Below are 57,671 nucleotides of genomic sequence, written 5' to 3' on the forward strand. Positions count from 1 at the left end.
ACAAAATGAAAAATCTAAAAATAGCCACAGCTCAGTTTGAAAACAAAAGCGGCGACAAAAACTATAATTTATCTGTAATCGAAAATCTTTCTCAAAAAGCAGCTGCCGAAGGTTGCGATGTGATTTCGTTTCACGAATGTTCTATAACCGGATATACCTTTGCAAGGAATTTATCAAAAGAACAAATGTTAGACTTGGCAGAACTGATTCCGAGTGGAGAAAGCATTTTAAAATTGATCGAAATTGCCAAAAACAACAACATTGTAATATTAGCAGGACTCTTTGAAAAAGACGATAACAACAATCTCTTCAAAGCTTATGTTTGTGTAGACAAAAATGGTTTAGTAGCCAAATACCGAAAATTACATCCGTTTATAAATCCGTACTTAACGCCCGGAGATCGTTATTGTATTTTTGAAATTGAGGGCTGGAAATGTGGCATTCTTATTTGTTACGACAATAATATTATAGAAAATGTTCGTGCGACAAAACTTCTAGGAGCCGATATTATCTTTATGCCTCACGTAACCATGTGCACGCCTTCTACCCGACCTGGCGCTGGTTTTGTAGCACCGCAGCTTTGGGAAAACCGCGAAGCCGACCCAACTTCGTTACGATTAGAATTTGACGGAATGAAAGGCCGCGACTGGTTAATGAAATGGCTTCCGGCAAGGGCTTATGATAATGCCATTTATGCTGTTTTCTCAAACCCGATTGGCATGGACGATGATCAGTTAAAAAACGGCTGTTCTATGATTATTGATCCTTTTGGAGATATTCTGGCAGAATGTAGAACTTTTGATGATTCTTTTGCAACGGCAGTACTTACCCCGGAAAAATGTATTCAGGCAGGAGGAAATCGTTATATAAAAGCTAGAAGACCAGAATTGTACAGCGATATTATTGGTCAAAATCACAAATCTGAGCAAAATGTTGTTTGGTTAAACTCTGATAAAAAAAGCATAAATTAAACATTTTTGACTCTCTAAAGCTATTGAAAGATTTACCTTTGAAGATTCATTAATCTACAGAATAAAGCCCAATCATGGATTTTTTTAAAACTACAACTCAGGACATTGATGCTGTTTTCGATATTTATAACGAGGCCACATCTTATCAAAAAACAGTAAACAATAAAAGCTGGAGAGGTTTTGAAAGAGCATTAATAGAAAAAGAAATTGCCGAAAATCGTCATTTTATAATCAAAGAAGAAGATGAAGTTGCCTGTACTTTTGTACTTACTTTTAATGATGAAATTATCTGGAAAGAAGCTGCAGCAGATCCCGCTGTATATTTACATCGTATCGCTACAAATCCAAAGTTTAGAGGACAATCGTATGTCAGGAAAATTATCGAATGGGTAAAAATATATGCACATGAAAACGGTAAATCTTATATAAGACTTGATACACACAGCGGTAACGAAAGAATAAACAACTACTACACGAGTTGTGGTTTCGATTATAAAGGAATCAGCGTGATTGAATGGACACCAGAATTACCGGAACATTATAAGGAAGGTTCTTTTAGTTTGTTTGAAATTAAGCTTTAATTTTGTTATTGGAATTTCGGTATCAATAATGAAAGCCGTATCTTACAAAACAAGCCTGTTTTTTACTAAAATCTATTTTTCTCTAAAAATTTTAAATATCTTTGATTTATGAGCGCAACAACAAAACCATATCACATAGGGCGAAAAATAAGCCGTATTCGTGAACTTAAAGACATGAAACAAGAAGCTTTGGCACAAGCTTTAGGAATGAGTCAACAGACTGTTTCTGCTATGGAAAACAGCGAAACCATAGACGAAGAAAAACTAAAAGAAGTAGCAAAGGCTCTTGGAATGACTGTTGAAGCCATTAAAAACTTTTCGGAAGAAGCTGTAATTAATTACTTTAATAATATTTATGATAATGCAGCTTTTAACAAGCATTATAATGATTGTACTTTTAATCCTCTAGATAAAGTTGTTGAGCTTTATGAGCGTTTAGTACAGGCTGAAAAGGATAAAAATGAATATTTGGAGAAATTGTTGAAGGAGAAGTAAAAGTCTTTTATAAAATATAATTCTAGTAAAGAGATCTTTAAAAGGTCTCTTTTTTGTTTATATAAATATATTGAAGTGCCAATCTATGATTAATAAAAAAAGTGTGTTTTTAATCCGTAATAAGATTTTGAGAGCCGAATACGTTTTTTTCAAAATAAACACTCAACTGACTTATTATTTGCGACTTAACCTTTGATGTGTCAATAAAAAAAACATTTTTATCATTCTTTAAAGTATCAGATGCTGGTTTGTTGAAACAACAAATAGCAAAAGGAATTTTTCTTTCATAAATCTTTAAAAAATCAAGAAATTCTTCTTCTGTATATGCAACAATTACTATTGCCTGATAAACATTCGACTGAACATTTGCTTCTTTAAAATCTCTACAAAGGTCAATATTTAAAACATCCTGAAATTTATATTTTAAAAATCTTGAAAAGCTTTTTTGGTTCCCACATAAAAGTATTTTTTTCTTTGTCATTGTTGTCTCGTTTTAATTAAACCCCTATAAAAAAAACCAATGGAATTAAAAACTTGTATATCTGCCTATTTTTATTTCAACACCTAACTTCTTTCTATATCTCACTTTACAAAGATACCTCAGACAATACTAGTATTTTGTAGCATATTAACCACTTTCCTGTAGAATTGTTTCTACAAAAAACAACCCCTGAAGCCAGAAAATCAGACACAAAAAAAAGAGATCAAAGTCTCTTTTTTGTTACGAAAATCCTGCAACTTCAAAAAATGAAATTATATTTTTTTACGGTCATGATTTAAGCTTTTCAAGGTTTATATTACCTAATAATGATTTTATTTGTGTTATAGCAATAGCGTTCAATTGTTCTAAACGTTGGCTTTGGGCAATCCCTTTGTTTATTAACACGGCATTAATACTTTCGATATTGCTAAGTACAACCAGTTGCTCTATTGTTGCTTCATCTCTTATATTTCCTGTTGCATTTTGATTCTCGATACGCCATTGCTTTGCTGTTTTTCCAAATAGGGCGACATTTAGTAAATCTGCCTCATCTGCATATATAAAATTTATTTTTTCCTTAGTAAGCAATTGAGGGATCAAATTCTCTTTTATAGCATCAGTATGTATTTTATAATTTACTTTTGCCAAAGTTCGCTGTAAATTCCATGTTAGGTTCAGTCTTTCATTTTCTTCTTCTTTAAGTCTTTGAAATTCTTTCACTAACAACAATTGAAACTTAGGACTAATCCACATTCCAAAATGAAAGGCTATGTCTTTGTGTCCATAAGTCCCGCCATATCGCCCCGCAGTTGCAGTAAGCCCAATTGCGCCAGTATTCTCAATCCACTGCTTTACCGAAAGCACAAAATTATTACTGCCTGCTTCATTTTTAATTATACCGAATTCGGTATAATTAAAATCTGGATTGTACAATGCTTCCCATTCTCCAAGATATTCTATTGTACTTTTAAGACTTAGCCATTTTATAATTACAACTTCTTGCAATTGGCTACGCGCCATATCAGTTAAGGAAATATATTCATTCTTACCATCTTTTGATAAAATAGTAATTTGGTTTCCCGCAACATTTATACTTTTTCCTTTTGCCATTCTTTTTTTACAAAATCAAATCTAATAACTATAGAAAGTTAATAAAAAAACCTCGAAATACAGATTTCGAGGTTTGGTATTATTTAAACTAAAATTTTGCAGAGAGGAAGGGATTCGAACCCTCGATACAGTTACCCATATACTAGCTTTCCAGGCTAGCTCCTTAAACCACTCGGACACCTCTCTATTTAGGTTTGCAAATAACACAAAAAAAAGTGACTTACAAAAGTAAAATCCAATAATCCTTTAGATACTTTTTCTGAATTCTTCCATAAACAGTTTTACAGCCTTCTTTTGATACCCTCCCATGGTTAACATAAAAGATTCTCTTCTCGTTGCAACTCCTGTAATCTGAATAGATTTAAGAGTATCCCAGCCTTTTAATGCTTTTTCGGCTACTATGGTTGCCCAATCGCTGTTTTCTACCATTTGTAATAAGGCATGTATCGAATGCAGCTCTATTGAAATTTTAGGTTTCATGTTAAACTTCTGAAATAATTCTTCTACAAACTCTCTTGAATTTGACCCTTTTCCCGGCAAAATCAAAGGGATTTCTTCTATTTTCTTAAAAGCTATTTTATCTAAATCTGCCAAAGCATGTGTTCTGGAAACTGCCAAAACCATGTGCGAAGTAAACAAAGGAACTTTCTGAATTGGCATTTCAATTTCATGCGATGAGATAACCAAAACAACATCTAACTGATTATTTATAAGCTTTTGTTCTAAAACTTCTGTGGTTCCGTATTCAACAACAATTTTTAAGTGCTGGTATTCTTTAGCAAATGTATTGACAATTGGCAAAATCAATAAACCAAAAATATAAGTAACACCTATTCGCAGCTCTCCACCAATCATTTCGTTTAAATCTTCGATTGCCTGTTTTCCGTTTTCTACATTTTCTACCACTTTTTTAGCATGAATCAAAAAAACCGAACCCGCTTCTGTAAGCTGTACTTTTTTACCAATTCTTTTAAACAAAGGCAATCCGAGTTCTTCCTCCAATTTTTTAATTTGTTGCGAAAGCCCGGATTGTGTGACAAAACACAATTCTGCCGCTTTAGTAAAATGCAAAACCTCAGCCGTTTTAATAAAATATTCTAATTGATAGATTTCCATATTGATAAGTTTTTATACTTATTATCAGTAAAATTATTAATTTTTCTAATGAAATCATAATCCCGACCTTTGTATTAAATAATTAGGATCATGTTTAAGGCATTAAAATCAAAAAACTTCAAGTTATTCTTCTATGGGCAATCTGTTTCTGTTATCGGAACCTGGTTGCAGAAAACTGCTGTAAGCTGGATGGTTTACAGTATTACCGGTTCTGTATTTTTATTGGGTTTAGCCACTTTTTTAAGTATGATTCCATCTTTGTTTCTGGCTCCTTTAGCCGGAAGTATTATTGGACGATATGACCGACACAAAGCCATGATTTTATTGCAATCTCTGGCAATGCTTCAGGCCGGAGCTTTGGCTTTGCTGCTTTATCTAAAAATTTACAACATCAATTTTATTCTTGCATTAAGTCTTTTTCAGGGAATTATAAATTCTTTTGATATGACTTGCAGACAAACCATGATGATTGATATTGTTAATGATAAAGAAGATTTGCCCAATGCAGTAGCACTAAATTCTACTCTGAATAATTTTGCCAGAATTGCCGGTCCGGCCCTAGCCGGAATTATTTTGCACAATTATGGAGAAGACATCTGTTTTATAGGAAACTTTTTGAGTTATATTCCTGTTTTGATTTCGCTTTTCATGATGAAAATCACGCCACATATCAAATCTGAAGATAAATTTAAAATGCTTGATGATTTTCTTGAAGGTTTAGATTATGTTAAAAAAGAAACCGAAATGGCAAGAATGCTTTTAATGTTAATGTGCAGCAGTTTATTTGTGATCTCATTTAACACTTTGATGCCTGTTTTTGCAAAAGATATTTTTAGCGGAAATGCACAGACTTTCAGCTGGTTTGAAAGTGCTGCCGGAATTGGTTCAATTCTATCGGCTATCTATCTGGCAAATCTTAAAAAAGCCGACAATATGAACAAAATTATGATTGCTGCGAGCTTATTATTAGGTTTTAGCATTATCATACTTGCTTATTCAAACAGTTTAACTATAGCCCTTATTTGTATGGCTTTGAGCGGTGTAGGAATGATGGCTCAAACCTCATCAATAAATATTTTTGTTCAGACTCAAAGTTCTGTAAATATGCGTTCAAGAAGTATTAGTTACTATTTAATGGCTTATCAGGGAATGATTCCTGTGGGAAGCTTAATTATTGGATATGTTTCTCATATTATCGGAACCAGAAATACGGTTGCCATACAGGGAATAATTTGTATTCTTTCTGTGATTGTGTATGTTTATTATAAAAAACATAAATCTTCAGAAGAATTAGAGACTTGTCCGGTGACTTATAAAAATTCCAAATATTAAAGAGGAAATTCCAATTTTTTAAATTCCAAATTCCAATTCAATTATCGACAATCTTGTGATTTCGAGTCTCGTTCGAAATGACAAACTTTGCAGATGTAGTAAACCCGACAGGTTTTTAAAACCTGTCGGGTTTGTTATGTAAACTTTTTGGAATTTAAAAAATTGGAATTTTTTATTTAAAGTGAGATTTCCCCGCGCAAAGCTGTTTCAAAAACATCTTTGAATTCGTTTTGCGGAATATTATGTCCCAGCAAATACATTAGTTTTGTAATTGCAGCTTCTGTAGTAATATCTTTTCCGGAAATAACTCCCAAAGATTTCAGAGCCGTACTGGTTTCATATTGTCCCATGTTCACACTTCCGCCTGAACATTGGGTTACGTTTACGATATGCATTCCGGATTGAATTGCTTTTTCGATTAAATTTAAAAACCAATCTTCGGTTGGTGCATTTCCAGATCCGTAGGTTTCTAAAATAATTCCTTTTAAATCTTTAATAGACAGAATTGAAGCCAAAACAATTTCGCTCATTCCGGGAAACATTTTGATAATCGCAACGTGATTGTCTAAGTTCTTGTGAACTATTAATTCTACACCTTCTTTTACAGGAAGAAATAAATGCGAATTTAGTTTTAAATGCACTCCGGATTCTACCAATTCAGGATAATTTGGTGCTGTAAAAGCTCTAAAATGTTCTGCATTTACTTTTGACGTTCGGTTGCCACGGTATAATTTATATTCAAAATACAAACACACTTCATTGATAACCGGTTTCCCGTTTTCCTGAAGTGAAGCAATTTGTATCGCTGTAATTAAATTTTCTTTAGCATCGGTACGTAAATCTCCAATTGGTAACTGAGAACCTGTAAATACTACCGGTTTGGCTAAATTTTCCAGCATAAAACTCAATGCCGAAGCCGAATACGACATGGTATCTGAACCATGAAGTACCACAAATCCATCATAAGAAACGTAATTTTCTTCGATAATTTCTGCAATTTTTGTCCACTCTGCAGGATTCATGTTTGATGAATCTATAGGTTCATCAAATGAAACAGTTTCAATCTCGCAATCTAATTGTTTGATTTCAGGAATTTTTTGGAGTAATTTTCCAAAATTGAACGCTTTAAGTGCTCCTGTTTCAAAATCTTTGCTCATACCAATGGTTCCACCGGTATATATTAAAAGTATTTTAGCTTTAGATGACATCCTGATATTTCAATTTATTCACAACCGGATTGGCATACATTGCTAAAAATCCTTGTCTTGTTACTGGATTATCACTTCCGATGCGCATTTCTAAACGGCGCTCAAAAAGTGATTTTTCGCTCTCTTTGTATTTGTGAGCAAATTTATCTGTGTTGTTTAAGATATCGTAAGCAATAAAATTAGTTGGCCACAATTGGTAATTCTTTAAAACCGAATCATCAATAGCTTGTGCTAAAGCCTGAACTTGTTTGTTTACGTTATCATTTTCGGCTACGATCTGATCGATTTCTGTATCCAGAACGTCTCCAACTGAAATATGTATTCTTTTCTTAGTTCCCATGACACCACTTAAAATGGTCATGAAATCTTCGTTTTTTTCTTTGATATAAACTTCGTTATTTGCTTCTGCCATTAATTGCGGCATTTTCAGAACATCTGTAGGATCATATTCGTAAGAAATAGAAACCGGAACGATTTTTAATTTCTTAAAATAATCCATCAAATTAGGTTCATCAGAACCCATTCCGATCATTTTTAAAACGCCTGGATTGGTTTCGTCATTTCCGTCTTTTGTTCTTCCTTCTCTCTGGGCAATCCAAACCGAACGATTTTCGCGAAGCAATAATTGACCTATATATTCAGAAAGTAATTTAGAACTTTGCAACATTTCACGAGGTGTTAATCCTCTTAAAACCAAAAAGTTTCTATTTAGTTTTGCTAATGTCGACAAGAAGGCTTTTTTAACCAGATTATCTCCAATTGCTGATGCTGTCATAACTAAACCATGCTCAAACAAACAAACATTTAGCAAAGTAGTGTCTAAAAGAATATCTCTGTGATTGGATACAAATAAATAAGAAGTGTTTGGCTCCAGTTTTTCAAAACCAGAAGTTGTTAAACCCTCAGAACTTCTTTCAAGGACTTTCTGAATAGTATTGTAAATAAAGTTACACTGAAAATCACGAATCGAATGTGTTTTCTTAAGCTGATCCTTCCAAACCTCGTCTTCTACTTCCGGAAAAGTAAAATTCATCATGGCTTTCATCATCGGATGATTAACAACACCATGAAGTGCTTCATTTATTTCGGAATCATAAAACGGTCGAATGGCATCAAATCTCTGCATTATTTATTTGGGTTTAAGTGGGCAAAAGAACAAAAAAAAAATTAAAGTTTTGTAAGGTCTTGGTTAAATCCCAAAAACGTCTTTTGAGTTTTGAGTTGTAATTGTTGCAACTTCTTCTATAGAAACATCATAAATATCGCTTAACTTGGCAATAACATTGACCAAATAACTGCTTTCATTTCGTTTTCCTCTGTAAGGAATTGGCGCTAAATAGGGCGAGTCTGTCTCGAGAACGATGTGTTTTAAATCGATTTGATTTAAAAACTGATCAATTTTTCCATTCTTAAATGTAACAACACCACCAATTCCTAATTTCATATTATAAGAAATGGCTTGTAATGCCTGATCTAAAGTTCCGGAAAAACAATGAAAAATCCCAAATAAATCTTCAGATTTTTCTTCTTCAAGCACTTCGAAGATCTCATCAAATGCTTCACGGCAGTGAATTACAATGGGCAATTTGTATTGTTTTGCCAACTGAATTTGTCTCTTAAAGGCAATTTGCTGCTCTTTTAGATGTGTTTTATCCCAATACAAATCGATTCCGATTTCACCAACAGCATAGAATTTTCGCTTTGACAATTCGGTTTCCACATGTGCAAGTTCTTCCAGATAATTGTCTTTCACGTAAGTGGGATGTAAACCCATCATCAGAAATATATTATCCGGATAGTTTTTCTCTAAATCGTACATAGACTGGGTTGCTGCCGCATCGATTGCAGGAATAAAAAAACGTGTGATTCCGGCATCTATAGCGCGTTGAATCATTTCGTCACGATCCTGATCAAACTCTTCAGAATATAAATGGGTGTGTGTATCGGTAATAATTGGTATTAAATTCAATTGTTTCTGTTTTATAGTTGTCAAAATTACGACAATATTAAAAGAATAGCAATTGCGGGTTTATTGGCACACGGATTTTACAGATTCACTTCGCGAAAACGCGGATGAAAAACGGATTTTTCTGTTTTTGTCGTACTGAGCGAAGCCGAAGTCCAGCTAAAAAAAGTCCCCCGATTCTTTTTTTCTTGCTGATAATGTCTTCGACTTCGCTCAGATGACATACTTTATTTATTTCCCTGTTTCTGCAAACAGCAAAGCTCTTTCTAAAATCTCATCTTTTCCTTCCTGAACTCCTTTTACAGTTAATTTTACTTCAATATTTGGAACGATTCCTATTCTCTGAGTTTCTTTTTTATTTGGATAAAAAACACCTGAAGAAGTAAAACTGGAATCAAACCCCTTGATAATTGTAAAAAAATAATTTGATCCGTCTGCTCCTGAAGTTTGCATACCAATAACAGTTGCATTTGGGGCTGTTTGAAGACTCATTACTGTTTGCTCCCCAAAACTATGTGTCCCGGGACCTACTAAAACAATTACTTTCCCTTTATAATAATCTGCATTGATTTTTCCGCATTCCTGCATTTCATCATTAAAATAATAGCGGCCGGGATAACTTAAATCCTGATAAAGTAATCTCAGGATTGGTTTAGGTTCTGAATTTAAGTAGTCACTTACTAAAAAGTCTGTAGAAATCGGTCTTGCTCTAACATCAAAAATGATAGATTTTGTGTTTTTTAATTCTTCCATCATGCCCGCAATATCTTCTTTTGGCACTTTACTCATTCTTACCATACCAATATTATTTCCCAAAATCTCCCATTTTGCAGTACTTTTTGGCGGCGTCCTTTTAATTTTTTCATTCAGATAACGATGTATCTTTTTTGTTGAGATAACATTATCTCGCATAAACTCAATCTCAAATTCATCATCATTTCCTGTAAACATTACAAAACTAGCATTAGCTGCCGCTGCAGCCTTGTTAGATCCCTGCATGTATCTGGAGAAATCTTGTACTTTCTCTTTTATGCTAACTCCGTCAAGTTTAGTAATAATGTCACCAATTTTTAAATCGTCAATCTTGGCCAATGAATCATTGGCTAAACTTACAATTACAGATTTGTCATCTACTAATCTGGCAGTGAAAGCTGGATATTTCTCACCTCCTAAATACTTAAACATAGCTGTATTAATCGTCGCGGCATGCGAATCATTAAGTTTTATAGAGATTACTCGCATTGCCATTAAAAATTCTTTTTCAGACTTTGAATTCGAAATTTGAGGCAGAATTTCAACTAGTGCATCATCCCAATTTTGATCCATTACATATTTATACGGAAAAAAATATTCAACATAATTCCAGAAACGGAACAATCCTAAAAGTCGTAAATTCTTATCTGTCCATTTAAATTCAGCATATTCCGGTTCATTCACAAACTGAAGCTTAACACCTTCGCCATCTCGGTTTACATAATAATTTGAACCTTGAAATCTATTTTCAGTAATAAATTTCAATTTATTTGAAAGGTTTTTAGAAAATATCTTTTCTTTTTGTGTCCACTCTAAATTTAGATTTTTATTAAAATAATCCTTTTTTGAATCATTACTGACAAGCTTATTTACCGGAACTTCTCCCAGTTCCTCTATCCATTTTTCTATTACTAATGAATATTCTTCTTTTGTTGAAGCATTTTCCACTTTTGGTAATACTTTAAAAAGCTGTTCATCCCAATTTACTTTCCCACCAGCAACAACAGGATGATAATATTTTAAGAAGCCCCAAACTTTGCAGGTCGCAGCAAGTTTTTCGGTTTCGGTAATTTTTGTAGTACCAAAAAGGGCTTGATAGAATAGAATAAGAAAAAGTAAAATAGCTTTTTGCATTTAACAAATTGGTTAAGAATAATAAATCGTTTTTGGCTTGTTATTGGTATAAAATAAAAATCGAATTTAGAACTAAAAATCTAAATTCGATTACGGGTTCACGTAAAGCGACTTATAAAAAGTCAATTTTTACTATTTTGATTGCAAATTCACTAGAAACAACTTACCCTAAGGCATCCAAAAGATCCTGAACTTCATCATAATCCTGGTAATCCTGAGAAATGGTTTGCAATAACTTTTTGCAGGATTCGTAGTCTCTTTGTTTTAATTTGGATAATGCCAAATACCAGATTGCTTTTTCTTTATAGGCTGAATTTCCTGATTTTAATTCATTAAAAACTGCCTCTGCTTTTAGAAACTGACTTTGTTCCAAAAGAGAAATGGCATAGAAATATTGTATTTCGGGTGTTTTTGTTTTTTGCAGAATTGCTTCGAAATGCGGAATTGCCAGCGAATATCTTTTACTATTAAATTCTGTTTCGGCTTGTTTTAAAGGGCCGCCTTCGCTTCCTCTTTCAGCAAAAGCAGCTTGTTCGGGATTATTGTAATCCTCAAAAACCGGGTTCTGATTGTAATTAAAAAAGAACAATCCGAACAAAATTATAATTGATCCTGCAACAGCAAAATACCAGGGTTTTAAACCAGTGGCTTTTGGTTTCTTGTTAAAGTGATTTTCTGAAATCTGTTCCAGGTTTTCTTTAAACTCTTCTCTTTCTTGCTCAAAACCAGATGTATTTTGTCCCTGAAGTTCAAAATCTTCGGTCTGCGCAATTAATTCCAACGCCGATTCATTTATAGAGGTCACATCTTCGTGAATGGTCACACCGTCATTAGATATTTTTTTAAACTCCTTGAGCCATTTTCTTTTGCATAATAAAAGAAAGTAAGTATCAAATGGACATTTCAGATTTAATCCCTTTGATTTTGCCTGATTAAAAAGTAAGAGTAGAACTTCCTCTACTATTCCTTTAGCTTGTTCTTTATCACCGGAATTATTGAGAACAAAAAAAACGACTTTGGGCACAGACTTCTGATAAATTGATTCTATAATTTCTGAATCATTTGAAGCGATTCCATCAATATACTTTTGGTCTCGATGTGTCTTAATTTTATCCATAAAAAAACTTTTAATCTTATAAAGTTAAAAAAGAATATTAAATAATTTCAAATATACCTTAACATTTACTAAATCAGACCTATATAAGATTTACAATGCTCTTTTTTTTATCTGTTTTTTATGGAGAAAAAATCAGAAAATTATATCTATTATATCGTTAGCTTTTTGTTTGTAATTGGCTTATTTTTGATATTCAATCAGTATTTAAAATGGAAAATCTTCATGCCGTTCTCAAAAAAGAGAAATACAAAAAAATAAAATTTAAGGTTACCAAAACGCAACACCTTCAAATTAAAGCCAAAATCAACGGCATATCCGGAAATTTTATTTTAGATACAGGTGCTTCAAATACCTGCATTGGTTTTGAAAGTATTGAGCGTTTTGAACTGGCAGCAAAAAAATCAAAAACTAAAGCCTCGGGAGCCGGCGGTACCGGAATGGCAACGCAAATTTCATCTGAAAATAAATTACAACTAGGCAGTTGGAAAAATAAAGATTTCAGCATTGTTATTTTTGATCTTTCTCACGTAAATGAAGCTTTGAAATCATTTAAAGCAAAACCGGTACATGGCATTATTGGTGCTGATGTTCTATTGCAGGGAAAAGCGATAATTGATTATTTCAACCATTATTTGTATTTAAAATAGAAAAATTCCAAATTCCAAATTCCAAATTCCAAATTCCAAATTCCAAACAAAAAACTTCAAAATGAAGGTTTTTTGTATATTATTCCTGCTGAATAATTTCTGTTTTTGGAACTGAATGTTTTTTCAATGAAAAATAAGCAACTACCGTACTCAGTAACATTAAAAAACCACCTAAAATAAATGGTGCTCCGGCAAATTTAAAAGGTGCATCACTGTGGGTAAAAAAATAAAAGGTATTAGCCATCATTGGCGGTCCAATTATAGAAGATGCACTCATTAAACTTGTTAGAGTTCCCTGAATTTCTCCTTGTTCACTTGGTGATACTTTACTGGCTACTACAGATTGTAATGCAGGACCGGCGATTCCGCCAAGGCAATATGGAATTAAAAACACAAACATCATCCAGCTTTCGCTTGCAAAGGCAAATAATAACATTCCGATGGTATATAAAGCTAAACCAATATAAATACTTTTCTCATTTCCAATTTTTGGATTGATATATCGAACTAATCCTCCTTGAACAACTCCAACTAATAATCCAATAATTCCTAATGAGATTCCGATCATTCGTTCATCCCAGTTAAATTGATAAATGGTGAAGAAACTCCAGTTACTTTGTACGGCATGCGAACCAACATATAAAAGGAATATAGCTGAGATTAATCCAATTAATTCCTGATGTTTTTTTAAACCTAAAATTGCTCCGACCGGATTGGCACGCCTCCAGTCAAAAGGTCTGCGGTTTTCTTTTTTAAGCGATTCCGGCAAAATGAAAAATCCGTACAGGAAATTTACCATGCACAATACTGCTGCTGCATAAAAAGGAACTCTTGAACCGTATTGCCCCAATAAACCGCCAATAACAGGTCCTATAATAAATCCTAATCCGAAAGCGGCTCCAACCAAACCAAAATTCTTTGCTCTGTTTTCTGCAGTACTAACATCTGCAATATAAGCAGAAGCAGTTGTAATACTGGCTCCGGTAACTCCTGCTATAATTCTACCAATAAACAACCAAAGAATTGTTGGTGAAAAAGCCAATAAGAGATAATCTAATGAGAATCCAAAAAGAGAAATTAAGATAATTGGTCTTCTTCCAAATTTATCACTCAGATTTCCAATAACAGGTGCAAATACAAATTGAGTTATCGCATATGCAAAAGTTAGCCAGCCACCAATTTTTGCGGCTTCACTAATATCACCGTGAATCAATTCTTCGATTAATTTTGGAATTACAGGGATAATAATTCCCCATCCGGTAATGTCTATTAACATGGTTATAAAAATGAAACCAATTGCAGCAGATTTATCTTTTTGTAGCATAGTACTTTTTAGTAAGGTGATACAAATAAACAGATTTTTCGTTTAACAATAATGAAAACTGTCTATAGTTTTTCACGCAGATTTAATAAAAATTTAAGCAGGTAAACGCAGATTTCTTCTAATTTGATCTGCTAAAATCTGCTAAATCTGCGTGCGATAATTTTTATTCCCTATTATGAAAAATCAATAAAAAAATCCCAAATTCCAATATAAGGAATCTGGGATTTTCAAATCAAAAATTAAATCAATTAATGCGTATGTTTTGGATTAAAACCGTCTTCGCTTAATTCTGTATGCACATAATCTGCATGCATTTCAGCTTCGTAGTCGATTTTTTCTCCTTTAGAGAATTTCTGAATTAATTTCTCCATGATATTGTAAATTACAGGAACCACAATCAAGGTTAGGAATAAAGAAGAAATCAAACCTCCAATAATTACCCATGCCAATCCGTTTTTCCATTCAGCTCCAGCTCCTTTTGCTAATGCAATTGGGAACATACCAAATACCATCGCGATTGTTGTCATCAAGATCGGACGTAAACGAGCGTGGTTTGCCTGAATTAATGCCGTTCTGATAGATTCTCCGGCTGCTCTTCTTTGATTGGTATAATCGACAAGCATGATCGCATTCTTACACACCAGACCAATCAACATGATGATACCTAAAATGGTAAAGATATTCAATGAGTTGTTTGTTAATGCCAATGCTAACATCGCACCGATAAACGAAAGCGGAATTGCGAACAATACTACGAATGGATGCGCGAAACTGTCATACAAACTCACCATTACAAGATAAACCAGGATAATAGCAGCTAATAATGCGATTCCTAAAGTACCAAAACCTTCAGATTGGTTCTCTTGGTCACCACCCCAGATGTAATTTACTCCGGTTGGTTTTTTCAGTTTATCCAATTTCGCCTGCCATTGCTGAACAATTGTTCCTGACGGCACCCCAACGTTTTGTCCTTTTACAGTTACGGACGCAGATTTATCTCTACGCTCTAACTGGCTAGGTCCTGAACCTTCTGTAATATCAGCAAATTGAGACAGCTTAATTTGTTGTCCTGCCGAGTTTATGAAAATCAAATTACTAACGTCAGTAATACTTTTTCTGTCAAAAGCATTGTATCTAATGTTGATATCATATTCATATTCTCCAGCTCTGTATTTACCGTCTGTATTTCCACTAAAAGCAGTTTGCATAGTTAAACCAACTGTTTGAAGTGTTAATCCTAAAGCAGCCATTTTATCACGATCTACTTTTACGTTGATTTCAGGGTTTCCGTCTTCAACTGTTAATTTAATCTCTGTTGTTCCGGGAATTGTACGTAATTCAGCTTCAGCCAATTTAGCAAATGCCATTGCAGCTTCTGTTGAAGGACCTGTTACAATTAATCCTAAAGTTGCATCTTCGGCAGTACCCAAGATACCAACCGGAACTGTTTTAACTTTTGCTCCAACTAATACTTTTTCTAACTTACGTTTGATTTTTGCTGCATAAACATTTGCATCATCTGTACGATCTTTTTGTTCGATCATTTTTACGTCGATCTCTGCTTTGTATGCTGTAGCTTGCGATGCTCCAAAACCTTCAGAAGTTTGCCCTACAGTTGTAATTTGACTGTGAACATATTCTTGAGCTTTTAAGAAAGCCTCAGCTTTTTGAGTCATGAAGTTCGTTTGTTCTAACGAAGCATCTTTTGGCATTTCGATCTGAACTAAAAACTCTCCACTATCAGATGAAGCAAAGAACTCTCCTCCAATGAAACCTCCACCCATTAATCCAACAGTTGAAGCAAAGAACAATACAATTACAACAATAAAAGTTTTAACATAATGATCTAAACACCAAGTCAATAAATGAGAAACCCAATCCGTGAAACGTGTTAAGTAGTTTTCAAAACCAAGAATGATTCTTCCAAATAAATTCTTTCCTTCAATATGCTCTAATTTCCCGAAACGAGAAGATAACCATGGAATAATAGTAAACGAAGCCAAAAGTGATAACATCGTTGAGATAATTACCGTAACACAAAACTGCGTAATAATATTAGATACCAATCCTGAACTCATCGCGATTGGCAAGAATACCACCACAATTACCAATGTAATAGAGGTTACTGTTCCTCCAATTTCAGCTGTTCCGTCATAAGATGCACGAATTCGGCTCTTACCCATTTCCATGTGCCTGTAAATATTCTCCAATACCACAATTGCATCATCCACAAGGATACCAACAACAAGAGATAATCCTAATAAACTCATTAAGTTTAATGTATACCCCATTAAATAAATTCCGATGAAAGTTGCAATCAACGATGCAGGAATAGATACCATTACGATCAACGAGTTTCTAATACTGTGCAAGAAGAACAACATTACAAATGCAACCAGAATTACCGCAATCAATAAATCGTGAACAACAGAATCTGCCGCTTCAAGAGTAAAGATTGTACTATCTTTTGCAACTTCAAGTTTTAACTGATTTGCTTTATAATCATTTTCAAGAACTGCAATTGTTTTTAATAAGTGCTCACTTACTGCAACCGCATTCGCATCAGATTGTTTAACAATTTGTAAAACAATGGCACTTTTTTGATCTACACGTGATATTTTTTCCGCGATTTTTTGAGTATCCTGAACATCGGCAATATCACTTAAACGAACCTGAATTCCGTTTTGAGAAGAAACTACTAAGTTTCTTAATTCTTCAACACTTTTATATTTACCCGCTAAACGAATTAATATTTTCTGGTTACGAGTCTGAATGTTTCCTGTTGGGAAATCCAGATTTGAAGTCAATATGTTTTGTTGTACCTGAGGAATCGAAAGTCCGTAACCTTGCATCTTTACAGCATCAAGATTTACCTGAATTTCACGCTCAGAACCACCAATAATATTTACCTGCGCCACACCCTGTACACGAGACAAAATTGGTGCAATTTTTTTATCAATTAAGTCATAAAACTCAGCTTCATCCATTTTTCCGTTGGCACCAAGTGTCATAATTGGTAAATCACTCAACGAGAATTTAGTTAATGACGGCGGATCAGCATCATCTGGCAAATCACTGATAATAGCATTAATTTTACGCTGTGCATCATTTAAAGAAAAATCGACTTTTGCATTTGATGTTAATGTTATCGAAACAATAGACAAACTCTCATAAGACTTAGAGTCAATCTTTTTTACATTCTCTAAGGACGCAATCGCATCTTCAATTTTTTTGGTCACTGTATTTTCTACCTCACTTGGAGAAGCTCCTGGATAAACTGTAGAAATCGTAATAACGTTTTGTTCAAATTTTGGGATCAGCTCGTAGCCCAATTGGCTGTAGCTGAACAATCCACCAAGAGTCAGAATTGTAAACAATACAATTACTAACGACGGACGTTTTATGGATATTTCGGCTAATTTCATATGTTTTGTTTTAGGCTGTAGGCTATACGCTGTAGGCTTTAGGCTTTTATTAAAGGCTTAAAGCTTATTGCTTACGGCTTAAAGCGGTAAAATTATTTAATAATTTCTACTGTATTTCCGTCTTGTAAGTTAATCTGACCTGTCGTAATTACTTTTTCACCATCAGATAATCCGTTGATGATTTCTACCTGATCTCCTAAAATTCTTCCGGCAGTTACTTTTTTCAATTTAGCAACACCATTTTCAGCAACAAAGATTTCGTTACTGCTTACACTTCCAACAAATGCATTTCTAGGAACAATCATAAGGTTTTGTTTTTGTTGTTTAGACGCAAAATTTGCTGTTCCGTACATCCCTGCTTTTAAATCGTTGTTTGAATTATTGATGATTTCAATTTCAACCGGGAAGTTTAAACTTGCATCAGCTTTTGCAGCGATAAAAGTAATTTTTCCTGAAAATGATTTATCTGGGTAAACACTTGCAGTTACATTGATATGATCACCAACTTTTAAACTTGCAACCTGATTTTCATTTACAGTAACAGTTAATTTTAATTTAGAAACATTTACAATATCAAATAAAGCTGTTGCTGGCATTCCAGTAAGGATTGATCCCGGCTCAATATATTTTTTATTGATAAATCCGTTGATTGGTGCTTTTACTTTTGTATCACCAACATTAATATTAGCTTGTTTTAAGTTAGATTCTGCATTAGTTAAAGCTAATTTTGCCTGATCTAATTGTTGTCTTGTAACACCACCCGTTTTAAAAGCATTTTCATATCGTGCATAATCAGACTTTGCATTTTGATAAACTGCCTGAGCTTGTTGTGCACTTACATTAATGATATCACCTCTCATGGTTAATAAAGTCTGACCAACATGAACATAGTCCCCCTCTTTTGCTAAAACACTAATTACTTTACCTGATTTCTCAGCAGAAAAAGTCAATTCCTGAATTGGAGCAAAGTTTCCGTTGGCAACGAAATCTAAAGCAACTTCCTCTGTTTTTACAGGAGTAACTTTTACAGAAACTGCAGCATTTTTCTCTGCAACAATATCAGTTTTCGCTTTGTTTTCTTTCTTATTGTTATTTAAGACAAATCCAATCAGAGCTAGTGCTGCGATTATGATTACGATTGTTATAATAGTTTTCTTCATTGTAATTAGTTATTTAATAAGAGTTTTTAGTTCGCCTTTTGATTTGATTAATGCCACTTCGGCAATTTTATAGTTTAATACAGCTCTTGTATAATTATTCTGAGCTTCCTGATGTGCATTTTCTGCGTCTAATAAATCGGTTAATGATGCTAAACCTTGCAGATAATTATTTTTTGTATCGCTCAAAATTTCACGAGCTAAACGCATATTTTCTTGTTGATTTCCAATTGTTACAAGATTATTATCGATTTGCGCCATTGCATTTCTATAATCCAGATCAAGAGAAAGCTTCGTATCTTTCATATCTTCCTGAAGTGTTCTGATATCTACATCTGCTTGTCTTACTCTTGCACGAGTTCCAAAACCAGTAAAGATTGGTACACTTAAATTCAGTCCGATTCCTGAATAATCTGACCAGTAAACTCCTGAAGATGGTTTCGCAAAAAGAGGAAACTCAGGTCCCTGACCAATAAAATTGTAACCTGCAGTCAAAGAAAGTTTTGGATAATACTCCGCCTGAACTGCTTTCTTTTGGAATACTAACAATTCTTCTTGTTTTTTCAAAAGCAAATATTCTGTTCTGTTTTCAACATTTGGAACTTCAGTTAATGCAGCTGGTACAGCTTCAAATTCTTCTTTAGGAATCACAATTTGAGTTTCTATAGGCATACCCATATAGAATTTTAATGAATTTTCCTGTAGTTCAATTTGATTTTTAACTTGTTGACGGTCTGTATCAATATTTGATAATTTTACCACGATACGATCTAAATCAATCTTTTTTGCCAGACCATTATCAAATTGCCCTTTTACAACATCGTGAACTTTTGTAGTATTAAAATAAGTACTGTCCAGTAATATTAATCTTTCACGCTGTACATAAACAGAATAATAGTTATTTGCTACTCTTTCAATAACTTGTTCTTCTGTTAACTGATCGTTTATTTGATAAAATTCACGCGTAGATTTTGCAGCTCTCAATCCGGTAAAAACAGATTGATCAAATAAAGCTTGTGTTAAATTTACTCCGGCTCCCGATGTCCATTTTTGACCAAAAGTTGCCTGAATACTAGTTCCCGGCTGACCAAAAGATCCTCCATCAATTACACTGGTCTGCAAAATTGGATTGTAAGTCAGATTTCCGTTTGCATGAATTTGTGGTAAAGCTCTGGAGCGAATTTCCTGAATTTGATATTCACTGTTTTCAACCTGCAGTTTTGCTTTTTTAGCATCGGCTTTATTTTGAAGCGCATAATTAAGCGCGTCTTTTAAGGTTAAAGTGACTTGTGCATTGGCTGACAGGCCAAGAGTGCACAAAAGTATTACAATTATTTTTTTCATAAATTATAGATTGACGATTAAGCGGTAATTCTTTTAAGTTGTTTTTCTAATTCTTGTATTCCTTTTTCAGTTGCCATAGCTCTGGTGTGATATTCAAGAGCTTCCAATTCAATTTCCTGTGCTTCTTTTTCTGAAATTGTAGTTTCGTTAATATGAAAAATTAGCGTGTAATAAAATTTAACATAGATATCAATATTCAAATCTGCACGATATAATCCTTCACGAATTCCCTTCTCTATATTAACTCTAAAATACTGTGTACATTGCTCAATTTCGTACGACAGTACATTTTGATAGATTTCCGGATAATGTTTTTTAAGCTGATAAATTGGAGAAGTATCTATATTGTTCTTAAACATGTCACGAAACATCTCTCTAATTTCAAAATTCTCCTGAATTGCATTATAATCTTTTGCGACAATAGTATCGATTATTTGATGTACTTGTCTATGAACCATCGAAGTACTCTCTTCGATTAAAACTTCCTTATTGCAGAAATATTTGTAAATCGTTTTTTTCGAAATACACATTTCTCCTGCAATATCATCCATTGTAACACTTTTAAAACCGAGCTTTAAAAACAACTCACTCGCTTTTGATATGATTTTATCTTTCATTTTGACTTTCCAATTGTATTGCAAATATACTTCGGAAACTAAAAGCTAAAAAATAGTTTCCGCTATATTTGTAATAATTTTACATTAACTTATTCATTCTTTAAGATTTATATGCTAAATTCTAAATTTGCAATAAGCTTAATATCTCTTCCAAGCGCCAAACCTCCGTTGTGATTGAATGAATTATAGTCTAAACCAAAATCCTGACGTTTAATATCTCCTTTAATTTCAAAAGCAACTTTTCTTTCTCCGTTATAAGTATTTACACCAATAAATTCTGCATCAAGTTCTACTACTTTGGTAACGTCTTTGATTGTTAAGTCTCCTTTAAAAAAATTAATATTATTATTGATTTTTTGAAAAGAAGTAGATTTAAAACTAATAATAGGATGCTCATTGACATCAAAAAAATCCTGAAGCTGCACATTAGTATCTACTTGCTGAAAACTGTCAATCTTATTATTGATATCTAAAGAAAATTCGACAGATGCATCTTCGATTTCATTGTCTTCTATATTTACATAACCACCAAATTTATTTGTAGTTCCTCCCATATAGGCAATTATAGAATGTCTCATTTTAATCAAAACATCTGATTGGCTAGAATTTAAAGTCCATGTTGTTTTCATAATTACTTGATTTTGTAGAGTTTATAAATTCTCGAAATCTTTCACGGAAACTTCTACAGTGTTTCAAGTTTCCATTTAACGGTGCAAATATAAACAGGAAACTCAGAATACCAAAAAAGTTTCCAAGTTTTTTTTAAAATATTTCAAACGATTAAAAATGAGGTCCCTTCAAACAATTTTTAAATCATTATCAGCATTTAACTTTTAAGAAGGAATAATTCATAATTGAATTGTATCTTTGAGCCTCATAAATCAGAATTTCATTTTATGCACGATATCAGTCAGTACCAGGATTTTTTTATTACTTATTTAAAGAAACAAAGCATACGAAAAGAACCTAAAAACCTTTACGAACCAATTGAATACATTTTAGGCCTTGGAGGAAAGAGAATGCGTCCGGTACTAACTTTAATGGCAGCAGAGGTTTTTGATACCGATTATAAAACAGCACTTCCGGCAGCAATGGCTGTTGAAGTTTTTCATAATTTTTCGCTTGTTCACGACGATATTATGGATGATGCACCTTTAAGAAGAGGAGAAGTAACAGTGCATGAAAAATGGAATATCAATACGGGAATTTTGTCTGGAGATGCCATGCTCATTCTTGCCTATCAATATTTTGAACAATATGAACCAGCCGTTTTTAGAGATTTAGCCAAATTATTCAGCAAAACTGCACTTGAAGTTTGCGAAGGTCAGCAATGGGATGTTGATTTTGAAGACAGAAACAACGTTACCATTCCGGAATATCTAAAAATGATCGAGTATAAAACAGCTGTTTTAGTTGCGGCTGCTATGAAAATGGGTGCTATTGTAGCTAAAACAACCGAAAAAGAAGCTGATTTAATTTATGATTTTGGACTAAATTTAGGATTAGCCTTCCAATTACAGGATGATTATCTGGACGCTTTTGGTGATCCGGAAACTTTTGGAAAACAAGTTGGCGGAGACATTATAGAAAATAAAAAAACATACTTATATCTAAAAGCATTAAAATTCTCAACTCCTGAAAAAGCTACAGAATTAGAGAAATTATTCCGTTTACAATTAGATGATAACACAGAAAAAATAGAAACTGCCAAAGCCATTTTTAACGAATCAGGCGCTTCAAAAGCAACACAAGATGCAATCGAAATGTATACTTTTAAGGCTTTTGAAACTTTAGAAAAAATGGAAATTAATGCTGAGAAAAAAGATATTCTTAGAACATTTGGCGAGAATTTGATGGGAAGAAAAGTTTAGAAAACAGCAATTGTAATAACAATATCAAAAATAAATAACAGTAACAATATCAAATTTTAATATTTAACTTTTGATTTTTAAAACTGTCATTGAGGTTGAAGTTGAAGTTGCCATTGAAATTGATTTTTGACATTGTAATTTAAAATAACATGTTTGTAGCACCCGTAAATACAGAATCTTTATTAGCTCAGGCTCAAGCAGAGACTTTATATTTAAGTCTGATTGAGCAGATCAATAAAGACTTTAATCTTGCCAATGAAGGAATTGATTTCCCGTTAAGTATTTCACCGGACGAATTAAAAATTCAGCTTCACGAGAAAATCTATCGAATGATTCAGTACAAATTTGCTGAATATTTAAACCTTCTCTACATTATTGACGTTCCAGAAAATGACATCAAACAACTCGATGGATCTGATTTAGTCATCCTTGCCGAACAAGTTGCTTTTTTAATTTTAAGAAGAGAATGGCAAAAGGTTTGGTTTAGGAATTATTACAAGTAAATATAAAAACAAAACTTTAATGATATTTTATGAATATCGTTTTTGGTATCGTTTTCCCCAATTTTCCTGCCCGACCAGTATCAAACAAATTGGCCGTTTTTATCAATAAAACGTTCTTATTTATTAATCTTTTTCAAGTCCAGATAATAATTAAACATTGTGTTTCCTATAAATTCAAATGCAGCAGCATCATAATGTAAATTATCTCCTATAGAAGTTTGATTTCCTGAAGTATTTACAGTTTTAAAAAAAGGATCATTTAAATTCAATTCTTTAAAAATCGAATTTACTTTTTTATACTTATTATCTCTATAAAATATTTCAGAATTAATAAATGGTAATTTATTATTACCTGCTAAATTTCTCAAATAGGACTTAAGTATTAAAAAATTATTTTTATAATCCGCTAGTCTTCTACTATGATTTGCATCAGCTTCACCTTGAAGATATAAAATAGCGATAGGAATTAATTTTATATTATTCTTTTTAGCATAATCTTGTGCTTCCTTAATTTTTTGTGCTAATTCTAAAACCATAACTCGCTCTCCTTTTGGAATCAAATTCACACTTGCTTGCCATCTGGCAATTTGCCCACTACCTTTTTCTGAAATTGGTATTCCGCCTAAGGTTTGTTTAATACATAAAAGAGGTTTATTAAATTCTTCTATATATCTTTTTGCAAAAAATATATCAAATCCAAATCTTGTATCCGAGTTGAGTTCCGAACCAACATTCACACCTAACTGAAATTCTTGAAAAATCTTTCTGTCTTTATTCCAAATAGAATAACCATTTAACTCATAATTATTACCTGCCAGCCATAAAGGCGCACTACTATATGGTGCATATCCCTCGGCATTGCTTTGACCTACGACAATGATAAAAGGAACCGAAATTTGAGGTTTATCAATATTCGGCTCTTCTAAGTTGGTTTGTTGGGAATTATCATTTGAGCAAGAATAAGAAATAACTAATATTAAAGTGAAAATGAATTTTATTATTTGTGATTTCATTCTATTTGATCTTTTTTATCCAATTTACACACATTAATTGGCCAAATCTAAGTATAAAAACAAATAAAATCACCGATTACTATAAAACTTCTAAAATCATTGTCTTTACAATTTGCTTTTAATTCCAATTTAAAATTAATCATCGTTTTGAAGATTTTCTTTTCACATTAAAACAGACAAATTCCAGGTTGAAAGATTTAGAAAATTCTATAAAGCTTGATTCATCTCAATAACTTTTGAAATTAAAACCTTAGCATCTTTAGAAATAAACTCTCACAAAAGGCATAAATCCTGAACCATAAAGACTTTTATCAGGATTATACAAAACATCGTAACGAGCACCAATGGTCACGTTTCCTGTTCTGTAACCAGCTCCAAGATAGAGAGCTGTATTCCAATAAGCATCTGAATAACCGGGATGATAATAATTTTCTTCATAATCTGTATCTACCCGTACCTGTTCCAACTCGGCAGATAACTGAACTTGTGGAATCGGATTTACAAGCGTAATAAAGCTTCCTCCGTAAACAAAAGATTCGTAGTAATTTTTTTGATATAAATAACCAAACTGTAATCCAACTCCCATCGAAACTATCTCATTAACATTATAAATAGCACTCGGCATAACCGAGATATTGGTATACCCGGAACCGAAACCTAATCCGAGTCCTCCTCCAAATTGTACTTTGTCCCAAAAATGATTGCTATTGTCAATTACATATTTTTGCTGTGCATTTCCAGAGTTGGAAAATAAGAGTAGCGAAATCACAAAAAAAGAATTGAAAACGATTGAAATTTGATTTTTACTCATAGTTAACGTTTATTTTAACAAATTTTTACGTAAAAGTACGTAAAAAAAGGATTTAAATAAAGGCGATTGTTGTACTTTTGCGATTCTATTTAACAAAAAGTATATTCACTAATATTATGGATAGGTTTTCATTTTTAAATGCAGCGCATACAGAGTTTTTTGCACAATTATACGATCAATATTTAGTAAACCCAGACAGCGTTGAGCCTAGCTGGAGAAGTTTCTTTCAAGGTTTTGACTTTGGACAAACGGTTTATAATGACGAAAATCCGGTGCAGCAAATCGTTGAGTATGTGACTAGCCCAAGCGCAGACTACAGTCAGGTTTCAGAAAAACTAAAAAAAGAATTCAACGTTCTAAAATTAATTGACGGATACCGTACTCGCGGGCATTTGTTTACTAAAACAAACCCTGTTCGTGACCGTAGGCAATCTTCGCCAACTTTAGATATTGAAAATTTTGGATTATCAACAGCTGACCTTTCAACTGTTTTTGATGCTGCGCAGACAATCGGAATTCCGCCTTCTTCTTTACAGGATATCGTAAATCGTCTTAAAGCTATTTACTGTCAGCATATCGGTATTGAGTATATGTACATCAGGAATCCTGGCGTTGTAAAATGGATTCAGGATAAATTAGCTGTAAATGTTAATCAGCCTAATTTCTCTACAGACGAAAAGAAAACGATCTTAAATAAATTAAACGAAGCTGTTTCTTTTGAGAACTTTTTGCACACCAAATATGTGGGACAAAAACGTTTCTCTCTAGAAGGTGGTGAATCTATTATCCCGGCTCTTGATGCTTTAATTGAACAAGCTGCTGAAAAAGGTGTTGAACAATTCGTAATGGGAATGGCACACCGTGGTCGTTTGAACGTTTTGGCAAACATCTTCGGAAAATCTACTCAGGATATCTTTGGTGAATTTGATGGTAAAGACTACGATCAGGAATATTTTGATGGTGACGTAAAATACCATTTAGGTCTTACGGCTGACAAAAAAACAAGATCTGGAAAAAGCATCAACATCAATTTAGCACCAAACCCTTCTCACTTAGAAACTGTTGGAGCTGTAATTGAAGGAATCACCAGAGCAAAACAAGATAAATATTACAATGACGATTTCTCTAAAGTATTGCCAATCGCAGTACACGGAGATGCTGCAATCGCAGGTCAGGGTATTTTATATGAAATCATTCAAATGGCTCAGCTTGATGGTTACAAAACTGGAGGAACTATCCATATTGTAATCAACAATCAGGTTGGATTCACAACAAACTACTTAGACGCTCGTTCATCAACTTACTGTACAGACGTTGCTAAAGTAACTTTATCACCAGTATTACACGTAAATGCTGATGATGCTGAAGCTGTTGTACACGCTGTATCTTTTGCATTAGATTACAGAATGCAATTTGGACGTGATGTATTTATCGATTTATTAGGATACAGAAAATACGGTCATAACGAAGGTGACGAACCTCGTTTTACTCAACCGGTTTTATATAAAATCATTGCTAAACATAAAAACCCAAGAGACATCTATGCTGAGAAATTATTATCTGACGGCGTAATCGATGCATCTTATGTTAATGCTTTAGAAAAAGAATACAAATCTGCTTTAGAACAAAATCTAGAGGCTTCTCGTAAAAAAGATTTAACAATCATTACTCCATTCATGAAAAACGAATGGGAAGGATTTGTTCAGGTTACTGATAAACAAATGTTGGAGAAAGTTGATACTACTTTTGACAAAAAAGGATTGGACTCTATCATCAGTACAATCTCAACATTACCAGCAGACAAAAAATTCATCAGTAAAATAAGCAAAATTGTTACGGATAGAAAAACTGGATACGACAACAATACGCTGGATTGGGGAACTGCAGAAGCACTTGCTTACGGATCGCTTTTAACAGAAGGATTTGATGTTCGTATTTCAGGTCAGGACGTTGAGCGTGGAACTTTCTCTCACCGTCACGCGGTAGTTAAAGTGGAAGATTCTGAAGAAGAAGTAATTCTTTTGAATGGTATTGAAAACAAAAAAGGTAAATTCGGCGTATTCAATTCGCTTTTATCTGAATATGGAGTTTTAGGTTTTGATTATGGATATGCATTAGCAAACCCTAAAGCCTTAACGATTTGGGAAGCACAATTTGGAGATTTCTCTAACGGAGCTCAAATTATGATTGACCAATACATTTCATGTGGTGAAGATAAATGGAACAACCAAAACGGTATCGTTTTATTATTGCCTCATGGATATGAAGGACAAGGTGCAGAACACTCTTCTGCAAGAATGGAGCGTTACTTACAACTTTGCGCAAGACAAAATATGTATGTTGCAGATTGTACAACGCCAGCCAACTTCTTCCACTTGCTAAGAAGACAAATGAAAACAAATTTCCGTAAACCTTTGGTGGTTTTCTCTCCAAAAAGTTTACTACGTGATCCTAGATGTGTATCAACAGTTGAGGAATTGGCAACTGGAAGTTTCCAGGAAACAATTGATGATAATACAGTAGATAAAAAAGGTGTAAAAACGTTAGTTTTTGTTACTGGTAAATTCTACTATGACATCGTTGCAGAAAGAGAAAACAACGGAAGAAATGACGTTGCAGTTGTTCGTATCGAACAATTATTTCCTTTACCTGTAGAGCAATTAAAAGCAATTATCGCACAATATCCAAATGCTGATGATTATGTTTGGGCTCAGGAAGAACCTAAAAACATGGGGGCTTACAGCTTTATGTTGATGAACTTTGATCTTGTAAAATGGAGATTAGCGTCATTAAAAGCTTATGCTGCACCTGCATCTGGAAGTTATACACGTGCAAAACGTCGTCATGCAGATGCAATTAGAATGGTATTCGATAAAAATTTATTCAGATAATAAAAAAATTGTTTCACGTTTCAAGTTTCACGTTTTATAATAAACCTGAAACTTGAAACTAACTAAACTTTAAACAAAGAAATAAGATGATTTTAGAAATGAAAGTCCCATCACCAGGGGAATCAATAAAAGAAGTTGAAATTGCAACTTGGTTAGTAAAAGACGGAGATTATGTAGAGAAAGATCAAGCTATTGCTGAAGTTGATTCAGACAAAGCTACTCTTGAATTACCTGCTGAAATGAGCGGTGTAATTACACTAAAAGCTGAAGAAGGTGATACAGTAGCAGTAGGTGCTGTAGTTTGTTTAATTGATACTGATGCAGCAAAACCTGCAGGTGGTGCAGCAGCTCCAGCGGCTGAGGCTCCGAAAGCGGAAGCTCCAAAGGCAGAAGCTCCAAAAGCTGAGGCTCCAAAAGCAGCTCCGGCAGCAGCAACAAGTTATGCAGCTGGGACTCCATCTCCTGCAGCAAGAAAAATATTAGACGAAAAAAATATTGCTCCGGCATCAGTTTCAGGAACTGGTAAAGGTGGAAGAATCACTAAAGATGATGCTGTAAATGCAGTACCTTCAATGGGAACTCCAACTGGAGGAAGCCGTGGAACTGAGCGTACAAAATTATCAATGTTACGTCGTAAAGTAGCAGAAAGATTAGTTTCAGCTAAAAATGAAACAGCTATGCTTACTACTTTCAACGAAGTAAACATGACGCCAATCAACCAAATTCGTAACGAGTACAAAGATGCTTTCAAAGCTAAACATGGTGGTTTAGGTTTAGGATTTATGTCATTCTTTACAAAAGCAGTTACAAGAGCTTTACAATTATATCCAGATGTTAACTCAATGATGGATGGTGATTACAAAATCGCTTACGATTTTGCTGATATCTCTATCGCAGTTTCTGGACCAAAAGGATTAATGGTTCCTGTTGTTCGTAATGCTGAACTTTTAACTTTCCGTGGAATTGAAGCTGAAATCAAAAGATTAGCTTTAAGAGCTCGTGATGGTCAAATTACAGTTGACGATATGACTGGAGGAACTTTCACAATCACAAATGGTGGAGTTTTTGGAAGTATGTTATCTACTCCAATTATCAACCCTCCTCAATCAGGAATTTTAGGAATGCACAACATTATTGAGCGTCCAATTGCTGTAAACGGAAAAGTTGAAATTCACCCAATGATGTACGTTGCTCTTTCTTACGATCATAGAATTATCGACGGACGTGAGTCAGTTGGTTTCTTGGTTGCTGTAAAAGAAGCTTTAGAAAACCCATTAGAATTATTGATGAATGGCGATGCTAAACGTGCTTTAGAATTGTAGTTTTAAGTAATTTTTTACAATACAAAAACCTGTTCATCAATTTGAACAGGTTTTTTTTTACTTAAGATTGACTTAATTTTAGCTTAAGATGTTAATTTTTTAAAGAAATGCAAATTTTGACCTTTAAAAAATATTTTATTTAGAATAAATAAGAATAGTTTGTGTGATTGGCATTCAAAGCCTAAATTTGCGCTATTAAAATTAATTCTAAATAGTAATGAAATATAAATTCACAATTTCTCTTTTGAGCTTTTGTTTTTTTCTACTAACAAGCACAATTATCTCTGCACAAGAAAAAGCAACTATAAAAGGTAAAATCACCGTGAGCCACGACGATTCGCCTGAAGCAATTTCAATCGCCCTAAAAGGAACCAGATTTGGAACAATAACAGACGAAAACGGTAATTATAAAATTAAAAACGTAAAACCAGGAACGTACACTTTAAAAGTTTCAGCTATTGGATATTCTTCAACAGAGAAAAAAATAACAGTTAATGCAGGTGATGAACTAGTTCAAAACTTTAATATCACTACCAACTCTGAAGAATTAACTGAAGTTGTAGTAAATGGTGGCAAAAACCGTTTTGCTCGTAAAGAAAACCAACAAGTATCAAGATTGCCTCTTAAGAATCTTGAAAATCCACAGGTTTATACCACAATTAGCGCAGGAGTTTTAAAAGAACAAGTAGTAACAACATTTGATGATGCATTAAAAAATGCACCTGGTATTACACAACTTTGGGCTTCAACAGGTCGTGGAGGAGATGGAGCAAGTTACTACTCTTTAAGAGGATTTCCAGTTCAAGCAACTATTGTAAACGGAGTTCCAGGCTTAACAAACGGTAGTTTAGACCCTGCAAACATTGACAGAGTAGAAATTATCAAAGGCCCTTCTGGAACTTTATTTGGAAGCAGCTTAATTTCATACGGAGGATTAATCAATACTACAACAAAAAGACCTTATAAAGGATTTGGCGGAGAAGTAAACTATACAGCAGGAAGCTACGGATTAAACCGCGCAACTGTAGATCTTAACACTTCGCTAAACGACAAAAAAACACTTAATTTCAGAGTTAACTCAGCATACAATAAACAAGAGAGTTTTCAAGATGCTGGTTTTATAGAATCATTTTTCATAGCGCCATCGTTATCTTATGAAGTGAATGATAGATTATCATTCTTAGTAAATACAGAATTCATGAGTAACGAAACAACAAACCCAACAATGTTGTTTCTAGACAGAGCAAATCCGTTAAGAGTTCACAATATTGCTGAATTAAAATACGACAACAATCGTTCGTACACAAGCAACGAATTAACAATCAAAACGCCTTCTTATAATATTCAGGCACAAATGAATTATAAGCTTTCTAGTCAATGGACTTCTCATACTATTTTCTCGACGAGTAATGCTAAGTCTACTGGAAATTATGCTTATCTATATGAAGCAACTAGTAATAAGGCATTTTCTTCTATTACCGACGGTATTGTTTTAGCAAGATTTTTCAATTACCAAGACAATAAAAACACCACTTTTGATATACAGCAAAATTTTATTGGTGATTTTAAAATAGGAAATTTAAGAAACAGACTTGTTGTTGGTTTAGATTACTACAACAGAGTTGGGCTTGATCGTGGTACAGGATACTTTGGAAACGGATATATTTATATTGGAGACGATTTAGCATCATTCAACACAATCGTTGGTCCTTCAAATGGTGACACAGGAAATTTAACAAAAGTAGGATCTGATGCAATTGTAGGAAACGCTCCAAGATACAACAATAAAACAAAACAGGAAGTTTACAGCGCTTATTTCTCTGATGTAATTAACTTTACTCCTGCTCTTTCTGCAATGGTAAGTTTACGTGCCGATCGTTTTATAAACAGCGGAGATGTTTCAACTGATGAAGATAACTACAACCAAACTTCTTTATCACCAAAATTCGGATTAGTTTATCAGCCAATCATCGATAAAGTATCTATTTTCGCTAACTACATGAATGGTTTTTCAAACGTAGCTCCGGGCGAAAATGTAAATGGAACAATAAGAACTCCTGTAACGTTTGACCCTGAACATGCTAACCAAATAGAATTTGGTACAAAACTGAATATCTTTAAAGATAAAATTTACGCTACTTTAAGCTACTACGACATTAAAGTTTCGAATATGGTTTATAGTGTTAGACCAAATGCAACAGACGTAACAAACTTCCAAGACGGCGCGCAGCACAATAAAGGTTTTGAAGCTGAATTTATTGCTAATCCAGTTACTGGTTTAAACATTATTCTTGGTTACAGCTATAATGACGCAACTCTAACTAAAGGAGATGCTGACTTTGTAGGGTTCAGACCAGAAAGTGCAGGAGCTTACAACTTAGCAAACTTATGGGCAAGCTATAAATTCACTAATGGATTATTAAGAGGATTTGGTGTAGGATTTGGAGGAAACTATGTGGGAGACAACAAAATCATGAACCGAGCAGTTTCGGGAACATTTACAATTCCAGAGTACACCGTAATTAACTCTTCTTTATTTTACAATACGGAAAAATTTGGAATAACACTAAAACTAAATAATATCACAAACGAAGAAATCTATGACGGATGGTCAACAGTACATCCAAAAGATCCTAGAACTTTTGCCGCAAGTTTTACTTATAAATTCTAATGATAACAACAAAAACACCTTTCTCTATTATATAGAAAGGTGTTTTTTAAATTCTATAAAATTATGATAACATTAGCCAGTCTTATTGTTTTTTTAGCATTTTATACTTTGTACTATACATCAAAAAGAGCTGTTTTATCTTATGATTTAGGTTTTGAAAAATGGATGAAAAAAAATCCAAAGCAAACTAAAATTACTGGATTACTTCTTCTAACAGTGGCTTATATAATGTGGCTTTTTACACAGTCACTATGCTGTGGTACTTTGATGTTTTTTATTCAGTTAATGACAATTGGAAGTCTGATTATCATTCTCGCTCCATTAAAAAAAGTAAACAGCAAAGCACTTCTAGCTGTACTAATTATTATTGCTCTTTTAGAATTTTATTACTATTAAACTATAACCAACCAATGCCAGCAAACTCAAAATATCTAACCCCTGCATTTTGGCCTCGCTTTGCCAAAATAACCGCAGCAATACTTGGCGGTTATCTTGTTTCTACAACATTTCACTTAGCATTAGCCTCATGGTTCAATCGTCCTGAAATTTTAATGACAATGGCTTTTAGCGGATTCATACTTTGGGTTGTTTTAATGGTTGTCGCATTTTTAGCAAAAAGCGGATGGAAAATATGGGGTATCTATATTTTACTTTCTTTAGTTTTTTCTCTTCTTATTTATCTTGGTCAAACCTATAATCCAGCAGTGTAATAACCTATGAACAATCGTCACTATAATATCTATTTTCACACACATACTGTCAGCGGTATTGTGATCAGCGTTGTACTTTTTGTGATCTTTTTCGCGGGATCCTTTTCTTTTTTCAGAGATGAAATCATCAATTGGGAAAGAAGTGAATCTACCGCTATTACAAGAGAAATTAAATTAGATTACAATAGCGCATTAGAAAATCTTGACAAAAAACACGTTCTGCACGGAAGAAACATTACCATATCTAAACCCTCTATTCAAAATAGAGTTGCGGTTTATATGGAAGGCACCAAAGATACTTTGGCTCCGGCCAAACAAAAAGAAGGATCATTCTTTTATCTGGACAAAAAAAACTTTAAACCTTACACTTACGAAGAGTCTTATTCTTTGGGAGAATTTTTATATCGTCTTCATTTCCTGGCCCAGATTCCTTATCCGGTTGGATACTATCTTTCAGGGTTTACCGCTTTGTTTTTCTTATTTGCAATCATAACAGGGCTTTTGCTTCATTGGAACAAAATCGTTTCTAACTTTTACATTTTCCGTCCAAAAGAAAAATTAAAAACACTCTGGACAGATGCCCATACCGCATTAGGAATGATCGGGCTTCCGTTTCAATTTGTTTATGCAGTAACCGGTGCTTTCTTTATGATTAAGCTTTTAATTGTGGCGCCCGCTGTAATGGCATTATACAAAGGAGATCAGGATAAATTATATAAAGAATTAGAATATAACGATCCTGATTACAAATTCGACAATAAGAAATTAGCAGTACCTTTTGACATCAATAAATTGGTTGCTAAAGCAAAGAGCAACTGGTCTGATTTTGAGATTACACGAGTATTTATTCAAAACTACGGCGATGCAAACATGCACGTTTTAGTAGAAGGTGAACTACCAAGTCATAAAAAGTTTACCGGAATTGGAAAAGTTATTTACCGTGTTTCAGACGGAAAGGAAATCGCAAGAAAAAATCCAGTGACACAAACAAGTTACATTGGAGTTGTAAAAAATGTTTTGTACCGAATTCATTTTGGCGACTACGGAGGTTATGCCTTAAAAATAGTAAGTTTTATTTTAGGCATCATAACTTGTTTTGTAATTATTTCGGGAGTCATGATTTGGTTGGTAGCCAGACAAAAAAACAATTTACCTGAAAAGAAAAGACGTTTTAACGCCGCTGTTGTTCGCATTTATCTGGCTATTTGCTTGAGTATGTATCCTATCACAGCACTTGCATTTATAATTGTAAAAGTTTTTTATCCTTTAACTAAGAGCAATCTTTTTCTTGTTTATTTTGGAGGATGGTTACTGCTGACCCTCTTTTTTATCATTAAAAAGAATGATGCTTTTACAAATAAGTTTTGTCTTATCTCAGGAAGTATCTTAGGTTTTTTAATTCCAATTACAAATGGAATTATTTCTGGGAAATGGTTCTGGAATTCGTTTATAGAAAATAAATTTCAAATCTTCTTCATTGATGTATTCTGGATTGCTTTAGCTTCTATAACTTTTTATACAGCTTATCATTTAAAACCTAAAAAACGAATTAGCGCATAAACACCTTACAAGGTTATTATAATTTCTTTCTAGTAATACATATTGCAATTGGTCATATAAACTATAAGTCTTACTTTTGCTCAATCAATATTTATTCTAAATAAAATGAGAGGGAAATTTACAATTACACTAATTGGTTTTTGCTTTTTATTCTTTGCGCAAACATCCGTTTTAGCACAACAAAAAACAGTTATAAAAGGAACTGTAACCTCGGTAGAGGGCCAGGCTTTGGAGAATGTTTCGGTTCAGTTGCGCGGAACTAAAATAGGAACACTTACTGACAGTCAGGGTTTATATGAAATAAAAAATATCAGTTTAGGAGATTATACAATACGTGTATCTTCAGTTGGTCATACTTCAAAAGAAAAGAAAATCACCGTTAGCGGTGAACCTGAAATTATAGAAAATTTCACCATTTCTACTAATACTGAAGAACTTGAAGAAGTTTTTATTAAAGGAAACATCAACAAATACAACAAATCTGAGAGTCCATTTGTCTCAAAAATGCAAATTAAAAATCTTGAAAACTCACAAGTTTATAGTGTTGTTACCAAAAGTTTGATGAGAGATCAACTGGTTATTAACCAAGATGACGCCTTAAAAAATGTACCCGGACTATATCAGCTTTGGGCTGCAACGGGAAAAGTTGGTGATGGAGGTTCTTATTTTGCTTCTCGCGGATTTGTTACACAAAGTTTATTAAGAGACGGAATTGCCGGAAAAATCACAAATAGTGTTGATGCTGCAAACCTGGAAAGAATTGAAAGCATAAAAGGACCTTCGGCAACACTTTTCGGAAGTATACTAACTTCATATGGAGGTCTGATTAACAGAGTTACCAAAAAACCAACAGAAACTTTCAGAGGAGATATTAGTTATCAATCCGGAAGCTATGGCTTAAACCGATTATCAGCCGATTTTAACACACCTTTAAATGACGATAAAACCGCTTTGTTACGAATAAATGCGGCTTACAATGATGCAAATACATTTCAGGATTACGGAAAAAACAGAAGCTACTTTTTTGCTCCCTCTTTTTTATATAAAATAAATGACAAACTGTCGATTTCAATTGATGCAGAATTATCATCGGTTAATTCATCATCGCCAGCATTTACTTATATTCCGTACGGGCAAACTCCAAAAAGCATCAATTTATATAATGCAAAAGAAATCGCCAGAGATTGGAAAAGATCTTTTACAGGTGGCGAATTCATGATGAATACTAAAACGGCCAATATTTTTGCACAAGCCCATTATCAAATAAACGAAAACTGGAAATCGCAGACTATTTTTAGCTCAAGCGCCAATCAATCAGACGGGCCTCAGGCTTGGTTCTATTTATTAGGAAACAACAAAATGTCCAGAAATGCCTGGAATATGGTAGGAAAAGACAATATTATTGAGTTTCAACAAAACTTTAATGGCCAGACAGAACTTTTTGGAATGAAGCACCAATTGCTTTTTGGCGGCGATATTTTGAGATCTGAAACCAACAGCAGTCTTGGATATCTTGGTGGAGATCCAAACAATCCTTTTAAAACAGATTATGATATTGTAGATTATTCTGCTGCAAATTCGAATTATTACAATTTCAACCCAAATAATATTGAGCCCTTATTTGTAAATGGTTATCAATACAGAACCATTACTTCTTTGACAACTTATAGTTTGTATGCTGCAGATGTTATCAATATTACAGATCAGTTAATTCTTTCAGCTGCTTTACGTTTTGATCATTATAAGAACAACGGAACTTATGATCCTGCAACAAATATTAATTCCGGGGCTTTTTCGCAAAATTCCTTTTCTCCAAAACTTGGACTTGTTTACCAAATTATCAAAGACAAAGTTGCTGTTTTTGGAAACTATCAAAACAGTTTTAAAAACATTGGTTATTTATTTGCCAACGTAAATGGGAATCCGGAATTAAAACAATTTGATCCGGAAAAAGCAAATCAGTTTGAAGCTGGTTTTAAATTAAATATTTTACAGGATAAACTAAGCGCCAATTTAAGTTACTATAATATTGAAGTAAAAAATATTGTTCGCGCAGGGCAAGTGGTTAACACCAACGTTCAGGACGGAAACCAAACCAGTAAAGGTTTTGAAGCAGAAGTTACAACAAACCCTTTTTCTGGTTTAAACCTAATTTTTGGATATGCCTACAACAATAGCAAACTAAACAATGCAAATGCCGATGTAAATGGTCTAAGACCTGAAACTGCGGGACCTGAAAACTTAATTAATTACTGGATTAGTTATAGTCTGCAAACTTCTAAACTAAGAGGATTAGGTTTTGGTATTGGAGGGAATTCTGGAAGTGAAACTTTTGTTTACAATCGAAATCCAACGGGTTCAGGAAATCCTGCAGATGTTGAAACCTTTGTTTTACCATCATATTCTATTGTAAATGCTACATTATATTACGACCAGCCCAAATACAGACTTTCATTAAAAGTAGACAATCTTACAGACGAACTTTATTTTAATGGTTATACAACTGTAAATATACAGGCTCCAAGAACTTTTATGGGAAGCATAACTTATAAGTTCTAATCCTTAATTTATAAATAAGCTTTTAATAAGCAATTAGCATTTTAGCAGTAATTTTGCCCAACAAAAGATTCCCTCACATGCAATTCAAAACACAAATACGTTTTCTACATAAATGGCTCGGATTAATTTCCGGGCTTATTGTTTTTATAGTTTGCATTACGGGTTGTATATTCTGTTTTCATGACGAAATAAAAGATATCACAAGAAAAGAATGGCGTTTGGTCGAACCTCAAAACAAGTCGTTTTTAATGCCATCCATTTTACAGCAAAAGGCAAAAGAAATTGTTCCGGAGAATAAAGCAAGTATGGTATCCTATTATGGAAAAAATCGTTCCGCAATTGTTTACACATATTCTGATACCGAAAATTTATATCTCTATTTTAATCCATATACCGGTAAATACTTAAAAACCGAAAATCCAAAAACTGATTTTTTTATAATAGTCGAATATATTCATTTGTATTTACTCCTTCCGGATTATATCGGAAAACACATTATTGGCGGTTCTACTATTATTTTTATTCTTTTATTAATTTCAGGAATAATCCAGTGGTGGCCAAAACGCAAAAGTGACATTAAAAGAAGTTTTACTATAAAATGGAATGCAAAATGGCGTCGTGTTAATTACGACTGGCATAATACTTCCGGGTTTTATATTGCAGCTATTGCTTTAATTCTTGCGATAACAGGTTTAACATTTACTTACGAATGGGTTGGCGATGGGATTTACAAAACATTCAATTTTGGAGGCGATAAAGTAGTGGAGACTAAAATGCCCGTAATTGACACAACAAAATTTAAAACAAATTCAATACTTGCTGTTGACAAAGCATTTGTTCAAACCATGAAACTTCAGCCAAAAGCTGAAATGTTTTTTGTAATGATCCCGCAGCAAAAAGGTGACATCATAAGCACAGGAGCTTATCCGCATACTTTACGATACGATCAGCAGAGTAACTATTATTTCCATCCTTCAAACGGAAAATTAATTCAGACTCAGCCTTTTGATAAAAAATCACTTGGCTTACAGGTTGTTGAAATGAATTATGGTATACATACAGGACAGGTTTTAGATTTACCCGGTAAAATAATTGCGTTTACCATAAGCTTAATCGCATCGTTACTTCCTGTCACTGGATTTGTTATTTGGTATGGACGCAACAAAAAAACTAAAAAAGAGCATAAAAAAACCGCTTAAATAAGCGGTTTCTCTATAATTTGTCGAAATTAATTAATTTCTGTTTGCTAAAGCATTTTTCTGTAGGTTTTTAACTGAACTAACTTTGCTGTCTACATAGGCAACTTCGCAAAGATTGCTTTCATTAAAGAAAATCCATTTTCCAGTTTTTACTCCGTCTGCGTATTCTCCAACGGCTTTTTTATTTCCTTTTTCGTCATAAGATACCCAAACACCATCTAATTTACCATCCTTAAAAAAGCCTTCTTGCTGCACTTTACCATTTTCATAGTAATAAGTAGCTTTTACCTTGTTTCCAACGGCCTCTAATTCTGGTTTTGTTTCCTGCGCAATTAACATTCCAGAGAACAATAACGCAGCTAAAATAACACTCTTTTTCATATCTGTAGGTATTAATGTTAAGAAATCTTTATCAAATATAATCAAATGTTTACATTAAAAAAACTTTTACTTAACAATTTGGTAACATTGAGTAAAAACTTAACATTGGAAATTTCTATCAAACAAAAAAACCAGTGCTTAAGCACTGGTTTTACTGACATTTTTACAAAAACAGAATAATACGATAACGTTATCGAATTCGTAAATAAATTAGTTCAATAAAGAATCTAGCTTCTTTTCAAGGTCTGGAGAAGAAGGTCTTTCTGCATCTGAGCTTACTACATTACCTTTTGGGTCAATTATAATAAATCTCGGAATTCCGGTTACACCATAATTAACAACAAATTCAGATTCCCAATCTTTATCCGCGAATAATTGTACGCCACCAAGTTTTTTATCCGTTACAAATTTTTTCCATTTTTCATTGTCCTTTGCTTTATCAATAGAAATACTCACAAATTCAATGTTTTTACCATGATACTTTTCTTCCATCTTTTGTAAATAAGGGATCTCTGCTCTACAAGGCGCGCACCATGTTGCCCAAAGATCGATATAAACATATTTTCCTTTTAAATCGGCAAGTTTTGTCTTCCCTCCTTTAAAATTTTCATAATCAAATTCTGGCGAAGCTTTTCCGTTCATTTTACTTGCCTTTGCCGCTCTTTCATATTCCTCAGACGCATATTGATTAAAACTTTCGAAACTTCCTTTTAAAGCCTTTTTAAATTCAGGATCAAAATCTCCTTTTTCCAGGTTTTCAATATCTGTTTTTTTCTTTGTTTCTAAAAGAGTCGCAAATTCAGTTGCTTCTTTAGCAAATGCCTCATTCTGAAATTTCTCATCTTTCAGCGTCTGTTGAGCCATAAAATTACTTTCATTAACACCTTTTCCTTTATAAACAATAGTTTCGTCAAATTCTTTGGCATCCATTGTTAAATTAATCTCAGAATTTGGTTTTAAATATAAGTTTGAAGATTCCGTTCCGTCAGAAAACATATAAAATCCTTTTGGAACCTCAAAAGAAGCAGCGAAAACGCCTTTTTTATCAATTGGAATAACTTGTTTGAAACCATTTTTTCCTTTAATAACAAGAGTATCACTATTTCGGTTAGCAATTTTGGCTGTAAATTTTATTTGATTTTTGGATTGTCCCACAACATTCAAAGTGCTAAAAATCAAAAGACCAGCAACAAAAAGTTTTTTCATAAGTTTTAAAGTTTGTTTTTAGTAACTCAAATCTAAAGAAATAACCTCTTTGAATTTTCAGAATTAACAAAATATTTAAAATTTATGAGCATCAGATTGCTACTTTTCTATTATAATTTGAATTTTGTGTTTACTTTTGCAATCTAAAATTTAGATCATGTATAGAAGTCATAATTGCGGCGAACTAAATGCCTCAAATATTAATACGGAAGTTACACTTGCTGGCTGGGTACAAAAGTCACGCGATAAAGGATTTATGAATTGGGTTGACTTACGTGACCGTTATGGAATTACACAGCTTATTTTTGACGAAAGCCGTACTGATAAAACCGTTTTTGAATTGGCTAAAACTCTGGGAAGAGAATTCGTTATTCAGGTAAAAGGAACTGTAATTGAGCGTGAAGCCAAAAATAAGAATATTCCAACTGGTGAAATCGAAATTTTAGTTTCTGAATTGACTATTTTAAATTCAGCTTTAACTCCTCCATTTACAATTGAAGATGAAACTGATGGTGGAGAAGATATCAGAATGAAATATCGTTATTTAGATATTCGTAGAAATCCGGTAAAAAATAGTTTATTATTCCGTCACAAAGTGGCAATGGAAGTTCGTAAATATTTATCTGATTTAGATTTCTGTGAAGTTGAAACTCCTTACCTAATCAAATCTACTCCTGAAGGAGCAAGAGATTTCGTCGTACCAAGCCGTATGAACGAAGGACAGTTTTATGCTTTACCGCAATCTCCACAAACTTTCAAACAATTATTGATGGTTGGAGGAATGGATAAATATTTCCAAATTGTGAAATGTTTCCGTGATGAAGATTTACGTGCAGACCGTCAGCCTGAGTTTACTCAGATTGACTGCGAAATGGCATTTGTAGAACAAGAAGACATTTTGAATGTTTTTGAAGGTTTGACAAGACATTTACTTAAAGAAATTAAAGGTATTGAAGTAGAGAAATTCCCAAGAATTACCTACGACTATGCTATGAAAACATATGGAAATGACAAACCGGACATTCGTTTCGGGATGAAGTTTGGTGAGTTAAACGAATTTGCACAACACAAAGAATTCCCAGTTTTTAATTCGGCTGAATTGGTTGTGGGAATTGCTGTTCCGGGAGCAGGAAATTATACCCGTAAAGAGATCGACGGATTAATTGATTGGGTTAAGCGTCCTCAAGTTGGAGCGTCTGGAATGGTATATGTAAAATGTAACGAAGACGGAACATACAAATCATCTGTAGATAAATTCTACGATCAGGAAGACTTAACAAATTGGGCAAAAGCAACAGAAGCAAATCCTGGAGATATGATTTTTGTACTTTCTGGTCCTGCAAATAAAACACGTGCACAATTATCTGCACTTCGTATGGAATTAGCAACTCGTTTAGGGTTACGTAATCCTCAAGAATTTGCTCCTCTTTGGGTTGTAGATTTCCCATTATTGGAACTTGACGAAGAAAGTGGTCGTTATCATGCTATGCACCATCCGTTTACATCACCAAAACCAGAAGATATGGCTTTGTTGGAAACAGAACCGGGAAAAGTTCGTGCAAATGCATACGACATGGTTTTAAACGGAAACGAAATTGGAGGTGGTTCTATTCGTATTCATGATAAAGCGACACAACAATTAATGTTTAAATATTTAGGCTTTACCGAAGAAGAAGCAAAAGCACAATTTGGATTCTTAATGGATGCTTTCCAGTTTGGAGCACCACCACACGGAGGTTTAGCTTTTGGATTAGACAGATTAGTTGCCATTTTAGGTGGTCAGGAAACCATTAGAGATTTTATTGCTTTCCCTAAAAACAATTCTGGACGTGATGTTATGATCGATGCTCCTGCAGCAATTGATGATGCACAATTGAAAGAATTACACATTAAAATTGATGCTATCTAATTTTAGCATTTTAAAATAACCCAAAGCAGCTGAAATTTCAGCTGCTTTTTTTATGCGTTTTACAATTAAAAAATAAATGCAAAATTCACATTTGTAAATTAATAAATTCTTACAATTACACTTTTTTCATATTCTTACAATTAATGATTCTCAAATTAGGGTATTTCATATAAAAATAGATGCAATAAACCACGTAAAAACACTGTAAATCAATAATTTTTACAAAAAATTAACACCTTAGTGTCTTTTGTATGAATTTATATATTACATTTGCTTTATTATAAATTATTATTACAATTACAATGCGTACAGGTACAGTAAAATTTTTCAATGAATCTAAAGGTTATGGATTCATTACAGACGAAGAAACAGGAAAGGACATCTTCGTTCACGCTTCAGGAATTAACGCGGAAGAATTACGCGAAGGTGACCGTGTAAGCTATGAAGAAGAAGAAGGAAGAAAAGGGAAAGTTGCTGCTAAAGTAGCAGTAATCTAAGAAAAATATAAGCAATTTATTTTTTTTGCCTCTGAATGGTTTTCAAAACGTCCCGATAATTCGGGACGTTTTTTTTGCTCATTTCTTAAAAAAATATTAAAAAAAGACACTCTTATTTATAATCAATAAAAATTAGACACAAACGTCGATTCGCAACATACTTATATCCCCCTTTAGTTTGTGATTTACATACTTGAAAGTTATCTTTGTGGCTTATTCTTTAAGTAAAAACCCTAAGATTATGCAATCTGATCAATACAGTTACATTCCTATTCTAATGCAGTTCATTCTGGCTGTTGGTTTTGTGGTAGGAACAATCATTATTTCCGGAAAATTAGGCCCAAAAAGAACCTCTGAAGTTAAAGATAAAAACTTCGAGTGCGGTATAGAATCTGTTGGTAACGCCCGTATTCCTTTTTCAGTAAAATATTTCCTTGTAGCTATTTTGTTTGTATTGTTTGATGTGGAGGTGATTTTCCTTTACCCTTGGGCAGTAAACTTTAAAGATCTTGGTATAGAAGGAATGCTAAAAATGGTCGTTTTCATGGCTCTGCTTTTAGTTGGATTTTTCTACATCATCAAAAAAAGAGCTTTAGACTGGGAATAAATACGATTTTAGATTTTAGATTTCAAATTCTGGTTTTATCATCTCGAATTAAAATTTAAAATTTAATCTCATATAGAATTTAATACTGATTTAAAAAATTGATTTTACTTTTTACGATTTCAAAAAATCTAAAATCTAAAATCAGAAATCTAAAATAAAAATGAGCGATTCAAAAGTAAATATGGTTGCCCCTCCTGAAGGTGTTGTCGGAGAAGGCTTCTTTGCTACAAAACTAAATGACGTTGTAGGTTTGGCACGCGCGAATTCACTTTGGCCTTTACCATTTGCAACTTCTTGTTGCGGAATTGAGTTCATGGCAACAATGGCATCACATTACGATTTAGCGCGATTTGGTTCAGAGCGTGTGAGTTTCTCTCCTCGTCAGGCCGATATGTTACTTGTAATGGGAACTATTTCTAAAAAAATGGCTCCAATTTTAAGACAAGTTTACGAACAAATGTCTGAACCTCGTTGGGTAATTGCTGTTGGAGCATGTGCTTCTTCAGGTGGAATTTTCGACACCTACTCTGTTCTTCAAGGAATTGACAAAGTAATTCCTGTTGATGTTTATGTTCCGGGATGTCCACCAAGACCAGAACAAATTGTTGACGGAGTAATGAGATTACAAGATTTGGTAAAAAGCGAGTCTGTGAGACGCAGAAGCTCTCCGGAATACCAAGAATTATTAGCTTCCTATAACATTTCATAAGATGGCTTTAGACAATACCCTCATCCAGGATAAACTTATTGAAACATTTGATACTAATGTTTTCAATTTCCAACAAGAAAGAGATATTTTTTCGATAGAAACAACTGCTGATAAAATCACAGCCTTGATTCTTTTTTTAAAAAATGATGCTGATTTACAATTTCACTTCTTAACAGATTTATGTGGCGTTCACTATCCGGACAACGAGCAAGATCGTCAATTTGCGATAGTATATCATTTACATAACTGGATCGAAAACAAACGTCTCAGAATTAAAGTTTATTTAGACGGTGAAAAACCGGAAATAAAAACGATTTCAAATATTTTCTTAAGTTCAAACTGGATGGAAAGAGAAACATACGATTTCTTCGGAATCAATTTTATTGGTCACCCGCAATTAAAACGTATTTTGAATATGGACGAAATGGTGTCTTTCCCAATGAGAAAAGAATTTCCAATGGAAGACAGCGGAAGAACTGATAAAGACGACAGATTCTTTGGAAGAACAACAACAAATTGCTAAAAAATAATTCAACATTATAAAATGTCAGAACTATTATTATCACCAGAGCATCGCTATGCTAAAATAATTAAGGAGAGACTTAATGAGGACGGAAGTGAACTTTCGGTACTAAATTTAGGTCCTACACACCCGCTACTCACGGTATTTTTCAAAACATCTTATTAATGGATGGAGAAAGAATTCTGGAAGCCGAACCAACTGTTGGTTACATCCACAGAGCTTTTGAAAAAATCGCTGAAAACCGTCCTTTTTACCAAATTACGCCTCTTACAGACCGAATGAACTATTGCTCCTCTCCTATTAATAATATGGGCTGGTGGATGACTTTAGAAAAACTATTAGGTGTTGAAGTTCCAAAAAGAGCTCAATATTTAAGAGTCATTGTAATGGAATTGGCTCGTATTACAGATCACTTAATCTGTAACTCGATTCTTGGAGTAGATACTGGTGCATATACTGGTTTCTTATACGTTTTTCAATTTAGAGAAAAAGTTTACGAGATTTACGAAGAAATTTGTGGGGCTCGTTTGACTACAAATATGGGAAGAATTGGTGGTTTTGAAAGAGACTGGTCTCCGGAAGCTTTCAAAAAACTAGACACTTTCCTTGAAGAATTTCCTGTTGCTTGGCAAGAGTTCGTAAACTTATTTGAAAGAAATAGAATTTTCCTTGACAGAACTGTAAACGTAGGTGCAATCTCGGCAGAGAAAGCAATGGCTTACGGATTTACAGGTCCTAACTTGCGTGCTGCAGGAATTGATTATGATGTGCGTGTAGCACAACCTTACTCTTCTTACGAAGATTTTGATTTTAATGTTCCTGTTGGAAAATCAGGTGACACTTATGATCGTTTCTGTGTTCGTAATGCTGAAGTTTGGGAAAGTTTAAGCATTATTCGCCAGGCGTTAGAAAAAATGCCTCCAGGAAACGAATATCATGCAGAAGTTCCTGATTATTACCTTCCTCCAAAAGAAGATGTTTACAATAATATGGAATCTCTAATCTACCACTTTAAAATTGTAATGGGAGAAGTTCCTGTTCCGGTTGCCGAAATTTACCATCCTGTTGAAGGTGGAAACGGAGAGTTAGGTTTTTATTTAGTTACAGACGGAAGCAGAACGCCATATAGATTACATTTTAGAAGACCTTGCTTTATTTATTATCAGGCATATCCTGATATGATTAAAGGATCGTTGCTTTCTGATGCAATTGTAATTCTATCAAGTTTGAACGTAATTGCAGGAGAATTAGATGCGTAAAAAAATTTAGATTTTAGCCCCGATAGCTATTGGGAAAATTTAGATTAAAAAATTTGTGCCATTGCGCCTTTGTGGCAAAACAAGAATAAAATGGAAAGAAAACATTACAAACAAGAAATAAATATGACAGAAGCATTGATGGCTCGCATCAATGAATTGATTAGTCATTATCCTGAAGGCAAACAAAAATCGGCTTTATTGCCTGTTTTGCATGAGGTTCAGGATGCTCACAATAACTGGTTAAGCATTGAATTGCAAGATAAAGTTGCCAAAATTCTTCAGATTAAGCCAATTGAGGTTTACGAAGTGGTTACTTTTTATACCATGTACAACCAAAAACCAATTGGAAAATACATGTTTGAGTTTTGCCAGACTTCTTGTTGTTGTTTAAATGGTGCCGAAAATTTAATGGATTATACTTCTGAAAAATTAGGCATTAAAATGGGCGAAACAACTCCAGATGGAATGTTTACCATTGCCGGTGTAGAATGTTTAGGTGCTTGCGGATACGCTCCGATGATGCAATTGGGAGATTTCTACAAAGAAAAATTGACAGAAGAGAAAATTGATCAGTTAATCGCTGATTGTAAAGAGGATAAAATAATATTACACGATAAATAAGATGTCACAAAAAATATTATTAGATAAAATCAATATTCCTGGAATTAAAACCTATGAAGTATATCGCCAAAATGGTGGTTATGCTTCTGTAGAAAAAGCTTTAAAAACACTTACACCGGATGAAGTTACTGAAGAAGTAAAAAAATCAGGTCTTCGTGGTCGTGGAGGTGCAGGTTTCCCTGCCGGAATGAAATGGAGCTTTATTGATAAAAAATCAGGAAAACCAAGACACTTAGTTTGTAACGCCGACGAATCTGAACCAGGGACTTTCAAAGATCGCTTTTTGATGGAATATATTCCTCACTTATTGATTGAAGGAATGATTACTTCAAGTTTTGCTTTGGGCGCCAACCTGTCGTATATCTACATTCGTGGTGAATATATGTGGGTTTTCAAAATCTTAGAAAGAGCAATCGCCGAAGCAAAAGCTGCCGGATGGTTAGGAAAAAATATATTAGGAACAGGTTATGATCTTGAACTTTACGTACACTGTGGAGCCGGAGCATATATCTGTGGAGAAGAAACTGCATTGATCGAATCGTTGGAAGGTAAAAGAGGAAATCCTCGTATTAAACCACCTTTCCCTGCGGTTTCTGGTCTCTGGGCAAATCCAACAGTAGTAAATAATGTTGAAACTATTGCAACTGTGCCTTGGATCATCAACAACTCTGGTGATGACTATGCAAAAATTGGAATTGGTCGTTCTACAGGAACTAAATTAATTTCTGCTTCAGGACACATTAAAAATCCTGGTGTTTACGAAATTGAGTTAGGTTTAAGTGTTGACGAATTCATGAATTCTGATGAATATTTAGGAGGAATGTCTTCAAGCAGGCCTTTGAAAGCATTTGTACCGGGAGGTTCTTCTGTGCCAATTTTACCAGCTGAATTGATTTTTAAAACAGCAAACGGTGAAGATCGTTTAATGACTTACGAATCTTTAAGTGATGGTGGTTTTGCTACCGGATCAATGTTAGGATCGGGAGGATTTATCGTATATAATGACACTGCTTGTGTAGTAAGAAACACTTGGAACTTTGCTCGTTTCTACCACCACGAATCTTGCGGACAATGTACACCTTGCCGCGAAGGAACAGGTTGGTTGGAAAAAATATTATGGAGAATCGAAAACGGTCAAGGCCGTGAAGAAGATATAGAATTACTTTGGAGCATTCAGAGTAAAATTGAAGGAAACACAATTTGTCCGCTTGGTGACGCAGCTTCTTGGCCAGTGGCAGCAGCAATTCGTCACTTTAGAGATGAATTTGAATATCACGTTCGTTTCCCTGAAAAGATTAAAAACAGAGATCACTTTGTTGCCGAGCCTTTCTCACAAGTTAAGCATTTGGTAGGCGGTAAAGTAATCGTATAAAAATAAAAAGCAGAAAGTTATAAAGTTCAAAAATGTTTAAAAGGACAGCAATTCTTTTCAATATTCCGACTTTCAACAAAAAAGTTTAAAATAGTTTCAAGTTTCAAGTTATTATAGTTTCACGTTCAGCAACCTGAAACTTTAAACCTGAAACTAAAAAAACAAAATAAGAGATGAAAGTAACCATAGACGGTCAAAGTATAGACGTAGAACCAGGAACAACGATCCTGCAGGCTGCACGTATGATTGGTGGAGATTTGGTACCGCCAGCCATGTGCTATTACTCAAAATTAAAAGGGAGCGGTGGAAAATGCCGTTGTTGTTTGGTTGAAGTTTCTAAAGGAAGTGAAGCTGACCCAAGACCAATGCCAAAATTAATGGCATCTTGTGTAACAGGATGTATGGACGGAATGGAAGTAAACAGTAAATCTTCTGCCAGAGTTACGGAAGCTCGTAAGTCGGTAACAGAATTTTTATTGATCAACCATCCATTAGACTGCCCAATTTGTGATCAGGCTGGTGAATGTGATCTTCAAAACTTAAGTTTTGAGCACGGAAACCCTAAATCACGTTTTATTGAAGAAAAAAGAACATTTGAACCAGAAGATATTGGTCCAAATATTCAACTACATATGAACCGTTGTATCTTATGTCAAAGATGTGTACAAGTTGCAGATCAATTGACAGACAACAGAGTTCACGGAGTATTAGACCGTGGTGATCACGCTAATATTTCAACCGGAATTTCTAAAGCAATCGACAATGAGTTTTCTGGAAACATGATCGATGTTTGTCCGGTTGGAGCTTTAACTGACAAAACTTTCCGTTTTAAATCAAGAGTTTGGTTTAACAAACCTTATAACGCACACAGAGAATGTACAACTCCTGGATGTTGTGGTAAAACAACCGTTTGGATGTTTGGTGGAGAAATTCAACGTGTAACAGGTCGTAAAGATGAGTATCATGAAGTGGAAGAATTCATCTGTAATTCTTGCCGTTTTGATCACAAAAACGTTAATGACTGGGTTATTGAAGGACCAAGAGAATTTGAAAAAGATTCTGTAATCAACCAAAACAATTACACTCAAAAATTAGAGAAAGTTGAAATCGATACGGAGAAGAATATTCTTTTAGGTAGAGATATTGACCGTAAAAAGATTAGTATGGCTTCAATTCCATTAAATGCTAATGATAAAAAATCTTAAGAAATGGAAAGTGCATTTATTATAGAAAAAAGTGTTGTTATTGTTGTCGTTTTTGCGGTAACAATGATTATGGCAATGTATTCTACATGGGCAGAACGTAAAGTTGCTGCTTTTCTTCAGGATCGTGTTGGGCCAAACCGTGCAGGTTGGGGAGGATTACTACAGCCACTTGCTGATGGTATGAAATTATTCTCGAAAGAAGAATTTTTTCCAAACACACCAAATAGATTTTTATTCGTTGTAGGTCCGGCAATTGCCATGAGTACAGCTTTGATGACAAGTGCTGTAATTCCGTGGGGAGATAAACTCCATCTTTTTGGAAGAGATATTTATCTTCAGGCAACTGACGTAAATATTGCTTTATTATACATTTTTGGAGTACTTTCTGTTGGAGTTTATGGCATCATGATTGGTGGATGGGCTTCTAACAATAAATTCTCACTAATGGGAGCTGTTCGTGCAGCTTCACAAATGGTTTCTTATGAAGTTGCAATGGGATTATCAATGATTGCACTATTGATGATGACAGGAACAATGAGTTTAAAAGAAATCTCCTTACAACAACAAGGAATGAACTGGAATGTTTTCTATCAACCAGTATCTTTCTTAATTTTCTTAATTTGTTCTTTTGCAGAAACTAACAGAACACCGTTTGACTTGGCAGAATGTGAAAACGAATTAATTGGAGGTTACCACACAGAATATTCGTCAATGAAAATGGGATTTTATTTATTTGCTGAATATGCAAGTATGTTTATCTCTGCTACTATTATTTCTGTATTATTCTTTGGAGGTTACAACTATCCGGGAATGCAATGGATGGTAGAAAATGTTGGTGTTAATACTGCTAACTTATTAGGAATTGCAGTATTATTTGTAAAAATATGTTTCTTCATATTCTTTTACATGTGGGTACGTTGGACAATTCCAAGATTTAGATATGACCAATTAATGAACTTAGGCTGGAGAATTTTGATTCCGCTTTCGATTATCAATATTATGATTACGGGTGCCGTTATATTAAGACACGATATCGCAGCAGCTTTAGGATTCTAAAACTGTAATTAGCTTCAAATAAAAACAAAATAGATTTTGAATTTGACTGTTCAAATTTTGAATCATAAATTATAATAGTAAAAATGTCAATAGAAACTATATCATTATCGGGCAGAAAAAAAGTGGTCTCTAATAAAGAGATGACTTTTATTGAGCGATTGTATCTTGTGGCGATTGTAAAAGGTTTGTTTATTACATTAAAACACCTTTTTAGAAAAAAAATTACGATTCATTATCCTGAACAGGTTCGTGAAATGAGTCCGGTTTATCGTGGTCAGCATATGCTGAAACGTGATGAGCAAGGTCGTGAAAATTGTACTGCCTGCGGATTATGTGCTTTGTCTTGTCCTGCAGAAGCAATCACAATGAAAGCAGCAGAACGTAAAGCAGACGAAAAACATTTATACAGAGAAGAAAAGTATGCTGAAATCTATGAGATCAATATGCTGCGTTGTATTTTCTGTGGTTTGTGTGAAGAAGCTTGTCCAAAAGATGCAATCTACCTGACACAATCTAAAGTTCTTGTTCCGTCAAGTTATGAAAGAGAAGATTTCATTTTTGGAAAAGACAAATTAGTGATGCCTTTAGAAATGGCAATCAAAAATGCTCAACTTAATAATGCTAACTAAATGATACATATTCCTGATTTTGCACACGCAACAACTGTACAAGTTATATTTTGTTTCTTAGCGTTTATTACGGTAATTACCGCTTTCCTTACTATTTTCAGCAGAAATCCAATTCACAGTGCTATCTATTTAGTAATTTGTTTCTTTTCAATTGCTGGTCATTATTTACTATTGAATTCACAATTTTTAGCTATTGTACATATAATAGTCTATTCCGGAGCGATTATGATTTTGTTCCTGTTTACGATTATGTTAATGAATCTGAATGAACAAAAAGATGTGCATCGACCTCGAATCACCCGATTAGGTGCTATTGTTTCTTTTTGTTTGATTTGCATTGTTTTAATTGCAATTTTCATCAACTCTAAACCAATCGTTGGCGAATACGATTCAACAGGAGAAGATTTCCAATCTATTAAAGTTTTAGGTAAAATATTATTGAACGAATATATGGTACCATTTGAATTTGCTTCGATCTTACTTTTGGTTGCAATGATTGGAACTGTATTATTGTCTAAAAAAGAAAAATTAAATAAATAATGGGTAATATATTAAATCAAATAGGTATTGAAAATTACATCTTTTTAAGTGTTGTACTTTTTTGTATTGGTGTTTTTGGTGTATTGTACAGACGAAATGCTATTATCGTTTTTATGTCGATCGAAATCATGCTGAATGCAGTAAACCTTTTATTTGTGGCTTTCTCAACGTATCATCAAGATGCACAGGGACAAGTTTTTGTATTCTTTTCGATGGCAGTTGCCGCTGCAGAAGTTGCAGTAGGTTTGGCTATTTTAGTTTCTATTTTTAGAAATATTGGCTCAATTAGCATCGATAATTTAAAAAATTTAAAAGGATAAAATAGAAATGGATACCAATTTAGCTTTAGTTTTAGTTTTAGCTCCTTTTTTAGGGTTTTTAATCAATGTTTTCTTTGGGAAAAGCTTAGGAAAAACAGTTTCCGGATTTATCGGAACAGTTGCTGTAGCCGTTTCCTTTGTAGTTACTCTTGTTCTTTTTAATCAAATAACATCTACAGGAAAAGCAATTCAGGTTACTTTATTTGACTGGATTCAAATCAGCAATCTAAAAATCAATCTAGGATTTTTATTAGATCAATTATCTGTTCTTTGGTTATTATTCGTAACCGGAATTGGGTCTTTGATTCACTTATACTCTATCAGTTACATGCACGATGATGAGAATATGCACAAATTTTTTGCCTATTTAAATCTGTTCGTATTCTTTATGATTACGCTTGTAATTGGCAGTAACTTATTAGTACTTTTCATTGGATGGGAAGGCGTTGGACTTTGTTCTTACTTATTAATTGGATTCTGGCATAAAAACCAGGATTACAATGATGCTGCAAAAAAAGCTTTCATCATGAACAGAATTGGAGATTTAGGTCTTTTAATTGGTATGTTCATTATTGGTTCGATGTTTTCAACATTAGATTATGCATCTTTAAAAACTGCAATTGCAGGAGCTTCAAATTTAAATTTACCTTTACTTTCATTAGCAGCTTTATGCTTGTTTATTGGAGCTTGTGGTAAATCAGCTCAAATTCCGTTGTATACCTGGTTGCCAGATGCGATGGCCGGACCAACTCCGGTTTCTGCTTTGATCCACGCAGCTACAATGGTAACTGCAGGTATCTTTATGGTAACAAGATTAAATTTTGTTTTTGACCTTACACCAGATGTTCAAACTGTAATCGCTGTTATTGGAGCAATCACTTCATTAGTAGCTGCTACAATTGGTTTGGTTCAAAACGATATCAAAAAAGTATTGGCTTATTCTACAGTTTCACAATTAGGATTAATGTTCTTAGCATTAGGATTTGGTGCTTATGAAGTAGCTGTTTTTCACGTAATCACTCATGCATTCTTTAAAGCTTGTTTATTCTTAGGTTCCGGATCAGTTATCCATGGATTACACGGAGAACAGGATATGCGTAATATGGGCGGATTGCGTAAAGCAATGCCAATTACTTTCTGGACGATGTTAATTTCTTCATTAGCTATTTCCGGAGTTCCGTTTTTCTCAGGTTTCTTTTCTAAAGATGAAATCTTAATGACCGCTTTCCACCATAGTATTCCTTTATATGTTGTGGGATCTATTGCTTCAATCATGACAGCTTTCTATATGTTCAGATTAATGTTCTTGACTTTCTTTAAAGAATTTAGAGGAACAGAAGAACAAAAACATCATTTACACGAAAGTGGTTCATTAATTACTATTCCGCTTATCATTTTAGCAATTTTAGCAACCTTTGGCGGATTAATCAGTTTACCAGGAAACAGCTGGTTAAATGAATATCTTGCTCCTCTTTTCACAAAAGCAGCTGGTGAAGAACACCATTTAGGAACAACGGAATATACTTTAATGGGAGTTGCTGTATTAGGCGGTTTATTAGGAATCTTTATTGCTTACGTAAAATACTTTAAACAAGATAATGTTCCTGAAGCTGACGAAAACATTACAGGTTTGACAAAAGTTTTATATAACAAATATTATGTTGACGAAATCTACGATGCAATCTTTGTACGTTCTGTAAACGGATTATCAAGATTCTTTAGAGATTATATTGAAACTGGTTTATCTGCCGTTGTTTTCGGATTAGGTAAAGCAGCGAATGAATTAGCATTCCAAGGAAAAAAATTACAAACAGGAAGTATCGGATTATATCTTTTTGCTTTCGTGTTAGGTCTTTGTGCCATTGTATCTTATATATTTTTAGCTCAATAATTTTATAACTATGAACGTTTCTCTTATATTAATTATTCTTTTAGTTGGTGCATTTGTCACTTATTTTGCTGGTGACAAACTCGCTTCAAAAGTAGCTTTGTTCTTTAGTTTGGCAGCTTTGGGCTGTTCGGTTGTATTGTTAAATCATTTTAATGCTGGTGAAAACATCAGTCTTATCAATGCGTGGATCACACAACCTAAAATTTCATTTGCGCTAAATGCTGATGGATTAGCGCTTGCAATGCTTTTGTTGACTACGGCTCTGACTCCAATTATTATCTTCTCTTCTTTTGGGAATGAATATAAAAATTCAAAAGCTTTTTATGCTTTAATATTATTCATGGCGTTTGCAATGACAGGAACTTTCTTGGCAGCGGATGGTCTTTTATACTATATTTTCTGGGAATTAGCCCTTATACCTATTTACTTTATTGCTCTTATTTGGGGTAATGGCGATGCCGAAGAAAGAAGAAAAGCAGTGGTTAAATTCTTTATTTACACACTTGCAGGTTCTTTATTCATGTTAACTGCTTTTATCTATTTATACCAAAAAGCAGGCAGCTTCTTAATCGAAGATTTATATAAAGTAGAATTATCTGCTTGCGAACAATTCTGGATTTTCCTGGCATTCTTCTTAGCTTATGCTATCAAAATTCCAATTATTCCTTTCCATACATGGCAGGCAAATGTGTACCAAAAAGCTCCAACAGTTGGAACAATGCTTTTATCCGGTATCATGTTAAAAATGGGATTATATAGTGTTATTCGTTGGCAATTACCAATTGCTCCACTTGCAGCAAAAGAATACATGAACATTTTTATTGCTTTAGGAATTGCCGGAGTAATCTACGGATCAATTGTAGCTTTAAGACAAAAAGATTTAAAGAAATTACTAGCTTATTCTTCTCTTGCTCACGTTGGATTAATTGCTGCAGGAACTTATACATTGACAATTGATGGTTTCCGCGGAGCAGTTTTACAAATGATCGCTCACGGTTTTGTAGTTGTTGGATTGTTTTATGCTGCAGAAATTATCTACAGAAGATTTGAAACAAGAAATATTGCTGAATTAGGCGGAATCCGTACTCAATCACCAAAATTTACTTCAATGTTTCTAATCTTGGTTTTAGCATCTGTTGCTTTGCCAACTACTTTTAATTTTGTTGGAGAATTTACTGTTTTATATAGCCTTTCTCAAATAAATATCTGGTTCGCTGTTTTAGGTGGAACAACTATTATTTTAGGAGCATATTATATGTTGAAGATGTTTCAAAATGTAATGTTGGGTGAAACTAATTCAAAAATCTTTGCAGACGTTTCTGTTAACGAGGGAATTTCATTAGTCGCAATTATTGCTGTTTTGATTTTCTTTGGATTCTATCCAAAACCTATTACAGATTTGATTACACCAAGTTTAGAAACGATTTTAAACGTTATCAATAAAAACTAAGATTTTAGAATAATGATTAACGATTTTTGATTTCAGATTTTCCGAAACTTAAAAAGTTAAGTATTAAAAAATAAAAATATATTTTAAATAAAATAAATTAGGGCGTTTTAGATTTCCTAAATCAAAAAAACAAAAATGAATACATTAATAGCTATAACAGGATTGGGTATTTTTTGCCTATTGTTTGAAATTCTAAATTTTAGAAAAGGCATCGTTCCGTTTACCATTGTTGGTTTATTGGGTGTCTTGGCGCTTAATTATTATGAATTTGGTTCAACGGCAAGTTATTACAATAACATGATTGCAGTAAGTAAATTCTCAACTACATTTTCATCATTGTTTATTATATTGACTATTTTCCTTGTAGCATTAAGTCATAATTTTTACGAAAATCATCAAACTAAAATTTCTGATTTTGTCGCTATAAAAATATTTTTACTGGCAGGAGCAGTGGCGATGGTATCTTTTGGGAATCTTGCAATGTTCTTTCTTGGAATCGAAATTTTATCCATTGCATTATACGTTTTAGCGGCAAGTGATCGTACGAATATTAAAAGTAATGAAGCTGGTATGAAATATTTCTTAATGGGATCTTTTGCATCAGGGATTATCTTATTCGGAATTTGTTTGATCTATGGAGCAATGGGAACATTTGATGTTACTGAAATTTATGAAAGCTCTCTATCTGCTGAATTGCCAATCTGGTTTCCTATTGGGATGATCTTAATGACAATCGGAATGCTGTTTAAAGTAGCTGCAGTTCCATTCCACTTCTGGGCTCCGGACGTTTACGAAGGTTCGCCTGCTTTAACAACTGCTTTAATGAGTACTCTGGCAAAAGTAGTTGCAATTGCAACACTTTATAAATTAGTAGCAGGATTAAATTTAATTCCGTCATTAGAAAATCAAGATATGCTGGGTACATTTGAGCATATAATTGTTGTAATTTCAATTGCATCTATGACTGTTGGAAATATAATGGCACTACGTCAGGTAAACGTAAAACGTATGCTGGCATTTTCAGGAATCTCACATGCCGGTTTTATGTTAATGACATTCTTATCTATTGCAACATCTGCAGGCACTTTATTGTATTATACATCAGCTTATGCTTTAGCAGGAATTGCAGCATTTAGTGTTATTTTATATGTTTGTAAAAATCAGGATAATGAAGATATTACAAACTTCCACGGACTTGGGAAAACAAATCCACTTTTGGCTGCGATTTTAACTGGTTCATTATTGTCAATGGCCGGAATTCCGATTTTCTCCGGTTTCTTTGCAAAATTATTCTTGTTCAATCAAACGATTCAGGCTGGATATATCGCTTTAGTTATTGTTGCAGTTATTAATTCAATTATAAGTGTTGGATATTATTTCAAACTTATTTTGGCCATGTATTCTAAAGAACCAAATGAAGAGCGCACCGGAAAGCCATTTCTTATTTATGCAGTTGCCATCATTTCAATTGCTTTAAATATTGCTTTAGGTTTATTCCCATCTTTAGTTTTAGACTTATTGAAATAAACACTTCAAGTTATATATATTACAAAACCATTCGAATTAACGGATGGTTTTTTTATTTAATAAGGGTACTTTATTTAGAAGAAAAAATCATGTTAAAAATTTAACGCAAACAAGTACTCTTCAAAAAAACTCCATATATTTGGATACAATTAAAAGTATTAAAAATATGAACTTCAATTCAAAAAATCCATTTTTAAGTGACAAGCGTTTCTCTTCAAATGCTGTTTCTAAAGCTGAAGAAGTACACGAAGCAAAAATTATTGATTACAATCAAGAAATGACTTTGTCTGGTACAATAAACAAGACAGCTATTTTATTTTTAATTTTATGTGCTTCCTCTATGGTAACCTGGTGGATGGCATTTAACGGAATGAACCCAATATTACCAGCCATGGGTGGTGCAATCGTTGGTTTAATTCTTGTTGTAATTTCTTCTTTTAAACCTCAGGCTTCTCCATATTTAGCGCCTGGTTATGCCTTATTTGAAGGTTTATTTATTGGAGGAATTTCTGCAATATTTGAATTAAGATATCCAGGGATAGTTATTAATGCAGTTAGTGCTACTTTGGTTACTTTTTTAGTATGTCTTGGATTGTATAAATTTAAGATTGTAAAAGTTACTGAGCAATTCAAATCAGTTGTGATTGCGGCTACTTTAGCAATTGCTACTTATTATCTAATTTCATGGGTGGTTTCATTATTTACAAGTTGGACTCCTGTACACCATGGAAATTCTATGATGAGTATTGGAATTAGTGTTTTCGTAATCATTATTGCAGCCTTGAATTTATTCCTGGATTTCGATCAAATCGAAAAAGGAGTACAACAAAGAATGCCAAGATACATGGAATGGTTTGGTGCAATGGGGCTAATGATTACATTAGTGTGGTTGTATGTTGAATTCTTAAGATTATTATCTAAACTATCTAGTAAAGACTAAACACGTTTTTACACCATATAGCAAAAGCCTTTTTGATAACTCAAAAAGGCTTTTTTTATGCCTTATAAATTCAAAAAAGGAAGGTGTAAAACAATATTTCTAATCCTTCTTTTATGCAAAAAAGTACTTCTAGTTATCTTAAATTTCAATTTTAATAGCAATAAAAAATATCTCAAAGCGACTTTTCCTTATTTACATATATCTAAAAAGTAGTCTTTTTCTTAATTTAACAAAATTGATAAAAAAAATTATAAAATTGCAAAAACTCTAGATTTTAAACTTTTTCGGAAGAAGCGCTATTTAAAAAAAGTAATAAAAATAAGACTTCACAAAGATTATATTCAATATGTAATAAATTACAATTCATGTAATTTATTACATATTTCAAATACAAACATGTAAATTTTTTAACTATTTATTTTTTTAACTGCAAAAAAATAAGAATATGAAAATTTTACATATTTTTGTGTAATCGATTACAATTAAGCATTGTTTAAGATAATCTAAACCAATTAATAACTATTACTAACTTTTTTAACCAAACGATTATGAAAAAAACCTACTTTTCTTAACTGTTTTTCTTGTTACTGTCCAAATATGGGCGCAACAAGTACAAATCACAGAAGCTTCTGGCTGGCTTGAAACCGCCTTTGTAAAATGGCAGCCAGTTAGCAATGCTCAAACTTACAATGTTTATTACACCGGGAATGGTCTTACTGACCAAAAAATTGACGATCAACTTATTCGTAGTTATGGCTCTTATTTTCGCGCTGACATTCCGGGGCTAAAAGCAGGAAACTACACCGTAAAAATAAAACCGGTAATTTCTGGTACTGAAGGTTCAGGATCTACAACAAGCTCTCTGACTGTTGTAGCGCAAGATCGCAACGGATTTGCTTTTGATGGCGGCAGAGTTCCGGGAGGATACAAAGCAGATGGAACCCCAAAAGACAATGCCGTAATTCTTTATATTACCCAAAACACCAAGAATACCATCTCGATGAACATTACAGGTGCTAGTGCAAATCCTTGTGTAGGTTTGCAAAACATCTTGTATGCGATCAAAAAAGGAAAAGATACTCGTCCTTTTATCTTCAGATTAATTGGAAACATTACCGACATGACCGTAATGGAAGGTGGT

51 protein-coding genes, 1 tRNA gene and 1 pseudogene (1 of these 53 cut by a window edge) are annotated in these 57,671 nt (G+C 33.6%); 33 read left to right on the forward strand and 20 right to left on the reverse strand.

Annotation, left to right across the window (positions count from 1 at the left end):
• The first annotated feature begins 5 nt into the window (after positions 1 to 5).
• From OLM51_RS01440 to OLM51_RS01450, 3 genes are all read left to right on the forward strand, one after another.
• Complete coding sequence (locus tag OLM51_RS01440) at positions 6 to 971, forward strand: nitrilase family protein (RefSeq protein ID WP_264552651.1); 966 nt, start codon at positions 6 to 8, stop codon at positions 969 to 971.
• A 74-nt stretch (positions 972 to 1,045) separates the two neighbouring features.
• On the forward strand, positions 1,046 to 1,552 hold the full coding sequence (locus tag OLM51_RS01445; RefSeq protein WP_264552652.1) for a GNAT family N-acetyltransferase: 507 nt from the start codon (positions 1,046 to 1,048) through the stop codon (positions 1,550 to 1,552).
• A 108-nt stretch (positions 1,553 to 1,660) separates the two neighbouring features.
• Complete coding sequence (locus OLM51_RS01450; RefSeq protein ID WP_264552653.1) at positions 1,661 to 2,047, forward strand: helix-turn-helix domain-containing protein; 387 nt, start codon at positions 1,661 to 1,663, stop codon at positions 2,045 to 2,047.
• Between the two features lie 109 nt (positions 2,048 to 2,156).
• Here the strand turns inward: OLM51_RS01450 and OLM51_RS01455 are convergent, their stop codons facing one another.
• The 4 genes from OLM51_RS01455 to OLM51_RS01470 form a co-directional block, all read right to left on the reverse strand.
• Positions 2,157 to 2,528, reverse strand: coding sequence for a hypothetical protein (locus OLM51_RS01455; protein ID WP_264552654.1), 372 nt, complete (start codon positions 2,526 to 2,528; stop codon positions 2,157 to 2,159).
• A 288-nt stretch (positions 2,529 to 2,816) separates the two neighbouring features.
• Positions 2,817 to 3,638: a KilA-N domain-containing protein gene (locus OLM51_RS01460; protein ID WP_264552655.1), complete on the reverse strand. Its 822-nt coding sequence runs from the start codon at positions 3,636 to 3,638 to the stop codon at positions 2,817 to 2,819.
• Positions 3,639 to 3,737: 99 nt separating this feature from the next.
• Positions 3,738 to 3,824 (reverse strand) — tRNA-Ser (locus OLM51_RS01465).
• 60 nt (positions 3,825 to 3,884) lie between these two features.
• Positions 3,885 to 4,754 (reverse strand): LysR substrate-binding domain-containing protein, encoded by an 870-nt coding sequence (locus tag OLM51_RS01470; RefSeq protein ID WP_264552656.1) that lies wholly within the window; start codon positions 4,752 to 4,754, stop codon positions 3,885 to 3,887.
• 90 nt (positions 4,755 to 4,844) lie between these two features.
• Between OLM51_RS01470 and OLM51_RS01475 the strand changes: the two genes are divergently transcribed.
• Complete coding sequence (locus tag OLM51_RS01475) at positions 4,845 to 6,086, forward strand: MFS transporter (protein ID WP_264552657.1); 1,242 nt, start codon at positions 4,845 to 4,847, stop codon at positions 6,084 to 6,086.
• A gap of 176 nt (positions 6,087 to 6,262) precedes the next feature.
• On the opposite strand, the gene OLM51_RS01480 is transcribed toward OLM51_RS01475, so the two are convergent.
• The 5 genes from OLM51_RS01480 to OLM51_RS01500 all read right to left on the reverse strand — a co-directional run bounded on the left by OLM51_RS01480 (position 6,263) and on the right by OLM51_RS01500 (position 12,264).
• Positions 6,263 to 7,294, reverse strand: coding sequence for an asparaginase (locus OLM51_RS01480; protein ID WP_264552658.1), 1,032 nt, complete (start codon positions 7,292 to 7,294; stop codon positions 6,263 to 6,265).
• A complete protein-coding gene (locus OLM51_RS01485) occupies positions 7,284 to 8,420 on the reverse strand; it encodes a 1-acyl-sn-glycerol-3-phosphate acyltransferase (protein WP_264552659.1) in 1,137 nt (378 codons plus the stop codon). Before OLM51_RS01485 ends, OLM51_RS01480 begins: the two co-directional genes overlap by 11 nt.
• Before the next feature lie 63 nt (positions 8,421 to 8,483).
• Entirely contained in the window at positions 8,484 to 9,263 is a 780-nt protein-coding gene (locus tag OLM51_RS01490) for a TatD family hydrolase (protein WP_264552660.1), read from the reverse strand.
• Between the two features lie 228 nt (positions 9,264 to 9,491).
• Positions 9,492 to 11,147, reverse strand: coding sequence for a S41 family peptidase (locus tag OLM51_RS01495; protein WP_264552661.1), 1,656 nt, complete (start codon positions 11,145 to 11,147; stop codon positions 9,492 to 9,494).
• Between the two features lie 163 nt (positions 11,148 to 11,310).
• Entirely contained in the window at positions 11,311 to 12,264 is a 954-nt protein-coding gene (locus OLM51_RS01500; protein ID WP_264552662.1) for a tetratricopeptide repeat protein, read from the reverse strand.
• Between the two features lie 209 nt (positions 12,265 to 12,473).
• On the opposite strand from OLM51_RS01500, the gene OLM51_RS01505 reads away from it, so the two are divergent.
• Complete coding sequence (locus OLM51_RS01505) at positions 12,474 to 12,911, forward strand: retropepsin-like aspartic protease (RefSeq protein ID WP_264552663.1); 438 nt, start codon at positions 12,474 to 12,476, stop codon at positions 12,909 to 12,911.
• 79 nt (positions 12,912 to 12,990) lie between these two features.
• Here the strand turns inward: OLM51_RS01505 and OLM51_RS01510 are convergent, their stop codons facing one another.
• The 6 genes from OLM51_RS01510 to OLM51_RS01535 all read right to left on the reverse strand — a co-directional run bounded on the left by OLM51_RS01510 (position 12,991) and on the right by OLM51_RS01535 (position 21,407).
• Positions 12,991 to 14,235, reverse strand: coding sequence for a TCR/Tet family MFS transporter (locus OLM51_RS01510; RefSeq protein ID WP_264552664.1), 1,245 nt, complete (start codon positions 14,233 to 14,235; stop codon positions 12,991 to 12,993).
• Positions 14,236 to 14,483: 248 nt separating this feature from the next.
• On the reverse strand, positions 14,484 to 17,660 hold the full coding sequence (locus tag OLM51_RS01515) for an efflux RND transporter permease subunit (protein WP_264552665.1): 3,177 nt from the start codon (positions 17,658 to 17,660) through the stop codon (positions 14,484 to 14,486).
• 92 nt (positions 17,661 to 17,752) lie between these two features.
• Complete coding sequence (locus OLM51_RS01520; protein WP_264552666.1) at positions 17,753 to 18,820, reverse strand: efflux RND transporter periplasmic adaptor subunit; 1,068 nt, start codon at positions 18,818 to 18,820, stop codon at positions 17,753 to 17,755.
• A gap of 9 nt (positions 18,821 to 18,829) precedes the next feature.
• On the reverse strand, positions 18,830 to 20,161 hold the full coding sequence (locus OLM51_RS01525; RefSeq protein ID WP_264552667.1) for a TolC family protein: 1,332 nt from the start codon (positions 20,159 to 20,161) through the stop codon (positions 18,830 to 18,832).
• Between the two features lie 17 nt (positions 20,162 to 20,178).
• Complete coding sequence (locus OLM51_RS01530) at positions 20,179 to 20,778, reverse strand: TetR/AcrR family transcriptional regulator (RefSeq protein WP_264552668.1); 600 nt, start codon at positions 20,776 to 20,778, stop codon at positions 20,179 to 20,181.
• 107 nt (positions 20,779 to 20,885) lie between these two features.
• Positions 20,886 to 21,407, reverse strand: coding sequence for a YceI family protein (locus OLM51_RS01535; RefSeq protein ID WP_264552669.1), 522 nt, complete (start codon positions 21,405 to 21,407; stop codon positions 20,886 to 20,888).
• Positions 21,408 to 21,674: 267 nt separating this feature from the next.
• On the opposite strand from OLM51_RS01535, the gene OLM51_RS01540 reads away from it, so the two are divergent.
• Both OLM51_RS01540 and OLM51_RS01545 read left to right on the forward strand, forming a co-directional pair.
• Positions 21,675 to 22,649, forward strand: coding sequence for a polyprenyl synthetase family protein (locus OLM51_RS01540; protein ID WP_264552670.1), 975 nt, complete (start codon positions 21,675 to 21,677; stop codon positions 22,647 to 22,649).
• 149 nt (positions 22,650 to 22,798) lie between these two features.
• Positions 22,799 to 23,152 carry a hypothetical protein gene (locus tag OLM51_RS01545; protein ID WP_264552671.1) on the forward strand — a complete coding sequence of 118 codons (354 nt, stop codon included), beginning with the start codon at positions 22,799 to 22,801 and terminating at the stop codon, positions 23,150 to 23,152.
• Positions 23,153 to 23,268: 116 nt separating this feature from the next.
• Here the strand turns inward: OLM51_RS01545 and OLM51_RS01550 are convergent, their stop codons facing one another.
• Both OLM51_RS01550 and OLM51_RS01555 read right to left on the reverse strand, forming a co-directional pair.
• Entirely contained in the window at positions 23,269 to 24,165 is an 897-nt protein-coding gene (locus tag OLM51_RS01550) for a sialate O-acetylesterase (protein ID WP_264552672.1), read from the reverse strand.
• A 259-nt stretch (positions 24,166 to 24,424) separates the two neighbouring features.
• On the reverse strand, positions 24,425 to 24,976 hold the full coding sequence (locus OLM51_RS01555) for a hypothetical protein (RefSeq protein WP_264552673.1): 552 nt from the start codon (positions 24,974 to 24,976) through the stop codon (positions 24,425 to 24,427).
• A 116-nt stretch (positions 24,977 to 25,092) separates the two neighbouring features.
• Here OLM51_RS01555 and OLM51_RS01560 point away from each other — a divergent pair, with 116 nt between their 5' ends.
• From OLM51_RS01560 to OLM51_RS01595, 8 genes are all read left to right on the forward strand, one after another.
• Positions 25,093 to 27,867, forward strand: a complete 2,775-nt coding sequence (locus OLM51_RS01560; protein WP_264552674.1) for a 2-oxoglutarate dehydrogenase E1 component — start codon at positions 25,093 to 25,095, stop codon at positions 27,865 to 27,867.
• 86 nt (positions 27,868 to 27,953) lie between these two features.
• Entirely contained in the window at positions 27,954 to 29,189 is a 1,236-nt protein-coding gene (gene odhB / locus OLM51_RS01565; RefSeq protein WP_264552675.1) for a 2-oxoglutarate dehydrogenase complex dihydrolipoyllysine-residue succinyltransferase, read from the forward strand.
• 217 nt (positions 29,190 to 29,406) lie between these two features.
• Positions 29,407 to 31,860 carry a TonB-dependent receptor gene (locus OLM51_RS01570; protein WP_264552676.1) on the forward strand — a complete coding sequence of 818 codons (2,454 nt, stop codon included), beginning with the start codon at positions 29,407 to 29,409 and terminating at the stop codon, positions 31,858 to 31,860.
• Between the two features lie 63 nt (positions 31,861 to 31,923).
• Complete coding sequence (locus OLM51_RS01575; protein WP_264552677.1) at positions 31,924 to 32,256, forward strand: hypothetical protein; 333 nt, start codon at positions 31,924 to 31,926, stop codon at positions 32,254 to 32,256.
• A 14-nt stretch (positions 32,257 to 32,270) separates the two neighbouring features.
• Positions 32,271 to 32,570: a hypothetical protein gene (locus tag OLM51_RS01580; protein WP_264552678.1), complete on the forward strand. Its 300-nt coding sequence runs from the start codon at positions 32,271 to 32,273 to the stop codon at positions 32,568 to 32,570.
• Between the two features lie 6 nt (positions 32,571 to 32,576).
• The gene (locus tag OLM51_RS01585) at positions 32,577 to 34,130 is read left to right on the forward strand and encodes a PepSY-associated TM helix domain-containing protein (RefSeq protein ID WP_264552679.1); all 1,554 of its coding nucleotides are present in this window, start codon (positions 32,577 to 32,579) and stop codon (positions 34,128 to 34,130) included.
• Between the two features lie 105 nt (positions 34,131 to 34,235).
• Complete coding sequence (locus OLM51_RS01590) at positions 34,236 to 36,689, forward strand: TonB-dependent receptor (protein WP_264552680.1); 2,454 nt, start codon at positions 34,236 to 34,238, stop codon at positions 36,687 to 36,689.
• 77 nt (positions 36,690 to 36,766) lie between these two features.
• The gene (locus tag OLM51_RS01595) at positions 36,767 to 37,888 is read left to right on the forward strand and encodes a PepSY-associated TM helix domain-containing protein (RefSeq protein ID WP_264552681.1); all 1,122 of its coding nucleotides are present in this window, start codon (positions 36,767 to 36,769) and stop codon (positions 37,886 to 37,888) included.
• Positions 37,889 to 37,921: 33 nt separating this feature from the next.
• Here OLM51_RS01595 and OLM51_RS01600 read toward each other — a convergent pair whose 3' ends face one another.
• Positions 37,922 to 38,269 (reverse strand): toxin-antitoxin system YwqK family antitoxin, encoded by a 348-nt coding sequence (locus tag OLM51_RS01600; protein ID WP_264552682.1) that lies wholly within the window; start codon positions 38,267 to 38,269, stop codon positions 37,922 to 37,924.
• Between the two features lie 210 nt (positions 38,270 to 38,479).
• Positions 38,480 to 39,475: a TlpA family protein disulfide reductase gene (locus OLM51_RS01605; RefSeq protein WP_264552683.1), complete on the reverse strand. Its 996-nt coding sequence runs from the start codon at positions 39,473 to 39,475 to the stop codon at positions 38,480 to 38,482.
• 157 nt (positions 39,476 to 39,632) lie between these two features.
• Here OLM51_RS01605 and aspS point away from each other — a divergent pair, with 157 nt between their 5' ends.
• From aspS to OLM51_RS01690, 17 genes and pseudogenes are all read left to right on the forward strand, one after another.
• Positions 39,633 to 41,384, forward strand: a complete 1,752-nt coding sequence (aspS, locus tag OLM51_RS01610; RefSeq protein ID WP_264552684.1) for an aspartate--tRNA ligase — start codon at positions 39,633 to 39,635, stop codon at positions 41,382 to 41,384.
• 302 nt (positions 41,385 to 41,686) lie between these two features.
• Positions 41,687 to 41,881, forward strand: coding sequence for a cold-shock protein (locus OLM51_RS01615; RefSeq protein ID WP_007137066.1), 195 nt, complete (start codon positions 41,687 to 41,689; stop codon positions 41,879 to 41,881).
• A 241-nt stretch (positions 41,882 to 42,122) separates the two neighbouring features.
• Positions 42,123 to 42,488, forward strand: coding sequence for an NADH-quinone oxidoreductase subunit A (locus OLM51_RS01620; RefSeq protein ID WP_053471573.1), 366 nt, complete (start codon positions 42,123 to 42,125; stop codon positions 42,486 to 42,488).
• A gap of 160 nt (positions 42,489 to 42,648) precedes the next feature.
• Entirely contained in the window at positions 42,649 to 43,197 is a 549-nt protein-coding gene (locus tag OLM51_RS01625; protein WP_116751528.1) for an NADH-quinone oxidoreductase subunit B, read from the forward strand.
• Position 43,198: 1 nt separating this feature from the next.
• Positions 43,199 to 43,720: an NADH-quinone oxidoreductase subunit C gene (locus OLM51_RS01630; protein WP_264552685.1), complete on the forward strand. Its 522-nt coding sequence runs from the start codon at positions 43,199 to 43,201 to the stop codon at positions 43,718 to 43,720.
• Positions 43,721 to 43,741: 21 nt separating this feature from the next.
• Positions 43,742 to 44,979: pseudogene (locus tag OLM51_RS01635) on the forward strand (NADH-quinone oxidoreductase subunit D).
• A 90-nt stretch (positions 44,980 to 45,069) separates the two neighbouring features.
• Positions 45,070 to 45,600, forward strand: coding sequence for a complex I 24 kDa subunit family protein (locus OLM51_RS01640; RefSeq protein ID WP_264552686.1), 531 nt, complete (start codon positions 45,070 to 45,072; stop codon positions 45,598 to 45,600).
• 1 nt (position 45,601) lies between these two features.
• Entirely contained in the window at positions 45,602 to 46,972 is a 1,371-nt protein-coding gene (gene nuoF, locus OLM51_RS01645) for an NADH-quinone oxidoreductase subunit NuoF (RefSeq protein WP_264552687.1), read from the forward strand.
• Positions 46,973 to 47,145: 173 nt separating this feature from the next.
• A complete protein-coding gene (locus tag OLM51_RS01650; protein WP_264552688.1) occupies positions 47,146 to 48,177 on the forward strand; it encodes a 2Fe-2S iron-sulfur cluster-binding protein in 1,032 nt (343 codons plus the stop codon).
• 3 nt (positions 48,178 to 48,180) lie between these two features.
• The gene (nuoH, locus tag OLM51_RS01655) at positions 48,181 to 49,233 is read left to right on the forward strand and encodes an NADH-quinone oxidoreductase subunit NuoH (RefSeq protein ID WP_264552689.1); all 1,053 of its coding nucleotides are present in this window, start codon (positions 48,181 to 48,183) and stop codon (positions 49,231 to 49,233) included.
• 83 nt (positions 49,234 to 49,316) lie between these two features.
• The gene (locus OLM51_RS01660; RefSeq protein WP_264552690.1) at positions 49,317 to 49,862 is read left to right on the forward strand and encodes a NuoI/complex I 23 kDa subunit family protein; all 546 of its coding nucleotides are present in this window, start codon (positions 49,317 to 49,319) and stop codon (positions 49,860 to 49,862) included.
• The gene (locus OLM51_RS01665; protein ID WP_264552691.1) at positions 49,863 to 50,402 is read left to right on the forward strand and encodes an NADH-quinone oxidoreductase subunit J; all 540 of its coding nucleotides are present in this window, start codon (positions 49,863 to 49,865) and stop codon (positions 50,400 to 50,402) included.
• Positions 50,402 to 50,722 carry an NADH-quinone oxidoreductase subunit NuoK gene (gene nuoK / locus OLM51_RS01670; protein ID WP_133523522.1) on the forward strand — a complete coding sequence of 107 codons (321 nt, stop codon included), beginning with the start codon at positions 50,402 to 50,404 and terminating at the stop codon, positions 50,720 to 50,722. Before OLM51_RS01665 ends, nuoK begins: the two co-directional genes overlap by 1 nt.
• 7 nt (positions 50,723 to 50,729) lie before the next feature.
• The gene (nuoL, locus tag OLM51_RS01675) at positions 50,730 to 52,613 is read left to right on the forward strand and encodes an NADH-quinone oxidoreductase subunit L (RefSeq protein WP_264552692.1); all 1,884 of its coding nucleotides are present in this window, start codon (positions 50,730 to 50,732) and stop codon (positions 52,611 to 52,613) included.
• Between the two features lie 10 nt (positions 52,614 to 52,623).
• On the forward strand, positions 52,624 to 54,063 hold the full coding sequence (locus tag OLM51_RS01680; protein ID WP_264552693.1) for a complex I subunit 4 family protein: 1,440 nt from the start codon (positions 52,624 to 52,626) through the stop codon (positions 54,061 to 54,063).
• 135 nt (positions 54,064 to 54,198) lie between these two features.
• Entirely contained in the window at positions 54,199 to 55,590 is a 1,392-nt protein-coding gene (locus tag OLM51_RS01685) for an NADH-quinone oxidoreductase subunit N (RefSeq protein WP_264552694.1), read from the forward strand.
• 166 nt (positions 55,591 to 55,756) lie between these two features.
• Positions 55,757 to 56,530 (forward strand): Bax inhibitor-1/YccA family protein, encoded by a 774-nt coding sequence (locus tag OLM51_RS01690; protein WP_264552695.1) that lies wholly within the window; start codon positions 55,757 to 55,759, stop codon positions 56,528 to 56,530.
• A 798-nt stretch (positions 56,531 to 57,328) separates the two neighbouring features.
• Here OLM51_RS01690 and OLM51_RS01695 read toward each other — a convergent pair.
• Positions 57,329 to 57,484: a hypothetical protein gene (locus tag OLM51_RS01695; protein WP_264552696.1), complete on the reverse strand. Its 156-nt coding sequence runs from the start codon at positions 57,482 to 57,484 to the stop codon at positions 57,329 to 57,331.
• A gap of 46 nt (positions 57,485 to 57,530) precedes the next feature.
• On the opposite strand from OLM51_RS01695, the gene OLM51_RS01700 reads away from it, so the two are divergent.
• Positions 57,531 to 57,671 carry the 5' end (the start) of a polysaccharide lyase family 1 protein gene (locus tag OLM51_RS01700; RefSeq protein ID WP_264552697.1) on the forward strand. It continues 1,101 nt past the right edge of the window, so 141 of the gene's 1,242 nt are visible here — the first part of the coding sequence; the start codon lies at positions 57,531 to 57,533; the stop codon falls past the right edge of the window.

It is taken from the genome of Flavobacterium sp. N2038, from assembly GCF_025947185.1.
In the GTDB taxonomy this organism is placed as follows: Bacteria; Bacteroidota; Bacteroidia; order Flavobacteriales; family Flavobacteriaceae; genus Flavobacterium.

Coding starts and splice junctions, on each gene's coding strand:
- OLM51_RS01510 (WP_264552664.1), bottom strand. CDS start 14,235: ATGCTACAAAAAGATAAATCTGCTGCAATTGGTTTCATTTTTATAACC.
- OLM51_RS01625 (WP_116751528.1), top strand. CDS start 42,649: ATGAGCGATTCAAAAGTAAATATGGTTGCCCCTCCTGAAGGTGTTGTC.
- OLM51_RS01570 (WP_264552676.1), top strand. CDS start 29,407: ATGAAATATAAATTCACAATTTCTCTTTTGAGCTTTTGTTTTTTTCTA.
- OLM51_RS01560 (WP_264552674.1), top strand. CDS start 25,093: ATGGATAGGTTTTCATTTTTAAATGCAGCGCATACAGAGTTTTTTGCA.
- OLM51_RS01480 (WP_264552658.1), bottom strand. CDS start 7,294: ATGTCATCTAAAGCTAAAATACTTTTAATATATACCGGTGGAACCATT.
- OLM51_RS01535 (WP_264552669.1), bottom strand. CDS start 21,407: ATGAAAACAACATGGACTTTAAATTCTAGCCAATCAGATGTTTTGATT.
- OLM51_RS01530 (WP_264552668.1), bottom strand. CDS start 20,778: ATGAAAGATAAAATCATATCAAAAGCGAGTGAGTTGTTTTTAAAGCTC.
- nuoH (WP_264552689.1), top strand. CDS start 48,181: ATGGAAAGTGCATTTATTATAGAAAAAAGTGTTGTTATTGTTGTCGTT.
- OLM51_RS01495 (WP_264552661.1), bottom strand. CDS start 11,147: ATGCAAAAAGCTATTTTACTTTTTCTTATTCTATTCTATCAAGCCCTT.
- OLM51_RS01450 (WP_264552653.1), top strand. CDS start 1,661: ATGAGCGCAACAACAAAACCATATCACATAGGGCGAAAAATAAGCCGT.
- OLM51_RS01460 (WP_264552655.1), bottom strand. CDS start 3,638: ATGGCAAAAGGAAAAAGTATAAATGTTGCGGGAAACCAAATTACTATT.
- OLM51_RS01685 (WP_264552694.1), top strand. CDS start 54,199: ATGAATACATTAATAGCTATAACAGGATTGGGTATTTTTTGCCTATTG.
- OLM51_RS01475 (WP_264552657.1), top strand. CDS start 4,845: ATGTTTAAGGCATTAAAATCAAAAAACTTCAAGTTATTCTTCTATGGG.
- OLM51_RS01585 (WP_264552679.1), top strand. CDS start 32,577: ATGAACAATCGTCACTATAATATCTATTTTCACACACATACTGTCAGC.
- OLM51_RS01665 (WP_264552691.1), top strand. CDS start 49,863: ATGATACATATTCCTGATTTTGCACACGCAACAACTGTACAAGTTATA.
- OLM51_RS01550 (WP_264552672.1), bottom strand. CDS start 24,165: ATGAAATCACAAATAATAAAATTCATTTTCACTTTAATATTAGTTATT.
- OLM51_RS01580 (WP_264552678.1), top strand. CDS start 32,271: ATGCCAGCAAACTCAAAATATCTAACCCCTGCATTTTGGCCTCGCTTT.
- OLM51_RS01525 (WP_264552667.1), bottom strand. CDS start 20,161: ATGAAAAAAATAATTGTAATACTTTTGTGCACTCTTGGCCTGTCAGCC.
- OLM51_RS01545 (WP_264552671.1), top strand. CDS start 22,799: ATGTTTGTAGCACCCGTAAATACAGAATCTTTATTAGCTCAGGCTCAA.
- OLM51_RS01590 (WP_264552680.1), top strand. CDS start 34,236: ATGAGAGGGAAATTTACAATTACACTAATTGGTTTTTGCTTTTTATTC.
- OLM51_RS01445 (WP_264552652.1), top strand. CDS start 1,046: ATGGATTTTTTTAAAACTACAACTCAGGACATTGATGCTGTTTTCGAT.
- OLM51_RS01485 (WP_264552659.1), bottom strand. CDS start 8,420: ATGCAGAGATTTGATGCCATTCGACCGTTTTATGATTCCGAAATAAAT.
- OLM51_RS01640 (WP_264552686.1), top strand. CDS start 45,070: ATGGAAAGAAAACATTACAAACAAGAAATAAATATGACAGAAGCATTG.
- OLM51_RS01505 (WP_264552663.1), top strand. CDS start 12,474: ATGGAAAATCTTCATGCCGTTCTCAAAAAAGAGAAATACAAAAAAATA.
- nuoL (WP_264552692.1), top strand. CDS start 50,730: ATGGATACCAATTTAGCTTTAGTTTTAGTTTTAGCTCCTTTTTTAGGG.
- OLM51_RS01575 (WP_264552677.1), top strand. CDS start 31,924: ATGATAACATTAGCCAGTCTTATTGTTTTTTTAGCATTTTATACTTTG.
- OLM51_RS01455 (WP_264552654.1), bottom strand. CDS start 2,528: ATGACAAAGAAAAAAATACTTTTATGTGGGAACCAAAAAAGCTTTTCA.
- nuoF (WP_264552687.1), top strand. CDS start 45,602: ATGTCACAAAAAATATTATTAGATAAAATCAATATTCCTGGAATTAAA.
- OLM51_RS01690 (WP_264552695.1), top strand. CDS start 55,757: ATGAACTTCAATTCAAAAAATCCATTTTTAAGTGACAAGCGTTTCTCT.
- OLM51_RS01500 (WP_264552662.1), bottom strand. CDS start 12,264: ATGGATAAAATTAAGACACATCGAGACCAAAAGTATATTGATGGAATC.
- OLM51_RS01520 (WP_264552666.1), bottom strand. CDS start 18,820: ATGAAGAAAACTATTATAACAATCGTAATCATAATCGCAGCACTAGCT.
- OLM51_RS01620 (WP_053471573.1), top strand. CDS start 42,123: ATGCAATCTGATCAATACAGTTACATTCCTATTCTAATGCAGTTCATT.
- OLM51_RS01615 (WP_007137066.1), top strand. CDS start 41,687: ATGCGTACAGGTACAGTAAAATTTTTCAATGAATCTAAAGGTTATGGA.
- OLM51_RS01470 (WP_264552656.1), bottom strand. CDS start 4,754: ATGGAAATCTATCAATTAGAATATTTTATTAAAACGGCTGAGGTTTTG.
- OLM51_RS01605 (WP_264552683.1), bottom strand. CDS start 39,475: ATGAAAAAACTTTTTGTTGCTGGTCTTTTGATTTTTAGCACTTTGAAT.
- OLM51_RS01515 (WP_264552665.1), bottom strand. CDS start 17,660: ATGAAATTAGCCGAAATATCCATAAAACGTCCGTCGTTAGTAATTGTA.
- OLM51_RS01680 (WP_264552693.1), top strand. CDS start 52,624: ATGAACGTTTCTCTTATATTAATTATTCTTTTAGTTGGTGCATTTGTC.
- OLM51_RS01630 (WP_264552685.1), top strand. CDS start 43,199: ATGGCTTTAGACAATACCCTCATCCAGGATAAACTTATTGAAACATTT.
- aspS (WP_264552684.1), top strand. CDS start 39,633: ATGTATAGAAGTCATAATTGCGGCGAACTAAATGCCTCAAATATTAAT.
- OLM51_RS01595 (WP_264552681.1), top strand. CDS start 36,767: ATGCAATTCAAAACACAAATACGTTTTCTACATAAATGGCTCGGATTA.
- OLM51_RS01600 (WP_264552682.1), bottom strand. CDS start 38,269: ATGAAAAAGAGTGTTATTTTAGCTGCGTTATTGTTCTCTGGAATGTTA.
- OLM51_RS01660 (WP_264552690.1), top strand. CDS start 49,317: ATGTCAATAGAAACTATATCATTATCGGGCAGAAAAAAAGTGGTCTCT.
- OLM51_RS01440 (WP_264552651.1), top strand. CDS start 6: ATGAAAAATCTAAAAATAGCCACAGCTCAGTTTGAAAACAAAAGCGGC.
- OLM51_RS01540 (WP_264552670.1), top strand. CDS start 21,675: ATGCACGATATCAGTCAGTACCAGGATTTTTTTATTACTTATTTAAAG.
- OLM51_RS01555 (WP_264552673.1), bottom strand. CDS start 24,976: ATGAGTAAAAATCAAATTTCAATCGTTTTCAATTCTTTTTTTGTGATT.
- odhB (WP_264552675.1), top strand. CDS start 27,954: ATGATTTTAGAAATGAAAGTCCCATCACCAGGGGAATCAATAAAAGAA.
- nuoK (WP_133523522.1), top strand. CDS start 50,402: ATGGGTAATATATTAAATCAAATAGGTATTGAAAATTACATCTTTTTA.
- OLM51_RS01650 (WP_264552688.1), top strand. CDS start 47,146: ATGAAAGTAACCATAGACGGTCAAAGTATAGACGTAGAACCAGGAACA.